The organism is Marinospirillum insulare DSM 21763 (genome assembly GCF_000686905.1).
Lineage (GTDB): Bacteria > Pseudomonadota > Gammaproteobacteria > Pseudomonadales > Halomonadaceae > Marinospirillum > Marinospirillum insulare.
The window spans coordinates 1-55,555 of record NZ_JMLW01000021.1 but is presented as its reverse complement, the minus strand read 5'-3'; the positions used below and the strand labels follow the sequence as shown (position 1 = coordinate 55,555).

General features: G+C 47.3%; 43 protein-coding genes, 1 tRNA gene, 1 rRNA gene and 2 pseudogenes. 27 read left to right on the top strand and 20 right to left on the bottom strand.

All coding sequences use genetic code 11. The features are described 5' to 3' along the window. The 3 genes and pseudogenes from BP27_RS0109715 to BP27_RS0109705 form a co-directional block, all read right to left on the bottom strand. Positions 1 to 362 (bottom strand): annotated as a pseudogene (locus tag BP27_RS0109715) (IS66 family transposase); the annotation flags it as partial. A gap of 131 nt (positions 363 to 493) precedes the next feature. Next, positions 494 to 1,270: a hypothetical protein gene (locus BP27_RS0109710; RefSeq protein ID WP_160169837.1), complete on the bottom strand. Its 777-nt coding sequence runs from the start codon at positions 1,268 to 1,270 to the stop codon at positions 494 to 496. A 112-nt stretch (positions 1,271 to 1,382) separates the two neighbouring features. Next, positions 1,383 to 2,393, bottom strand: coding sequence for a helix-turn-helix transcriptional regulator (locus tag BP27_RS0109705; RefSeq protein ID WP_027851386.1), 1,011 nt, complete (start codon positions 2,391 to 2,393; stop codon positions 1,383 to 1,385). 111 nt (positions 2,394 to 2,504) lie between these two features. Here BP27_RS0109705 and BP27_RS0109700 point away from each other — a divergent pair, with 111 nt between their 5' ends. The 5 genes from BP27_RS0109700 (at position 2,505) to BP27_RS15885 (ending at position 10,384) form a co-directional block, all read left to right on the top strand. After that, entirely contained in the window at positions 2,505 to 2,966 is a 462-nt protein-coding gene (locus BP27_RS0109700; protein ID WP_027851385.1) for a YccF domain-containing protein, read from the top strand. A 203-nt stretch (positions 2,967 to 3,169) separates the two neighbouring features. After that, positions 3,170 to 3,292: a hypothetical protein gene (locus tag BP27_RS17510; protein WP_281172148.1), complete on the top strand. Its 123-nt coding sequence runs from the start codon at positions 3,170 to 3,172 to the stop codon at positions 3,290 to 3,292. Between the two features lie 92 nt (positions 3,293 to 3,384). After that, a complete protein-coding gene (locus BP27_RS0109690) occupies positions 3,385 to 4,755 on the top strand; it encodes a hypothetical protein (RefSeq protein WP_051610492.1) in 1,371 nt (456 codons plus the stop codon). Continuing rightward, entirely contained in the window at positions 4,752 to 6,695 is a 1,944-nt protein-coding gene (locus BP27_RS0109685) for a phospholipase D family protein (RefSeq protein ID WP_027851382.1), read from the top strand. Before BP27_RS0109690 ends, BP27_RS0109685 begins: the two co-directional genes overlap by 4 nt. Next, on the top strand, positions 6,692 to 10,384 hold the full coding sequence (locus tag BP27_RS15885; RefSeq protein ID WP_084324572.1) for a DEAD/DEAH box helicase: 3,693 nt from the start codon (positions 6,692 to 6,694) through the stop codon (positions 10,382 to 10,384). Before BP27_RS0109685 ends, BP27_RS15885 begins: the two co-directional genes overlap by 4 nt. On the opposite strand, the gene BP27_RS0109675 is transcribed toward BP27_RS15885, so the two are convergent. Beyond that, positions 10,381 to 11,025, bottom strand: a complete 645-nt coding sequence (locus tag BP27_RS0109675) for a uracil-DNA glycosylase family protein (protein ID WP_027851381.1) — start codon at positions 11,023 to 11,025, stop codon at positions 10,381 to 10,383. The genes BP27_RS15885 and BP27_RS0109675 overlap by 4 nt on opposite strands. Before the next feature lie 152 nt (positions 11,026 to 11,177). Here BP27_RS0109675 and BP27_RS0109670 point away from each other — a divergent pair, with 152 nt between their 5' ends. Then, positions 11,178 to 11,483: a hypothetical protein gene (locus tag BP27_RS0109670; protein WP_027851380.1), complete on the top strand. Its 306-nt coding sequence runs from the start codon at positions 11,178 to 11,180 to the stop codon at positions 11,481 to 11,483. 41 nt (positions 11,484 to 11,524) lie between these two features. Here the strand turns inward: BP27_RS0109670 and BP27_RS17255 are convergent, their stop codons facing one another. Next, on the bottom strand, positions 11,525 to 11,674 hold the full coding sequence (locus tag BP27_RS17255; protein ID WP_160169836.1) for a hypothetical protein: 150 nt from the start codon (positions 11,672 to 11,674) through the stop codon (positions 11,525 to 11,527). 77 nt (positions 11,675 to 11,751) lie between these two features. Between BP27_RS17255 and BP27_RS17130 the strand changes: the two genes are divergently transcribed. Both BP27_RS17130 and BP27_RS15880 read left to right on the top strand, forming a co-directional pair. Further along, positions 11,752 to 11,970 (top strand): hypothetical protein, encoded by a 219-nt coding sequence (locus BP27_RS17130; RefSeq protein ID WP_150112044.1) that lies wholly within the window; start codon positions 11,752 to 11,754, stop codon positions 11,968 to 11,970. Between the two features lie 315 nt (positions 11,971 to 12,285). Continuing rightward, positions 12,286 to 13,197 (top strand): formylglycine-generating enzyme family protein, encoded by a 912-nt coding sequence (locus tag BP27_RS15880; RefSeq protein WP_051610491.1) that lies wholly within the window; start codon positions 12,286 to 12,288, stop codon positions 13,195 to 13,197. A 158-nt stretch (positions 13,198 to 13,355) separates the two neighbouring features. Here BP27_RS15880 and BP27_RS15875 read toward each other — a convergent pair whose 3' ends face one another. Continuing rightward, the gene (locus BP27_RS15875; protein ID WP_051610490.1) at positions 13,356 to 13,793 is read right to left on the bottom strand and encodes a metallophosphoesterase; all 438 of its coding nucleotides are present in this window, start codon (positions 13,791 to 13,793) and stop codon (positions 13,356 to 13,358) included. 154 nt (positions 13,794 to 13,947) lie between these two features. Here BP27_RS15875 and BP27_RS0109640 point away from each other — a divergent pair, with 154 nt between their 5' ends. Then, a complete protein-coding gene (locus BP27_RS0109640; protein WP_027851379.1) occupies positions 13,948 to 14,469 on the top strand; it encodes a YqiA/YcfP family alpha/beta fold hydrolase in 522 nt (173 codons plus the stop codon). Between the two features lie 8 nt (positions 14,470 to 14,477). Further along, positions 14,478 to 15,164, top strand: coding sequence for a hypothetical protein (locus BP27_RS0109635; protein WP_027851378.1), 687 nt, complete (start codon positions 14,478 to 14,480; stop codon positions 15,162 to 15,164). Here BP27_RS0109635 and BP27_RS0109630 read toward each other — a convergent pair. Then, positions 15,148 to 15,594, bottom strand: coding sequence for a hypothetical protein (locus BP27_RS0109630; protein WP_027851377.1), 447 nt, complete (start codon positions 15,592 to 15,594; stop codon positions 15,148 to 15,150). The genes BP27_RS0109635 and BP27_RS0109630 overlap by 17 nt on opposite strands. Positions 15,595 to 15,744: 150 nt before the next feature. Here BP27_RS0109630 and BP27_RS0109625 point away from each other — a divergent pair, with 150 nt between their 5' ends. The 3 genes from BP27_RS0109625 (at position 15,745) to BP27_RS0109615 (ending at position 18,249) form a co-directional block, all read left to right on the top strand. Then, positions 15,745 to 16,560, top strand: a complete 816-nt coding sequence (locus BP27_RS0109625) for a hypothetical protein (protein ID WP_027851376.1) — start codon at positions 15,745 to 15,747, stop codon at positions 16,558 to 16,560. Positions 16,561 to 16,607: 47 nt separating this feature from the next. Beyond that, positions 16,608 to 17,078, top strand: coding sequence for a hypothetical protein (locus BP27_RS0109620; protein WP_027851375.1), 471 nt, complete (start codon positions 16,608 to 16,610; stop codon positions 17,076 to 17,078). Between the two features lie 73 nt (positions 17,079 to 17,151). After that, the gene (locus tag BP27_RS0109615) at positions 17,152 to 18,249 is read left to right on the top strand and encodes a sunset domain-containing protein (RefSeq protein WP_051610489.1); all 1,098 of its coding nucleotides are present in this window, start codon (positions 17,152 to 17,154) and stop codon (positions 18,247 to 18,249) included. Here the strand turns inward: BP27_RS0109615 and BP27_RS0109610 are convergent. Genes BP27_RS0109610 through umuD form a run of 3 tightly spaced genes read right to left on the bottom strand, consistent with a single transcriptional unit; the run spans position 18,246 to position 20,381 of the window. Then, complete coding sequence (locus BP27_RS0109610; protein ID WP_027851373.1) at positions 18,246 to 18,962, bottom strand: CLCA_X family protein; 717 nt, start codon at positions 18,960 to 18,962, stop codon at positions 18,246 to 18,248. The genes BP27_RS0109615 and BP27_RS0109610 overlap by 4 nt on opposite strands. A 12-nt stretch (positions 18,963 to 18,974) precedes the next feature. After that, positions 18,975 to 19,949 (bottom strand): Y-family DNA polymerase, encoded by a 975-nt coding sequence (locus BP27_RS0109605; RefSeq protein WP_051610488.1) that lies wholly within the window; start codon positions 19,947 to 19,949, stop codon positions 18,975 to 18,977. A 3-nt stretch (positions 19,950 to 19,952) separates the two neighbouring features. Then, positions 19,953 to 20,381 (bottom strand): translesion error-prone DNA polymerase V autoproteolytic subunit, encoded by a 429-nt coding sequence (umuD, locus tag BP27_RS0109600; RefSeq protein ID WP_027851371.1) that lies wholly within the window; start codon positions 20,379 to 20,381, stop codon positions 19,953 to 19,955. Between the two features lie 291 nt (positions 20,382 to 20,672). Between umuD and BP27_RS0109595 the strand changes: the two genes are divergently transcribed. The 8 genes from BP27_RS0109595 to BP27_RS0109560 all read left to right on the top strand — a co-directional run bounded on the left by BP27_RS0109595 (position 20,673) and on the right by BP27_RS0109560 (position 34,294). After that, positions 20,673 to 22,145 carry a sigma-54 interaction domain-containing protein gene (locus BP27_RS0109595; RefSeq protein ID WP_036239984.1) on the top strand — a complete coding sequence of 491 codons (1,473 nt, stop codon included), beginning with the start codon at positions 20,673 to 20,675 and terminating at the stop codon, positions 22,143 to 22,145. Positions 22,146 to 22,473: 328 nt separating this feature from the next. Next, on the top strand, positions 22,474 to 23,142 hold the full coding sequence (locus tag BP27_RS0109590) for a vWA domain-containing protein (protein WP_027851369.1): 669 nt from the start codon (positions 22,474 to 22,476) through the stop codon (positions 23,140 to 23,142). Beyond that, complete coding sequence (locus BP27_RS0109585; RefSeq protein WP_027851368.1) at positions 23,142 to 23,834, top strand: PP2C family serine/threonine-protein phosphatase; 693 nt, start codon at positions 23,142 to 23,144, stop codon at positions 23,832 to 23,834. Before BP27_RS0109590 ends, BP27_RS0109585 begins: the two co-directional genes overlap by 1 nt. Before the next feature lie 4 nt (positions 23,835 to 23,838). Further along, entirely contained in the window at positions 23,839 to 25,245 is a 1,407-nt protein-coding gene (locus tag BP27_RS0109580) for a serine/threonine protein kinase (protein WP_036239982.1), read from the top strand. Positions 25,246 to 25,247: 2 nt separating this feature from the next. Continuing rightward, entirely contained in the window at positions 25,248 to 28,625 is a 3,378-nt protein-coding gene (locus tag BP27_RS0109575; RefSeq protein ID WP_027851366.1) for a DEAD/DEAH box helicase, read from the top strand. Next, positions 28,609 to 30,099, top strand: a complete 1,491-nt coding sequence (locus tag BP27_RS0109570; protein WP_027851365.1) for a hypothetical protein — start codon at positions 28,609 to 28,611, stop codon at positions 30,097 to 30,099. Before BP27_RS0109575 ends, BP27_RS0109570 begins: the two co-directional genes overlap by 17 nt. Then, complete coding sequence (locus tag BP27_RS15870) at positions 30,099 to 32,501, top strand: AAA family ATPase (RefSeq protein WP_084324571.1); 2,403 nt, start codon at positions 30,099 to 30,101, stop codon at positions 32,499 to 32,501. Before BP27_RS0109570 ends, BP27_RS15870 begins: the two co-directional genes overlap by 1 nt. After that, complete coding sequence (locus BP27_RS0109560; protein ID WP_027851364.1) at positions 32,501 to 34,294, top strand: hypothetical protein; 1,794 nt, start codon at positions 32,501 to 32,503, stop codon at positions 34,292 to 34,294. The genes BP27_RS15870 and BP27_RS0109560 overlap by 1 nt, the downstream gene beginning before the upstream one ends. A gap of 56 nt (positions 34,295 to 34,350) precedes the next feature. Here BP27_RS0109560 and BP27_RS15865 read toward each other — a convergent pair. From BP27_RS15865 to BP27_RS0109535, 5 genes and pseudogenes are all read right to left on the bottom strand, one after another. Beyond that, a pseudogene (locus BP27_RS15865) lies at positions 34,351 to 34,947 on the bottom strand (IS630 family transposase); the annotation flags it as partial. Between the two features lie 148 nt (positions 34,948 to 35,095). Then, positions 35,096 to 38,551 carry a class I SAM-dependent DNA methyltransferase gene (locus BP27_RS0109550; protein WP_027851363.1) on the bottom strand — a complete coding sequence of 1,152 codons (3,456 nt, stop codon included), beginning with the start codon at positions 38,549 to 38,551 and terminating at the stop codon, positions 35,096 to 35,098. Positions 38,552 to 38,739: 188 nt separating this feature from the next. Further along, entirely contained in the window at positions 38,740 to 39,003 is a 264-nt protein-coding gene (locus BP27_RS0109545; RefSeq protein WP_027851362.1) for a hypothetical protein, read from the bottom strand. Further along, the gene (locus BP27_RS0109540) at positions 38,996 to 40,222 is read right to left on the bottom strand and encodes an Arm DNA-binding domain-containing protein (protein WP_027851361.1); all 1,227 of its coding nucleotides are present in this window, start codon (positions 40,220 to 40,222) and stop codon (positions 38,996 to 38,998) included. The genes BP27_RS0109545 and BP27_RS0109540 overlap by 8 nt, the downstream gene beginning before the upstream one ends. Continuing rightward, positions 40,215 to 40,454, bottom strand: coding sequence for a hypothetical protein (locus BP27_RS0109535; RefSeq protein ID WP_027851360.1), 240 nt, complete (start codon positions 40,452 to 40,454; stop codon positions 40,215 to 40,217). Before BP27_RS0109535 ends, BP27_RS0109540 begins: the two co-directional genes overlap by 8 nt. 153 nt (positions 40,455 to 40,607) lie before the next feature. On the opposite strand from BP27_RS0109535, the gene BP27_RS0109530 reads away from it, so the two are divergent. Then, a complete protein-coding gene (locus BP27_RS0109530) occupies positions 40,608 to 40,811 on the top strand; it encodes a helix-turn-helix domain-containing protein (RefSeq protein WP_027851359.1) in 204 nt (67 codons plus the stop codon). A 189-nt stretch (positions 40,812 to 41,000) separates the two neighbouring features. Here BP27_RS0109530 and BP27_RS0109525 read toward each other — a convergent pair. Further along, positions 41,001 to 41,077, bottom strand: a tRNA-Met gene (locus tag BP27_RS0109525). Positions 41,078 to 41,320: 243 nt separating this feature from the next. On the opposite strand from BP27_RS0109525, the gene phbB reads away from it, so the two are divergent. Beyond that, positions 41,321 to 42,058 carry an acetoacetyl-CoA reductase gene (phbB, locus tag BP27_RS0109520; protein ID WP_027851358.1) on the top strand — a complete coding sequence of 246 codons (738 nt, stop codon included), beginning with the start codon at positions 41,321 to 41,323 and terminating at the stop codon, positions 42,056 to 42,058. 70 nt (positions 42,059 to 42,128) lie between these two features. Here phbB and BP27_RS0109515 read toward each other — a convergent pair whose 3' ends face one another. After that, positions 42,129 to 44,810, bottom strand: a complete 2,682-nt coding sequence (locus BP27_RS0109515) for a DUF349 domain-containing protein (RefSeq protein WP_027851357.1) — start codon at positions 44,808 to 44,810, stop codon at positions 42,129 to 42,131. A gap of 182 nt (positions 44,811 to 44,992) precedes the next feature. On the opposite strand from BP27_RS0109515, the gene BP27_RS0109510 reads away from it, so the two are divergent. The 3 genes from BP27_RS0109510 to BP27_RS0109500 all read left to right on the top strand — a co-directional run bounded on the left by BP27_RS0109510 (position 44,993) and on the right by BP27_RS0109500 (position 50,194). Then, positions 44,993 to 47,443 carry a phosphoketolase family protein gene (locus BP27_RS0109510; RefSeq protein ID WP_084324570.1) on the top strand — a complete coding sequence of 817 codons (2,451 nt, stop codon included), beginning with the start codon at positions 44,993 to 44,995 and terminating at the stop codon, positions 47,441 to 47,443. A gap of 3 nt (positions 47,444 to 47,446) precedes the next feature. After that, entirely contained in the window at positions 47,447 to 48,910 is a 1,464-nt protein-coding gene (gene sbcB / locus BP27_RS0109505) for an exodeoxyribonuclease I (protein WP_027851355.1), read from the top strand. A gap of 93 nt (positions 48,911 to 49,003) precedes the next feature. Further along, complete coding sequence (locus BP27_RS0109500; RefSeq protein WP_027851354.1) at positions 49,004 to 50,194, top strand: multidrug effflux MFS transporter; 1,191 nt, start codon at positions 49,004 to 49,006, stop codon at positions 50,192 to 50,194. Between the two features lies 1 nt (position 50,195). On the opposite strand, the gene BP27_RS15860 is transcribed toward BP27_RS0109500, so the two are convergent. The 3 genes from BP27_RS15860 to BP27_RS0109485 all read right to left on the bottom strand — a co-directional run bounded on the left by BP27_RS15860 (position 50,196) and on the right by BP27_RS0109485 (position 54,929). Continuing rightward, on the bottom strand, positions 50,196 to 52,949 hold the full coding sequence (locus BP27_RS15860; RefSeq protein WP_160169835.1) for an insulinase family protein: 2,754 nt from the start codon (positions 52,947 to 52,949) through the stop codon (positions 50,196 to 50,198). An 81-nt stretch (positions 52,950 to 53,030) separates the two neighbouring features. After that, on the bottom strand, positions 53,031 to 53,702 hold the full coding sequence (locus BP27_RS16780) for an SOS response-associated peptidase (protein WP_027851353.1): 672 nt from the start codon (positions 53,700 to 53,702) through the stop codon (positions 53,031 to 53,033). A 3-nt stretch (positions 53,703 to 53,705) separates the two neighbouring features. Then, positions 53,706 to 54,929 carry a GGDEF domain-containing protein gene (locus BP27_RS0109485; RefSeq protein ID WP_027851352.1) on the bottom strand — a complete coding sequence of 408 codons (1,224 nt, stop codon included), beginning with the start codon at positions 54,927 to 54,929 and terminating at the stop codon, positions 53,706 to 53,708. A gap of 532 nt (positions 54,930 to 55,461) precedes the next feature. On the opposite strand from BP27_RS0109485, the gene BP27_RS0109475 reads away from it, so the two are divergent. After that, a 16S ribosomal RNA gene (locus BP27_RS0109475) occupies positions 55,462 to 55,555 on the top strand; the annotation flags it as partial.

Genomic DNA, 55,555 nt, shown 5'->3' with positions numbered 1-55,555 from the left:
TCTTTCCACAGCCGTGGGGTTAGTTCGTTAACTTTGCTAGCCGGGTGCTGGCTGATTCGCTGCAATACATCGACTAGGTAGGTGTAGGGATTGAGGTCGTGTAATTTGCAGGTGCTGATTAGGCTTTGGATGATGCCTAAGTGTTCAGCACCCAGTTCTGTCCAGCAGAACAGCCAGTTCTTACGACCCAGTGGAATGGGGCGCAGGGTGTGTTCTAAATGATTAGTGTCGGGTTGTACGTCTGGGTCTTCTAAGAAGACACTCAGACTGGCTTCACGTTTGAGCACATAATTAAGTGCTTTACTCAGTGGATCAGTGGGTAACAGGCCGCAGTTTTCCAGTTGACCTTGGCACCACTGGAAGAGATTATAAAAAGGCTTCATACATCTAATGGTGATATGACCCCAGTTGAGTATGAAAATTATCAATTAAAAGTGTCCACTTGGGCTTGACCAGTACACTTTGACTAGTGGCGAGGCATGGAACAGTTCAATTAGTAGTATGGCAATCTAATTTGCCCGGACCTAATTTCTTCAGACAAGGACTCACTACGCCCCAATCTAAACCCTAGCTCTGGTCGTGCTGAGTGATCACACCTGTGTGACTGGCAGTGCATTGAGGGTGTTAAAAGCTGGCAACAGTCTTGGCTGAAAGGTTTGCGGTCGTAACCGAGTAGCTGTTCTAAAGGTCTACCATGCCCGAGTTGCTGTAAAAGAAAACGGATCAGTGATGGTTTTAACGCTGCCTGGGCCAAACTTGGAGCCTGTTGAATGGCGTTAAGTTGAGCAGGTTGTTGGGCTTTGTAGGTTCTAACGGTCTCCTGCTTAGAATGGATGCCGATGGGATAAAAAAAGTCAGCGCGTGGTTTAAGCTCTGGCTTGACCCACAAGTGTCGATACTGGGAATGATCATGCCCGAACAATGATATGCCTGCACGCATGTAGGCTTCCAGCGTGCATTCCGGGGAAATGAGGGTTAGCTGAGTTTTTTTGCAGCTAGCAAGTTCTCGAATCAGCTCAACGATCACGATGCCAGCCTGCTCCTGTGCTTCAGGTGTTCGTAGATGCGTTAAGGCTTGTCCCTGAGCATCCAGTAGAGGGTGTAGTTGATCAAAACCAAACTGAATTGGAGCGGCATCAAGAGCCTTAGTCATTTGCAACAGTAAGCCTTGATCGATCAGTTGCTGTTGAGCTTTTTGTATACCCTTGCTGCTACTAATAAAATGGCATTCAGTTGGTAGTCGGCGTATCAGAGGGCTGGTGTTGAGCATGGCATAGCAACCTCTGGTCACACTCTGGGGTGCAGACCAGGAAAAAACCAAGATCACATGCCGAGTGATCTCGCCTTGCGCAATCTTCTTTTCGAGAATCGGGGTGAAGAGATCAAACATAAAGCGCCTGTGTTTCTTTTAGGCTCGCTTTGATCTCATCTACCCAGTCAAGGGGCTGGTGAACACGAATCCTGTGTCCCAGTGAAAGAATCCACCAGAAGGTTTCTTGATCCTGGTTGACCTTTGCTTCCAGCCGGAACCAGTTCTGAGGTTGATCAATTGATTTGATTTTTTGCCTTGAGCTTAAAGGAGTCTCAGTCAGTTTCCACGCGACCTGAGGATGAATGTCAGCGATGAGTTTGACCTTTCTAACGTCTTGGCTGCGTGTAAAGCTGGGGCTATCAATAAAGGTATCAATGCAAAATTCATTAGGTTGTCTTGCAGGCTTCTCCAGTAGTTCGCACTCTTGAATACGATGCAGGGCAAACTGCCTGAAATCATCGTAGTCATTAACTTTTGCGACCAGGTAGCTAACGGTGTCCCTTGCGATGAGCCCAGCTGGATGCAGGATCATCGACTTGACTCGGTTTTTAGAACGGCTGAGATAAACGATTTTCAACTGCTGATGCTTTAACAGCGACTCACTGACACTTGCCCAGACCTCTCTTTTAATTTCAGCTGGTTTAAGCAGACGGGCTGTTGGCACCGCACGAACCACTTCTGACCAGTGGCTCAGTTCATTGTATTTAAGACCAGCCAGATGGTTGCGTGCAGCATTGAAGTCAGGATTGAGTTGGTCCAGTACCGTTTGCGGCAGCACATCTTTTAAATGCTCTTCCGCCATATAAAGGGCAAGTGCGCGGGGCGTGTCTATTGAAGGCAAATTGAGCTGAGCGTCAGCATCAAAGCTCCAGCGAAAAGGCCGCTCCTCCTCGTGACAGATCAGCGGAAACACCAGTGAAAGCTTGTTCTTTAAATCTCTTTGCAGCGTTCGCAAGTCAACTTCAAAGCCTCGTTCAGCCAACTTGTCGCGCAGCACCGTCGTTGCAATGCGCCCAGGCATGCGTGGGATTAACTGCAAAAGGGTTAGTTGCCTCAGCAGCATGTCCTTGTGTTCAGCCATAACTCTCTCCTGTTTTTAATCACTCTATACCCACCAGGCGACATTGACGGTCGCAGCCTTGATCGAGACTAACAGCTCGAACAACAGAGTAAAACTTATAAGGAAGTGATTATGAAAGCGATAGGTAACCTGTTCTGGTTTTTGCTGGGTGGGATCTTTATGGGGCTGATCTGGTGGATTGCTGGTTTCTTTGCCTATTTAAGTATCCTTGGCATCCCCTGGGGGCGCTCCTGCTTTGTGATGGGGCAGTTTTCATTTTTTCCATTCGGCAAAGAAGCTGTAAGCCGTAAAGAGCTAACAGGGGAAAAAGATATTGGCACTGGTTTTCTTGGGTTGCTGGGTAACCTGATTTGGTTTGTGTTTGCTGGTTTTTGGCTAGCACTGGGTCACCTGTTCTTTGCTTTACTGAACTTTATTACTGTTATAGGCATACCTTTTGGAGTGCAGCATCTCAAGCTGGCTGGCGTCGCCTTGTTTCCTGTCGGTAAAAAAATTGTCAGTAAAGAGCTGGCCCAGGCAGCCCGTACAAGCAATGTAGAAGCAGAACTCAAAGCGATGAGAGGTGGAAAATGATTCAGCTTATTAAAACTCTAGTGCTAACTAGCGTGTTGGTCATGTCAGTTAATTCTGTTGTTGCTGGCGGGCTGCCCAACAAGGATGTAATTTGTGAAAGAGTAGGTATGTATGGGCACTTTGCAAGACAGGCAATGACGCTCCGCCACCTCGGTGAGTCAAGACAAGATGTATTGGCTCTTGTAGACAGGAATCAACCAGGAATGAATAAGGTGATGCCTTCAATCGAGTATATCGTGGATCAGGTGTTTTCCAATAATGAAGAAACCTACCCCGCTTACGCAGACCGTTTTCTTTACGATGAGTGTGGCTTAGAGCGCCCCTGACCCTCAGCGCCACCGTGGTTGCAGAGGCTTTATTAAGGTAAGCTGATCTTTTTCTGTTGCTCAAGCATTCAAAGCTGGATAAGGAGCTCCTAGTGGCTGCTCAAATGGATCAAAACTTTTTTAAAGCCTTTGTTACTGAATTCAATGACACGATTAGCGGTGAAACCTACCTTGACCCTCTGGGGCAGCTAGTGATTTGGTCGACCTATGGTCAGCAAATCTTCGATGGTCGAGTCAGCTCTGTTTCTAATGATGTTCGCAACTACACATTGAACCTTCTGCATCATGGAGTGATTCGCCACCTGCAAAGGGATGAAACCTTTCATGCTGATTGGAAGGATAGCCTGCAATTTGTCCACGCCTGCTTGATTTATCTTGAAAACCTCGCCACCTACGCCCTAGTCAGTTCGACCGATCATCAAGTACAAACCGAGGGTATTCTTGGGAATTCTAAGGCTCGCACCAACTTGGATAAAAAGGATAAGAAACTAGAGCTGATATTTAACGGTAACATGAAAGTGGATGAGGACTTGCTGCTGGTTCGGCAACTTGGTTTGGGCGTCAGTGGTCGTTATAAAACGCCCTTCGTAAAAATGGGCTTTTTCAACTCCAGCTATAGTTACACTGGACCAAAAGCTGATCATCGATGGAGTGAGTTCCATAGGCTGTTAGATAAAAAAACTCAGCTAAAGAGTTGCTTTGAGAAAGCGGTGCAGCACTTGAAAGAGCTGGTGCCCCTAGAAAAAAACACCAAGCAATTGCGTTGGGCAGAAGTCCCTGAGGATCTAAAACAAGCTTATCGTGAAGTGTTTAAAACCAGTCAGAATGTAGGGAAAATTAGCCGTGATTTCTGGCTGTCGGTGACTGGGTTGAATAAAGGCGCTGCAAAAGCGATTGCACAAGCCATAGCAGAAATCCCGAAAGAAAACGGCTCCGTAAAGCCACAAGAGATTTTTCGTCTGGCTCAGAAAAAGCTGGTTTCAAATGCTAACGAAAAAGAAAAAATTGACTCTATCCTGACGATAGAGCCCTTTTTGACCAAGCTGGATCTGCTGTTTCGTGTTGCTCAGCAGAAAAAAACTCAAACCTTGGATGAAATTGAAACCAGCTGGGAAAAGCTAGAGCAAAGCGACAAAACCTTGCCTGAGATGGCTTCAGTCATCGAGGCGACTTCTGCCATTCAGGAGCCATTAAATGCAACCGGCAAATATCGCCTGAGCAAGCTGTTAAGTGCTGCAAAGCAGCCAAGCGTTGCCAGCCAGCTTGAAGCTCTGCTGGACTATCATGCTGAAATTATGAGGCAGCGAGGACAGTTGCCCTGGCTGCGGCTAGAACAATCCAAGGTCGTTAATGATGGTCGTACCTCAAACCTGCCGGATAAGGGAAAAGCATCTGAATGGGTCAACGCCTATTACCTGCGTGAATTTCATCATCTGCTGACGGGTTTAGGTGACGGTCTATGAAGCTATTGAAAGAGTTTGAAAAAGCAATAAAACAGGTCGGCGAGGTTAAGCGTGTCTGGATGACCACCTTCAACCTGAATATTGAGTTGGTAGAAACCTATCTCCTGCCGTTGATCCTGCATGCTTCGAGTGTGGAACAAAAGCCAAGGACGCGAATGGACTACGAAGCTATGCAGCAGGTGCTGGGTGAAAAGAACCTGGAAAAGAACCTGGATGTTCGTGTTTTTTGTGACAAGCGTTTTGTTGAGTTGAACCAGAATAAGCGGACAGCCCTGCCGGTGCATACGGTGGTGCCCGAGCGACTTGCTTCCAATGAGTCAGTAAAACTCACCAAAGATAGCCTTTTTCACCCCAAGGTGATTTACATTGAGGGAACTAATGGGGCTCAGCTTGGCGCTGGCAGCGCCAACTTGACAATCAGCGGCTGGGCACGAAACCGCGAGGTTTTTTCGTTTGTTCCAGTTGATGATGGGGGCTTGGCAGCCTCTATCCGCAGCTTCTTTGAGCCCTTGTTGAGCCATGTAGGTGAGGCTTTCCCTCAAGACTTTCCAATGCCTTCCGGTTCTTCTTCACAAGCCCCTGTTTTTTGCCATAGCTTGGCGGGCAAACCCTTTTTAGATCAGCTTGCTGATGAAAAGGGAGAGCCCCTTGCTGTCTGGTCACCCTACTTCCCGCGCGATCTAAATGGATTTGTAGAAGCGCTGCTGAAAGAGCGGTTTTCTTCGGTGCGCCTCGTGCCTGATCTCGTGCAAAACCAATACATCAGAACGGGGTGGCACGAAAACTTAAATAGGCTCTGTGAGCAACAGCAGTTAGGTTTCTTTCTTAACCCTCTTACATCAGGATCCGACTCAGACGATCAGTGTGCCATGACGCATGCCAAGCTTTGGAAAACACCGAGTCGAAGAGCTGTCGGCTCATGGAACTTTACTCAACCGGGCAGCAATCTGGTCAAAGAGCAGGACAAACACTGCAATATTGAGGCAGGTCTGATTTTTCATGACAGCGAAAGGGATATTGAGGCTTACCTCGGACAACCGCTGGAGGTGAATGAAAGTCGCTTTGCGAGTCAGGCTCTGCTTGATGAAGAAAGCCTGACGGTTCCGCCAACCCCGCCCTTTGATATCCAGGTGTTTTTTGACTGGTCGAACAGCACCTATAGCGTCAAGGGCATTTGGCTTGGCTCTGAAAAACCTCAACCTCTGACATTAGCGTTGCCAGATCTTGCGCATGAGCTGCCTCTAAACTGGCAAGCTGAAAATCCAGAAGGTGAAGTTAGGCTAGAGGACAAGACTGTGAAGGTGTCAGAAGTTCAGGCACTGCTCAAGCAACGCAGCTACACCGCCAAGCTGGTTGAGAACCAATATGCTGGTTTGATTATTGAATTGCATACGGGTTACCGAAGAGCTCAGGAGTACCCTGGGCTAAAAGAGCTTTTTGATGCCTTTGAGCTGTCCGGTGGCAACCCCACTGAAGATAGCGCGCCCTACCGAGTTCAAGATGAAGGCGAACAAGAGGAAGCCGGTGAAAGCTTGATGGCAACCACGGTTGAACCGAAAAGTAAGCAAGATCAGCTGAGCTACTTTCGAATGTTTTCTTTCAGCCAGCATTACGCCCAGACTTTGGAGAGCGTCAAAGACCTGCAAACCTTGGATCGTTGGGTGAGAATAAGGCCTGGATGTCTACTGGAGCTTCACAAGAAAGTAAAGGCACGCATTAAGGCAGAACAGCCAAGCCTCTTTAACTGGTTTTTGGTGCAGGAAGTGAATCAACTGGTGGCTAAGGCAAGTGCCCGTAATATAAAACTTGGCGGGGAGGCCAAAGGCCCTTTGGCTAATCTTCAAATCAAGCTGCCAAGCTTGCCAAAAGAGCTCTCCGATGTTTACCGGGAATGGCTTGAAGAAGAGTATTCGAGATCAACCAGCGAGGGTGCAAAATGAGCCAGTCATCCTGGGGTTATCTCACACCGAAAACAGTGTCTCAATGGATCGATTTTGGGCAGACAAAGGAGGGGGGCGATCCAGCTGACCAGAAACACTTGATGCCTGCCAAACAAATTGAAGGCGTTGCCTACCTGTGGAATCTATTATCTAGTCAGGGGGTCGCACTTCTGGCCGATGAAGTGGGCACCGGCAAGACCTTCCAGGCTCTTGGTGTTGCAGCCCTGCTTTGGAAAATCAAACCTGATGCCCGAATTCTAGTCATGGCACCTAACCGTGACCTTTGCTTCAACTGGAAGCGTGAATTTTCTGATCTGGTGACCAGACACTATCCGCATACCGATCACCAGGTAAAAAGTGGCGTGGATGGCGGTCCCATTCCCAGCGTTCAGGTTTGTGGATCTTTAAAGGAACTAGCAGAGCAGGTTGAGCAGGGTGCTGCACACCTTTACCTAACCACTATTCATGCCTTGAGTCACCTGCTTACCAAGGCGGATAGGGAAAAGATCAAGCATGGCGAGTCAGAAGATGCTCAAATTCTGGTGGGGCAAAGAGCAGGTGAAATCTACAAACAAATCAAGAATGCAGAAGTCATAGGTGCTGCGGGCTTTGATCTACTCATCATTGATGAAGCGCACTATCTGCGCAATGTCAGGGGTGGCTCTCAAAAGGTCGAAGCTGCTAAAGCCTTCTTCGGCAGTGATACGAATTCGCCTTTGGCTCAAAAAGTATTGTTGCTCACCGCAACCCCAACACACAGCCGCCTGGATGATGTGGGCAATATTCTTGGTTATTTTATTCCAGATATTTACAAACACGGGAACAAAGCAGAGCGTGCCAGAGACTACTTGATGCAATATGGTTTGCGTCGTATGCGAGTGCTTGAAGCGGGGGAAAAGTCCTACAGTAAACTGCATTACCGCCGTGAAAAGGCCTTGCCCGCAGAATTCAAAAGCCCTGAAGAGGAAGGGTTCTTTGCCCTCTACCAGAAACGACTGGTTGAAGCACGGGCAAGCAAAGAGCGTGGCAAGAGAATTCGCTTGATGTACGGCTACCTTGAGGGGTTTGAGTCATTTAGGGTGAACCAGCAAGCTGAGGATGTACAGGGTGGTGGCGAAGAGAATAAAACCAGCTTTTCCAGGGCAGCGGATACCGAGTTGATTATGGCGTTGACTGCTAGTTATCAGGAAAAAACTGGGCAGTTACCCAAGCATCCTAAATATGACTCCTTGATTCAGGAATGCGTCGCCAGTTTACCAGCACCTGATTCCATTCAATCCAATAACTATAAGCATCTGATCTTTGTACGCAGGATTCCTTCAGTCAGAGAGCTGACACAGAGGCTCAATGAGCGCTATGACCAGTTGCTATGGCAAGAAATCGCTCATGCTTGGGGAGATACTGGTTCGTCGGCAGAATTAGATCAACCCCCTTGGCGTTCAAGAGAGGTCTTTAAACAGTATGTCAAAGCAAGGGGGGAGCCTAAAACCGAGATACATGATGATGATGAAGGCTCAGATGAAGGTATTGCTGAGGAGAGCCACCTCAGTTCACGGATTGCAGAGCTCTTTGTAGCGAAAAAGCAAGAGGTAGGTGGGCAAACAGACGCTACGCTTGTCCGTTTGCGCTTCATACGGCCTGACAGCTTGTTTTCACTATTTTTAGAGCCTTCCAGTGACTACCTGAAAGGGGGTTATCAATATTATTACAGCAACGAGGGTTCAGAAGGTAAAAAGCCGAACTATAAAAAAGCCGCTGAGTACTGCCGTTTTAAAGCCTGGTATAGTCCCACTGATTTGCGTGCAGCTGTGGGTGATCTTCGGAAGCCCGATAAGCCCTTTGATAAAAATAGGACGCTCTTCAGTGTCTGGGCGCTGCTGACCGAAGGGCTTCCTAGCCATCTGCGCGAGAAGCTTGAGCGTTGGACCAAAGATGATAAAGCAGTCGCTGAACACTTTTCCAACTATGTAAAAGTCGGTTTCCTTTATGCCAGCCCCGTCATAGTAGAAATCTACTCATGGTTTGTTGAGTTTCGAAGAAGGGAGCATGGAGACTCAGCTGATACTCAGAAGAGGTATCTGGATTTTTTTGAGTTTGTTAAGCCAAAGATTAAAGGCTCGCGGATGCTGGCTTACTTTATTGCAGCACTGGAAACCTTTGAGAGCGTTTGTGAAAAAATAGCGGGTAAGAAACTGAGTGACTGGCGTAATGACTGGAGTGTGTTCACTGGGCTGACGAGCCCTGCCTGGTATGCCAGCGGTGAAAGTGGCCACTCCCGCAAGCGACTGATGATTGGTTTTAACAGTCCCTTTTACCCACATGTTCTGGTTGCTACTTCCGTGTTTCAGGAAGGGGTGAACCTGCACCTTAATTGCGACCAGGTGCATCATTATGGATTGCCTGGCTCGCCGGGTGACAATGAACAGCGAGTAGGCCGTCTGGATCGGCTCTTTGGTTGTGTTCACCGCAAGCTTGAGCAAGGAGTGCCGGAGCGGGAACTCGGTATCTACTACCCTTATCTTCAAAACTCGGTTGACGAAGACCAAGTGGCTTCTTTTATCGAAAGAAAGCGCTCGGTTGAAGATCGTATGGACTTATGCCTGGAAAGTGGCTTTGATTCGGAGATCAAAACAACTTCACTGGAAAACTGGCAAGAGTTTTTGCGCACGCCAGTGCCCATAGAGCAGAAAGGCATTACTGACCCCTATCCAGCAAAATTTGACCAGCCAGACTCTTACCCAGTGAAGTTCGCAATTGGAGAAGCTTTGGATGATCAAGTGGAAGCCTGGTTTAAGGAAGCGATTAAAGAAAAAGATGGAAAGGTTGAGTCGGTCATTACTAGCCAAACCGCCCCCAAACCACTACTGAAAATTGACCTGACCTCTAGCCAGCCGCACACGCGATCTAACAAGCCACCGATATTCGTCACGCTTGGTTTTATGCCGAGACTGTCCGCCTTGGTCACGGAAACCGTCTATATCGTTTCCCTCAGTGCCCATGTGGCCAGCTTTAAAAATATCGATCAACTTTGCAAGACTGAACTAGACAAGAAGATAGCTGAGTTAAGCTCCAAATACCCTCTAGTCCGCCTTGCGCTTGAAAAAGAAAAAGGTCACCCATTTTTCCTGAATACGCGCTTGAATTACCCGTTGCTGATTCAGGCTAATGGCCCCGCTCGACTGTCTCTTCAAATGATCCGGCAGGGATTAAAGGAAGTGGATGATTTTACGAATGAGCTGAGAGGCTATCTGTCCCAGGAAGCGAACATTGAGCAGCAAATTGATCAGAGTCAGCGTATTCCCGGCCCCGCTCCCTTGCCAGAAGGCTTTTCAGGTGATCCGTCATCAAACTTGGTTGACTGGAAAAGCCTGGAAGCAACCCACGGGCAGGCTGACTATCTCGAAACCACTGTTTCTGCTGACAGAAGTGAATACCTGCTGAAAGCATTCAAGCTCGATACTGTTGCTGAAAAAAACAAGATCGCCGAGTGCTTAATGCTGAATAGCCGTTTTCCTTTCATGAATTTTTGTTGGCAACCGCAGCAGGAAGGTAAAACCGCGTTGAAGGTTGGCTTGTGCATCCCTGCAGCAGTCAATCAACCAACGCAACGGCAATTGCTTCAGTGCTGGTTGAGTTATGTGGTGATAGCAGCAAAATGTGAGCAAACAGTAGCCGATTCGGAAGCTTAGCCCGGGTGAAAACAAAACTCCCAAGCCTGCTCCCTTGCCTGCTTTTGCATAGGGTAGTTAGGATGCGGCAAAAAGCATATTTTTGTTCCGCCCTGCAGAAAGCCCTTTTGAGTCAGGTAGGTGATATTGGATTTACCTCGTTTGAATGTGATTTCCTTAGTTGATAAGTCTTGCACCAGGTTTTGGCTAGTGAGGTGGTTACGCAGTTTGCCTGAAAAGCCTAGGACTATAGAGGGCTGGATTATGTTTATTAGCTTATCAAATATAGGAAGGCAAAGCTGGATGTCATGCTGACTGATGTCCTTCTCACTTTCAGACCGGAAAAAGCAAAAGTTAGACTGAGAAGCCTCCGCAATATCAGTTTCCGAAAAGTATTGTCTGCAGTAAGGCACTATCCTGCTAAACGAGCCCAGTTCTTGTTCTAGGAAAGGCTCAGGTTCGACTGTTTGCTGGCTTGAAAAATCAGTGCCACTGCCCGCTCCCCAGTTAAAGCCTAAAAAGAGCGGTCGTCCAGGCTTCAAACAAGTGGAAATCAAGCCATAGCCGTAATTGTACCCCTTATCGAGGCAAGCCTGGTAAATGTCTGATGTTGAATAAATATCTTCAAGCTCGCCCAGTAGTCCCTCAAGCTCCTTCTTCATCTTCAACTCCGTAGTTTCGTGGTTTAAGTCAGTTTGACGCGATTGGCTCCAGTTTGGTGTAGAGAAAAACTATTTTCAACACATCTTAAATTTTGAGCGCTTAGGCGTTGTTAAAGCTTGTTTGCCCTGAACCTACCAAAATGGAGAATGACATGCTGTATGACTTAATCGCATTAATCTTGATAGGAAGCTCAACTTGGGTCTATTGGGATGCCAGTGGCAAAGGTATTGGAAAGCAGCCTTCCAAGAAACACTTTTTTAATCTCAGCGCAGGCGGATGGGGAGCCAGTGTGCTCCTTGTATGGGTGATCGCTTTGCCTGCGTATCTATTGAAAAGAGAAGGCTTAATTACTGAAGCTGAAGCCAACCCAATAAGTGTTAAATACCGTGGCATCAAAGCTGTGGTGTTGGCATTAACAGGACCGGTATTAATGATCCTGATTGCATTCGAGCCTTGATATTTGAGTTAGATGCAAAACCTAGCTTTCTGTGTTGAAGGCTAGGTGTGCCGGTTCATTTCAGCATAGAGCGCTTCAGTATTTTCTCGGCTCAAGGATTCGCTGACATGTTCACCGTCGCGATCCATGCGATCAATGTATTCAACAACCCAAAGGTCTTTAGGAAAGGCTGTTTTGCGTTTTTTACTCATGGTTAGGCTCCTTCAGTAAAGTCGATGATATAAAGTCCATTCCAGGCACGGTATTCATACACTTCAGTGGTTCCTTTGTGGATTATCAGCGTGAGGTCACGATCCAAGCGGGTATCCAGATCAATGCAGAGGTCATCATGCAGCTTGCGGTGAAGTGCATTGGCAAGGTATTCCACTGTGCTTCGTTGCGGCAGCTGGTGGTAGAGGCTGGTCTGGATGTCTTCAGCCTAGTGAATGGGCAGGTAGTGCTCATTACCCGCTGCTGGCTCAGGCTGCTTAGGGTCAATCGCAGGTAACTGAAACTTCACCAGGGCAGCTAAAAGGCATGGACTGCGCGCACTTTTTAGAAGTGACTGAGAAGCTGGTGTTGAACTCAAGCATGAAGTGATACATTCATTTTTTCAATCAAAATAACTCAAAAGGAGTTGCTTATGACCCGTATGTATACCCTCTTTATTGCTCTTGTAGTCACTCTTGTTCTCAGTGCCCCTAGCACTCATGCCCTTGCCCCTGCAATGGCAAAACTGTTTTCAACACCAGACCCGCTGTGAATCACTGCAATGGCCTTTTAACCCCACCGAAGCACCACCTCAACCTAAGGAGTAACTGCTATGACTCAACCCCTCACCCGCAGCCTTTTTTTAAGCGGCTGCACCCTGTTATTGCTGGCCTTTGGCCTGAGCAGCGCCCAGGCGGCGGAACACCGCGGCCCCTTTGGCATCACGATGGTGGACATCCCCGCCGGTAGTTTTACTATGGGCTCGTGTAAAATGACCTCTGCACAGGAAGAAGAAAACAAACGCCGCCAGTTTTTAGGCCAGGACCCCATCCAGCTGAATTGTGGCACCCCCGACCCGGATGCCAGAAATAATGAAACCCCGCAACGCCAGGTGAGTATCAGCGCTTTCCAGATGGGTAAAACCCCGGTCACGCTGGGGCAGTTTAAGCAGTACATTGCTGCCAGTGGCCGCACCCGGCTGATTACCAATGACTTTATGAAATACAACAAACGGGGCGATGCTGCCCCCGTGGTGCATGTTTCCTGGGGTGATGCCCAAGCGATGGTCGATTGGCTGAACACCCACCACGGCGGAGGCTGGCGCCTACCCAGCGAGGCGGAATGGGAATACGCCGCCCGTGCCGGCACCCGCACACGTTTTTACACCGGCAACTGCATTACTACCGAGCAGGCCAATTTTGAAGGCCGTAGCCCTGCTACAGGCTGCCCACGCGGCAACTACCGGGAGCGCCTGGTGGCGGCCGATAGCTTTGCGCCCAATGCCTTTGGCCTGCACGGCATGGCAGGCAATGTGTTGCAGTGGACGCAGGATTGCTGGAACAAAAGCTACCGGGGTGCGCCCAGCGATGGCAGCGCCCGCAGCAGCGGGCAGTGCGATCGCCGTGTGGTGCGCGGCGGTTTTTGGGGCAATTATGGCGCGGACCTGCGCTCGGCCAAGCGCAGCAACCTCGATCGCGATGTCCGCTTCTACGCCTACGGCTTTCGTCTCTCCAGGTCGCGTTAGGGTTTAATCTTTGTGGTTTTACCCTTTGGCCTGAGTGCGCGCCAGCGCCTTCAGGCGGGGGCATGGGGGCGTAAGCCCCCATCGAAAATTTTTTGGCTTTTTAAGAGGGGCTTTTGATGCAGCAAACACCCAAGGCACTGGAAGATTGCCACCAATTATTAGGCTGGGTTCTGCCAAGGCTGGATCAATTTCCCCGTAATCGTTAAAAACCACTCGATCCACTCGCGGTGTTGAGCCGAGCCTTCACCGACTTCTTCTAAAAATGCCTGATGCTGTTGACGATTTTTATCCGTATGCGGGCGTAAGGGCTGCCCCTGGTCATCGGCAAAGAACCAGCCAAGCGCATTGAGCTCATGATTGCCCATCACGGCTTGAGCACTGCCTGCAAGCACCATATCCTGAACAATCCGCAAGACCTCAAGCTGCTGCGGTCCACGATCAATAAAGTCGCCTAAAAAAATCACCTGGCGCTCAGGGTGCTGGTAACGACCCTGACGGTGTTGATAACCCAAACGATCGAGTAACTGTTTCAAGGCATCGGCATGTCCATGCAGATCACCAATAATGTCATAGCCTTCATAAGAAGCCCTAGGCATAAAAATCTCCTCAACAATCAGGCAGGCATGCTAGCAGAAAAGACTGAAGAATTTTTTCATGGGGTAGCGACACTCAATGACGCAGGTAGGCGCTAGGATTAGAACCAACTGATTACACCAAGGGCTTGCAGCCCGCTCTATCAAGAGGTGAAGCATGATCCAAGTTTATTTTTCACACGGTCTAGAAAGTGGTCCTGATGGCAGCAAAATCCAGGCAATGAAAGAAGTGGTTAAGGGTTTTGCCAACATGAACGCCCAGGTGCTGGATTATCGCGGTACGCGTGACCCCGCTGAACGCTTAAAGCAACTGGACGCCCGATTAGAGCAAGACCAGGTCACTGATGAGCATCTGATTCTGGTGGGTTCCAGTATGGGTAGCTGGGTCAGTGCTCAGGTTGTCAGCCAACGCCCTATCCTAGGCTGCTTTTTGTTGGCACCGGCTTTTGCCCTGCCGGGATACCCCAACCCAAGACCCCAGCTGCAAGCTCAGCAGGCTGAAGTCTTTCATGGCTGGGAGGATGAAGTGGTGCCGGTTGAACCCGTGATCCAGCTTTGCCAAGAACAGCAGTTGCGCTTACACCTGCTTAAGGATGATCATCGCTTGAAAGCCAGCCTGCCTTTCATTCTGCACCAGTTGCAGTTCTTTCTGGAGCGGTGTCAGGAGAAAGTGACCTGAGGGGTTTTATGTACAACTATGATGCAGTAAAAGCCTGCTTAGCTGATCTGGGTTTTGCCCAGGAGCAGGTTGATGAGATGGTGTTTCATCTTTCTGATTGTGCCACTGATCTGGTCACTTTCAAGCTTTGGTTGGATGACCCTCAAGCCCCGCACCCCCTTCGCCCGGACACCAAACTGAATCCGCGCTCTGTACTTAACGCTGTACTGGTTCATGTGCCCTGGCATGTTAAAAGAGCGGCGCAGATCTATTTGGACAAGTCTCCCCAGGATTTAGGGCTTGATGAGGTCATTCTGACTAAACCGGGGATCGATGAGGATGAGGTGTTTCGTCCCTGCCCTGAAGGGGGTTGTCCTGACGCTGGGTGCACCTGCCTTAATTTCAAGCCGATTCCCGAAGAGCAGCTGACGGCATTAGAGCAGGTAGTCTATCAGCAGGTTTTTAGTGGTGATGCGGAACTGGAACGAGTTCAGCAGACCACCCTGCATTTTCTTGCATGGCGGCAGGAGCTGAACGATCTGGTTGACCTACTGTACCAACCTGAGCAGTTGACGGCTGGAACTGACGCGGTAAAGCCTATTTTGGATGCCTTCTTTCGTGCTGCCCCAGGGCACCTGCTTGCTTTAGAACATCTTAATGCCGAGCGGTATTGCCTGATGACTGACTCGCAAAAGTGCCTCAATCTTCATCAATAAGCTCACATCGAGCTGCCCATAGCTTCTGGGCATTAGCCAAGGGAAGCATCCAGAACATCGCAGAGGGTGATCCCTGAGATTCAGGTGAGTTATACCGCTCAACCAGCGCCTGGTAAGCGGCATCATCCGGTGAAATATCCAAGGCAATTGAACCCATAAAAGGCCAAACCTCATAGTCCAGAGGCATCAGGTCCATCACATCGAAGCGCTTAACCTCGGGAAACTCTCGATCCATAAAGACAATGAACTCATCACGCGCTCGCTCATCGGTACTATCGCGTGATAGAAAAGGACTAAGCGAAGTATCAGGCTCAGCCCCTGCTTCAGGTGCAAAAAGCTGGTTGTAGTGGGTATTGAAGACTAGGTAGTACCCATCCTTTTTAAGTTGGGTGGCCACCAGTTGGTCAATCGTCATCATGGCTAGAGGCATAGGTGAGTCCTTTAAGGTAATGCATCCGAATGAGTTCATCATGCAGTGGGTTGAGTATTCGTGCAATGAGCGACACTGAATATCGTAGGGGGCTGCTAATTTCTCTAAAGTCGGTAGCCTAGGAAGCATCAGTTAATTAGGGGAGTGTCTATGAGTGTTGAAATCCAGCTTTGCAATGACTGCAAAACCGAAACCGTCTACTTTCATGCGGGCACCTTGCGGAGCTATCTGGAAAAAGAACCGTATGCAGAGCATAAGCTACGGAAGCTCAAAGCCAGCCAATGGGTTAGCTTTTGCCCTGAATGCCATGCTGATGTTCTTAAGCCAGAGGGTAAAAATTTTGATCTGCCAGTTTTTTGTTCAGATGGAGTCTTCCGAACCTCAACAGACCTACTGAAAAACCAGGCTGGTGAGCCAGAAGCCATCTGGGATTTTTGGGGCTTAAGGTTTACCCCGGCGGCATTAATCAATGCGTCCGAACTGCTGCAGTTTACCTATCCGGGTACAGAAGAAGTTGAGCAGCTCGGAAAAAAACTAAGAACCGGTGCCAGTGATGAGTTCCTCCGCTTTAGTGAAGAGGTGTGCGGGTGGGGTGGTGGTCTTCGAGTTTGGGGTGGATTGATGAAAAGGCATCATGATAAAGCCGAGTTTTCAAAGAAGATCAAGGATTGGCTGTGCTCTGCGATGACGGCTGAAAACGCTGAAGCTGCGATAGAACAAGGCACTGCCATTAAAGGCTTGGGAGTGTCCTTCGCCAGTAAGCATCTGCGTATGTTCGATCCAGAAAAGTTCTGTGTCTTGGATGATGTGCTTTCAAAAGGCTTGGGAATTGCTCTTTACCCAAAGGGCTACCAGCTATTTTTGAGCTTACTACAAGCGTTTAACGATGAAAAAAGCTTGAAGTGGCCCATGGCTAGACTTGAGTCAGCGCTTTTCATGCTGGTTCGCCAGCAGGTTCGGTCATAAAGAACTGACGCCTCGCTGACTTATTAGCCCTAATCAGGAGCAACCTTATGAATACCTTATTACTCAATACGCCACCCGACATTCACCCCAGTTTTCACGAAGCCTTATCCCTGCTCGGCAAGGTGTATTCTCTTGATTTCAAAGCTCAACCGAATCGAGCAACCCAAATTAAAGCTGCGATTGATGGCTCTAAGGGGCTGAATCTTGACCTGATTGCAGGATGTGGTGAAGGGGGCTGGTTAGCCAGTCATGTGGGTGCTCGCATCGGTGTTCCTTTTGTAGCCCTGGATGCGACCTATCTGTCACCCACTGAAGACCTGCCAATGGCCAAAGACGGTTGTGGCTGTATTCTGGTCTCCGAAGGGTATAAGCATCAAGGGGGTCAAGCGGTTTTAGAAGGTTTAGCCGATGCCTATGGTCCGAAAGTCATTTCTGATGCCTTGCTTCTGAACCCCAAGCAACTGGCCGAAATGCTCGATGACTTTGTAGAGCGAGCAGGCTTTGTGTATGGCTTTTAATCCAGCGTTTTCAGGCTTCAGTGAAAGTTCTATAATTCTGCATCTTTTCTCTTTGCTCTAAGGACACCTTCCCTTGAAAACTTTCCTTTTTGGTCGCTGGTTGGCCAGCGGCCTGCTTGTTGTGTGCTTGTTGGCGGCACTGGTTTTTCCTGTTTCCTATGTCTGGGCGCAAACCCCTGATGGCCAGGGTCTGGTCATTGCCAGTTGGAATATTGAGCGGCTTGGCCATGGTCAGAATAAAGACTATGAAGCTCTCGGTCAGATCGGTCAGTTGTTTGACTTTATTGCCGTGCAAGAAGCCATGACGGTGGAGGGGTTGTATCGCTTCCAGGCTGCTTTGCAAGAAGCCACCGGTGAAACCTGGGGCATGATGTATTCGCACCGCATCGGGCGCTCTACCTACAAGGAAAAGTATGCCTTTGTCTGGCGTGAATCACGCATCGATTATCTCGATGGGGCTGTGGTTTACCTCGACCCAGGTGATTTGTTTGCTCGCGAACCCTATTCTGCGCGCTTTAAGAATTTAAGTTCAGGTGATGAATTTGCAGTCGCCACCGTGCATATCGTCTATGGTCGCCGGATCAGTGACCGAACGGAAGAGATTGAAGAGCTGGCGCGCTATTGGGACTGGTTGCATCAAATTTATCCTGGCACACCAGTCTTGCTGATGGGGGACTTTAACTTGCAGCCTCTACACGCTGCCTGGCAACCGCTGAGGGACAAGGGTGTAGTGCCCCTGATTGTTGAAGGTGCGACGACCTTATCGGCGGTTGATGGTCGTTTTGCTAACCTCTACGACAACATCTGGGTGGCAGAGTCAGGCCCCTATGCATCCAGCCCGGCAGGGATTGTGGAGTTTCCTGCATTGCTGGGAGTCACCCATGAAGCAGCTCGGCGTCATGTGTCCGATCACACTCCTATATACCTATTGTCTCACCAAGCAGGTTTGCGAGGTAATATCCAAGCGGATGATTTTAAGGTGCAGCCCAGTGCAGAAGAATCCAGTGCTCAAAAAGCCTCAGACCCCTTAATCGGCAATCGCAGATCGAAAATTCTTCACCGCCCGGACTGCCCTTCCTACAGTCGAGTCGGTGAAGCCAATCGAGTCTATTTTGATACCTTGGAGGAAGCTCAGGATGCTGGGTATCGGTTAGCGGGTAACTGTCCTTAGTTGGCTTTTAAAGCATGGCCCAGAGCTGAAAAGTATTCCGTGAAGGTGGCATTAATGGTTTCTCGTTGCTGGCCCTTGGGGTAAAGACCGGCCAAGGCTTCTTCAGAGTCGATGCTGCCTCGAACGAGGAATGCATTACGAGGCCCGGTGTCTTCCACAAAAGCTTCAAAGGCTCGGGCACAGACTTCTTCCGGTCGCGCATAGTAAAGAACCCCTAGTTTTTGATCCATTCTCTTTGAACACTGAAAAAGTGGACTGGGCTGGCTGCCAGTCTCATCCAGTAGAATTGCCTTGAAGCATTCGCCCAAGAGGCTGTTAAGAGGGTGGGGGATGCCGGGTTGATTGTTCAGCCAGCAGCTTGAAGCAAAAGCCATACGGCCTGTTTTTTGAAATGCCTTGTCAGCCAGGTAGTGATCCAAAGCATGAAACCACTCATGGGCCAGGCTTCCGGCACCGGCATTTTTCGCCAATGCCAGTTGACGGGTTGCTGGAATGTAGTGAGCGGCAACGCCTGGACGACCGCCAATACCGTATTGAAGGCCCAAGTGTCCCCGCAAAGAAATCAGGGTTTCCGGCCCCTGTAGAGTGATCATCAAATCACCCAAGGCACGATGAAAATTCACTGCCGCTCGATCCCGCTCGGCAGGGGTCACCCAGCGACCGATCTCAATCGTGCGAATATTGTATTGTTTTCGGATTGTAAGAAACGTCATAGCAGCAGAACCTTAACTCACCTTGGGTATATCGCTCCAGCGCGTTGTATAGGCCGGTGACAGGTAACCCCGCTTCATGCTCCAGCCTTTCTGAATGCCCTGGGCGGCAAAGAAGATTTTGCCCAATCCCTTCTGGTTGATGTGATCCAGAGCCTGCATGAGTTCTTTGCTTTTGGGTTTGTCCTTCACATCATCAAACAGCTCGGGCTGGTAGCAGTTGGGGTCGTAAAAGTCGGAAAGCAGAATACCACCCTTGGCATAACGAAAGCCTTCCTTCCAGATGGTTTCCAGGCCCCGGTGAGCCGCTTCAATCAGGCTACGGGTGTCATCAGTGGGGGTGATCATTTCCAGGGTGGCGGCATTGCTGTATTGGGGCTCCTGGTTGTTGAAGGGGCTGGTACGGATAAACACCGTCAGCTGCTTGGCGATTCGGCCTTCACCGCGCAGTTTTTCAGCGCCTCGGGTGGCGTATTCACTGATGGCTTCGCGCATGGCATGAAAATCCGTAATCCGCTCCCCAAAAGAACGCGAACAGACAATCTCTTTTTTGATCGCCGGGGTTTCTTCCAGGCCCAGGCAGGCAATGCCATTCAGCTCCCGCACGGTTTTCTCAACCACCACGGAAAAGCGTTTGCGGATCATGTGGGAGTCGGCATCGGCCAGATCCAGGAAAGCCTCATCAATCGAATAAACCTCCACACGCGGAGCCAGTCCTTCCAGTATCGACATCACCCGCTGGGACATATCGGCATAAAAAGAATAATTGGAAGAGAAGGTCACAATGCCATGGCGTTCGATCTCATGGCGGATCTTGAACACGGGCACACCCATCTTGATGCCCAGGGCCTTGGCCTCTTTGGAGCGGGCCACCACACAACCATCATTATTGGACAGCACCACCACCGGCGTGTGTTTCAAATCAGGTCGAAACAGCTTCTCACAGGAGACATAGAAGTTATTGCAATCCACCAGAGCAAACACCGGCATGGTCTACTTCCTCATGTGATGAATGACATTGGTCACCACACCCAGGATCTCCAGATCAGCACCTTCAGGAATCACAATCGGGGAATAGTTGCAGTTGCAAGGCACCAGGCGGGGAGAGGGGTGTAACTGGAGTTGCTTAACCGTCAGCTCACCATTGAACCCGGCAATCACCGTATCGCCATCGGCTGCATTCAAGGAGCGATCCACCACCAGCAAATCATCCGGGAAAATCCCGGCCTCAATCATCGAATCGCCTTCAGCGCGAACAAAAAACGTAGAGGCTGGACGTTTAACCAGTAGTTGATTCAAGTCAAGCGCCTGCTCCACATAATCCTGAGCCGGAGAAGGAAAACCCGCTGCCACCCGCTCCAGGTAAAGCGGCAAGGGCATTTCCGGGAAATCACCGGACTCACTGACGTAACTGACGCGCATTGAAAAGCCTCCAAAATAGCTGATACTGATATTTATACAGTGCAGCGAGAAGCAGAGACAAATCAACTGAAACATCAGGGATAGGTAAACTTGCACCCAAGAGCCAGCTTTGGTAAAAGAGACAAAAGGATTAAGCCCACACCCCGCAGGATGCGCGTCAAAAAATGACTCCACTTCCTGCAGCGGTAGCGTAATCAGCTGACCTTGATAACATGAAATTAATTTCCAGCTCTGTAATGGGTTGAAGTTGAAAAGCTCGCGAGCTAAATGCTTTTTTGGATGGTGTAGTTGGTGACTAAAGTTCTGGTTAGCTGGATAGGTGCAAACGATATCAGGTCAACTACTGGTGAACAGGTTGGCCCTATTCTTTCGACATTACGTAACGTGCCGTTTGATTCGGTCGAGCTGCTTTATTCTTATCCACAAGAAGAAGTTAAGGCCTATCTTGACTGGTTGAGAGATCAAGTCTCTATCCCCATTCACCCATCAAAAGTAAGTCTGAGTTCGCCAGTGGATTTCGGGCAGATATATCTTGCAGCAAATGAGCACCTGGCAAGAATCACCGCGCAAAATATTGATCTATCCGTTTTGCTAAGTCCGGGCACCCCTGCAATGCAGGCCGTTTGGATACTGTTAGGTAAAACACGCTACCCTTGCCGCTTCTACCAGTCATCACTGGAAAAAGGTGTAGAGCAGGCAACCATCCCCTTTGACCTATCCGCCGAATACATTCCTGCTGCCCAAAGATTGAAAAGTTCAAAAATACATCAGCTATCCAGCGTTACTGCTCCTGTCGATGCAGCTTTTGACCATATCGTTACTCGTAATCCACGAATGCAAGCTTTGAAATCGCAGGCACAAATTTTAGCTGAACGCGAAGTTCCGGTACTGATCTATGGTGAAACGGGAACCGGCAAAGAGCTTTTTGCCAGAGCTATCCACAATGCAAGTGAGCGCTCTAGCAAACCCTTTATTGCAGTGAACTGTGGCGCAATTCCATTGGATTTGGTCGATTCGGTTTTATTTGGCCATAAAAAGGGCGCTTTTACAGGTGCCATCGCTAATAAGCCTGGTGTGTTTCAGGAAGCTGATGGCGGAACACTCTTTTTGGATGAGTTTGGAGAGTTGGATCACAGTGTTCAGGTGAGGCTGTTGCGCGTATTGCAAGAGGGTCGCTTTACTCCAGTTGGAGCCCATAAAGAAGAGATCGTTGATGTCCGGTTGATTACGGCAACCCACCGCAACCTGATGAAGTCGGTGGCTGAAGGGAGCTTTCGTGAAGATCTGTTTTATCGCATAGCAATTGGTGTTTTACATTTACCCCCTATAAGAGCCAGAGAGGGCGACCTGCTTTACCTGGCTGACCGCCTCTTAACCGAACTTGGCAAGCAAGACTCAACCCTGAGTAATAAAAAACTTTCTCCTGATGCAAAGAATATTATTCTCAACCATGCATGGAGAGGCAATGTCAGAGAGCTACAGTCAACCTTATTACGCTCTGCACTCTGGTGTGGAACTGATAACATCACAGCAGAGGATATGCACCAGGCTATTTTTCAGATGCCAGAACAAGGGTCTGACATTCTTAGCAGAGATTTATCTCAAGGTATAGATATTCAAAATATTATTGGCGAGCTAACATCCAATTATATTCGCAGAGCATTAGAACTCTCAGGTCATAATAAAACTCGAGCAGCAGAGCTTCTGGGGCTGAAGAACTATCAAACGCTGAGTAATTGGATGGAAAAATACGACATTTCTTAACTAACAGAAAAACCCGGCATACTCTTCGCTTTGCCACGAACATGGACAGAATACACTTTATGAAATCAGCGAACTTTGAATTCTTGAGACCTGAGAATGAAAGGCTCCTCAATTTTCAACGATCACAACCTGGGATAAAGGCATCCAGCGGATAGGCTGCCCATGACCGACCATAAGAATAGTTATGCAGAGCATATAGAATATTACCAAACCCCCTTCGGCAGACACTTCATCCTGTTATATCCATCTGATTTTAAAGGAATATCATTTTCTGGCACACAAATCGCTATGTAGATAGCATTACTTAAAAACCAAAAGGAAAGCATCAATGTCTCAACTAAAAAAATTCCAGGTCCAGGAAGCTCGTCCATTACCCGTGATTATTCTGGCCGATACCAGTGGCAGCATGTCCGTTGACGGCAAGATTGAAGCTTTAAACCGAGGGCTTAGAGAGATGATCTCGAGCTTCTCTACTGAAAGCCGCGTTCGCGCTGAGATTCAAGTGGAGGTGATTGCATTTGGTGGTAATTCAGCAGAAGTTATTTTGGGACTAACCTCGGCCCACCAGATTGAGGGCATTGGTAACTTAACTGCTGGTGGAATGACGCCGCTGGGAAGCGCTTTAAGGATTGCCAATGAGCTGATCGAAGACAAGAGTCGTATCCCTTCCCGCGCTTACAAGCCAGTCGTGGTGCTGGTTTCTGATGGGCATCCTAATGACGACTGGGAAGGTCCATTCGAGAGTTTTGTCAATGGTGAGCGCACTGCTAAAGCAACACGTTTTGCAATGGCCATTGGCTCAGATGCCGATATGGATACACTGAGTCGTTTTGCCAATGACCCGGAAGCCCCGGTATTTCTAACCGAGAATGCCCGGGATATCCACCGGTTTTTCCGCGCAGTGACCATGAGTGTTAGTGCGAGAAGTCAGTCGGTTAAGCCCAACCAGTCAACTCCCCTGGAAATTCCCGCTGATGATGAAGATTGGGAATTCTGATGAGATTCCAGGTTGTCGGAGCTTCTGTTAAAGGGCCAGCCCACGAGCAAGATTGTCAACCGAACCAGGATGCAGTCGGTTTGGCAAATAACTCCAAAGGTTGTTTTGCTGCAGTTGCGGATGGTTTGGGTAGTAGAAAGCTGAGTCACCTGGGCTCTCAGAGAGCAGTGAAAATTGCTCATAATATTCTGAAGAACAGGTCCATAGTTGATGCTTCGGCTATGCCAGCACGGCTTAGTCGTGCCTGGCGTCACTCATTCAAAAACGACTTTAATGACTATGAAACCACTTGTCTCTGGGCAAAAGTTAATGCCAGTGGAAAAGGGGGCGTAGGTCAGGTCGGTGATGGTCTGGTTTTGCTTAGGCAGAGTGGCCGCTTCAGTGTTTTAACAACACAAAAAGATAGCTTTGGTAACCAGACAACGACCCTCTCGCAAACTGAATCTCTGACCAGTGACACGGCAGACATACAGCTAACACTGCCGGGCGATGGTGTTTTGCTGATGACGGACGGGATCTCAGATGACTTAATACCCGAGCAACTGGAAGCCTTCTTCGATACGATTTACAACCACCAAAAGCGCTGCAGTAAACGACGAATGAAGCGGTGGCTTCAAGCAGAATTGAAGAACTGGTCGACTCCACGCCACGGTGACGACAAGACCATCGCGAGCATTTTAAAAATGGATTAATGCTATGACGACAGAAAAAAAGAACTCACCCCGTTTTGTAACCGATGTAAAAGGAAGCCGCTATCAATTGATCGTTGATCCTAAGATGAAAAGAGGTGGGCAGGGAGTCGTTTACAGAACAGATCATCCGCAAGTGCTGGTTAAAGGGTTTACGAATAAAGATAAAACAGCAGCAACCAGGTGGCGAGAGCATATTGAATGGTTAATCCGCCAGGATTTGTCGAACCTGAAACTTGCGCGCCCCTTAATTCTTTTACAGCCTCCCCGCAATGGCTATGTGATGGAGTTGATGGATGGCCTGGTTTCCCTGGAAGGCCTTTTCGAAAGTTTTGTTGAGGCGGGTGATGAGGCCCCGGCAGACTACATCAAGCAAGGCGGCCTGCGTAGGCGAATACGAATTTTGTGTCAGTTGGCAAGAACTCTGAACCAACTTCATGCGCGCGGCTTTCTTTATGGAGATCTTTCTCCTGCAAATATCTTCGTATCTGATGACCCTGAGCACGCGGAAACCTGGTTGATTGACTGCGATAACATCAGCCTGGAGGCTCATTGTGGCCTTAGTTTGCATACTGCGGATTATGGTGCGCCTGAAGTTGTTCGAGGCGAGTCGCTGCTTTCAAGCCTGACGGATTGCTGGAGTTTTGCAGTCATTGCCTATCAACTTTTGACCCACAACCATCCACTTAAAGGTGATTTGGTCAACGACGGGGAGCCTGAGGATGAAGAGGCAGCCTTACGCGGTGAGCTTGCATGGATCAATGATACAGGTGACTGCGATAACGAGTGCACAGCTAACCTTCCTATTCAATTGATTGAACACAGCAAGCTTCCAGAGCTATTTAACCGTTGTTTTAGTACTGGCAAGAACAGCTCCGTCGAACGCCCTTCCATTGCTGAGTGGCTGGAAGCCTTGACTGAAATTGATGAACGACTGGTTTTATGCCATGAGTGTGGCGCTCACAGCCTGCTGCCCAGTGATTTCAGTGACGACTCAGAAGGTGAGTGTTTCTTTTGTGAATCGCCCCTGGACGATCAGTTAGTGCTCTTTGAGGAATTTATATTCCTTCCTCAAGAAGAAAGCGCAGATGACCCAAAAATTGATGACTGGATTGCTACGGGTAGAAAGGTTGTTTTACAGCCTGGTGAGACCTGTGAACTTAAGCGTTTAATGCCTTCCTACAGCTATGATCGCTGGCCTGAAGATCATTTAAAGGTTGAATACACTGAGCACGGCTTAAGGATCCACCCCCTTACTGGCGGTGTGCTTCACTTGCAACGGGAAAAAATAGTTAAGCCCCTGGTGCGCTACCAGGGATTAAAAGAAAACCTTCGAAACAAACATGATGCCCCCTACTGGGTACATATCGGCGATATGAAAGAGCAGCATCTTGTTTGGCAATTCAGGTGGTAAAAATGGAACTTAAAGACTTTCCGCTATTTTCTGAAGACCTGATTACACTGACCTCTGAAGACGACTTAAGCTCTTTAATAGCTAATAATGCAGTCCATATCCAAGCCTATGAAGAGCATTGGATTCTGCAGCAAGGCGATACAAGAGTCGTGGTTGAATGTAATCCCACAGATAGTGTCAATCTTGAGCGACTGGTGCTTAGAGATCAAACCCGCTGGGTGTTGGCTACAAAAAAGAAGAAACAGTTATTTGTACAATACTGTATGCCAGTAGAGGTTCAAGATTACAGTTTAGACATTGGCATAGATGAGCTGATTGCTGATGACCTCTATAGTAAACACGAGATTAAAGATAAAGAAATGGATCTGGCCTGTGCCTGGCTGGAAGAGCATTTTCTGGTTCATTCAGATGCTGAGACCTGGCTAACAATTGCCAGGTTCAGTAATCGTTCAGTTAATGGAAGCTTTCAACTACTGGGCAAGGGCTGGAGAGCTGATGTAGAGCCTCGTGATGACCAAACTTACCAGGTAAAAAGAATTACGCGTCACGTTAAAAAAGACACAGGCTTTTCTTTGCTGGTAGGAAGCTTTGCTTTTGTAGATGCCAGTGTTGCTACTGTGCTCAATAGCGGAACCCAGAAGGCGTTATTAGAAGCTGCATTACGAGACAATGCAAGTTACCTGGAGCTATGGAATTTATATAACGATAAAGAGTGGCAGCGTGCTCTTGATGAGGCTGAAGGGCTCAGGTCACTTAAATTTATAAGCTGCACAGCCTTTGAAGAAGGCAGAGAGAATGCCTGGCGTCTAACCCCCCGAACCCAGGAGGATTATCAAGAGTTTCGTCAGCGCTGGAAGGGGCTCGATCTCCGAGCTGACCAGCAGGTGGATATCAATACTAATCCGCCAGACTGGGCAGAAGAACTGACAACGGAAGACTCAAACACAGCCCAGACAGATAACCACCGTGGAACCATTTCTTTTGAGAAAGAATCCGTGGTGTTTCGCTCTGCATCAAATGGCTCTAGCCCACCTGAGGCAGGCTGGCTCTATCTGTCGCTGGCTGGGAACAGAACGGTTGGTAAGCGCAGGTTGTCAGCAAAACAGGCCATTGACACAGGGAAGCGTCTGCCCCAGTTGAAGTGGTTGCTGGAAGGCGTGGCGGTTCCAGAAGCAAGAAGGCGGCGTATTAACGGGATAACACCCTATGCCAGGGAAACCTTCAAAGGTGGCAAGCCGACAGAAATGCAAAAGCTGGCTTTGGAAACGGCTCTTAATACTCCTGACCTGAGCATTGTTATCGGACCGCCGGGAACAGGTAAAACCCAGGTTATAGCTGCCCTACAGAGAAGGCTGGCTGAGGAGTCAACAAATCAGATTCTTTCCAGGCAAGTGCTGGTGAGCAGTTATCAACATGATGCGGTTGATAACGCCCTGGAGCGTAGTGATGTGCTGGGCCTTCCCGGTGCACGAGTAGGTGGCAAGGGTGGTGCAGAAAAAGATCAAAAGCTCATTGACCCTTGGGTGGAGAATCTCAAGTCACACCTGGAGGGTAAGGTAGAAGCTGAATATAAAAAGTATCCTGAACTGCAACTGATCAGAGGTTTATCTGAAAAGCTGGCGTTAATGAGAATTGCAGGATTTGAACCTGAGCGCATGGCTGATGAGCTGGACAAGCTTCTGCAAGCAATTCCGGAGTTGATGAGTTATGGACTGATTATCCCACCCAACCTTGAGAACGAGCTTGAAGATTACATTGAGTTCCTTCGTCACTCTGATTACACAGCACAAAAAAAAGGTCGCGAAGATCCAGCTCTGCTACGCCAAATTCGTGCCTTGCGAACAACCAATGCTTCTTTTCTGGATGATGGTTCTGACCGCGCCTGGGATCTTCTGCGTCGATTGAAAAGAAGTAACACAAGAATTGATCCTGAACTGAGCCAGTTGCTGGAGAAAGCAGCAGCTAGTGATCAACTGGATAAAGAGGTTCTGGAGCAACTGACAGAATGTAAAACCAGACTTCTGGATCAATTCTTACCGGATTATCGCCCACCTGAGTTGCGATTGAAAATTGATTCTCGTGGTCTGGATTTGTTGAGCCGCCTTGAACAACTGATTGAGAAGAAGGTTTCCGAACGCAAACAGGGAGTTGCCTGGGCGCTTGAACAGTTAGCTGAAAGTCTGGAAATGGATCGACCTGCTGCCCAGGCTGTTGTTGATGAGTACTCAATGGTTGTAGGTGCAACCTGTCAACAGGCTGCTGGAAAGCCGATGGCGAGCCTGAAAGCTGTTACCGATTTGAATGGCTCGGAGATTGAGTTCGACACAGTCATTGTTGATGAGGCTGCTCGTGCAAATCCACTGGATTTATTTGTACCCATGTCCATGGCCAGACGGAGAATTATTCTAGTAGGTGATGATCGCCAGTTACCTCATATGCTTGAGCCTGATATAGAGGGAGACTTGCAAGAGGAGCAGGATCTGACTGAGCAGCAATTAGAAGCTTTTCGATCCAGTTTGTTTGAGCGGTTACGCATCAAGCTTCAAGACTTGGAGAAAAAAGATGCAATTCCTAGAGTCGTTATGTTGGATAAACAGTTCCGAATGCACCCGGTGCTGGGTGACTTTATCAGTGAACACTTCTATGAGGCAGTGGATTTGCCCAAGTTAAATTCTGGTCGTGAAAAAGAAGACTTTGCGTTTTCTCCAGTTTTTTTGAGCGGGATGAAAGAGCTAAGCCAGCACTATCAGGACAAGGTTTGTCAGTGGATTGATGTACCAGCCGATGCGGGAAAAGAAAGCAAACAGGGTACCAGCCTGATAAGAAATGCTGAAGCGGAAAAGGTAGCTGAAGAAGTCAAGCGGCTTTTAGAAGCGGGCGGTGAGAGCCTATCTGTTGGGGTGATTACTTTTTATGCCGCACAACGCGACCTGATTATGGAAAAGCTGGCCTCAACGCAGATTAAAGGAGCCCCTCTTATGGAAAAACAAGAGAATGGCTATGAGCCACATGACGACTTTAAATGGGCCAGAAAGATAAGTACTGATGGCTCCGTTAGCCTGGAAGAAAGGCTGCGAGTTGGCTCTGTCGATGCTTTTCAAGGTAAAGAATTTGATGTGGTTCTTTTATCCTGTGTCAGAACAAGTAAGCGAATAAAAATGCCGGCAACTGAACCAAAAGAGCGGGAAAAGCAGCTGAACTGGCAATTTGGATTTTTGCGGTTGCCCAATCGTATGAATGTGGCGATGAGTCGACAAAGACAAATGCTGATCTGTGTGGGGGACGCTGCACTGGCAAGTGGATCTGATGCGGAGGAAGCAGTTCCCGCCTTGGCAGCTTTTTATGAACTCTGCGGAGGTGAGTATGGCAGCCGTCGCTAATAGCAATACTTACCTTGATTTCTCCAGGACCCCTGGAAAAAACTCTAAACCCGTGCTTTGGCCTGTGCGAATACACAGGGTTCTGTATCCTGAACCTCGACAACCTCAGCTCAACCTTTTCCAAAGAGCAGTTTTAGGGTTGGTTCGTGCAGGTCAAGACAGGCAGGACATCATTGCTGAACTAACGGGCCTGCATCCAGAGTTGATCACCTTGATTATGGCTCAAGGTGTCAGTAATGGCTGGCTGGATTCGACAGCCAGTGAGCTTACTGTAAAAGGAAGCCGGTTACTTGATGATGAAGAAGATGATCTCGTTAATCTTAAAGCAGGCTTTTTGCTTCAGGATGCAGTAACGGGTAACTACTGGCCCCGAATGGTCACTAAACTTGAGCAGATTGAGCCGATAGATCCACAAGCCCAATTTCCAGAGTTTGCTTCTGAACGTAAAACCGGCTGGAAACTCAAGCCATTCCTGGTTAAAAGGACTAAGAAAGAGCTTCCTGTTTTGAGTAGTGAGCTGTTAAATCGAGCTTACCGAGACTATCGAAAAGATTACCGTGCAAACCAGAAAATTGGGGGGCAGATCCAGGAAACTCAGCGCGTTCGGTTGCAGGGTGTACAGCGTCTTGATGCATCTCCCGAAGCTGCTCAAATTATCTTGTGGATTACAAAAGCAGAACATGGCGATGAGCCCTTGGCGATACAAGATCCTTTTGAGCTTAGAAAAAATGCCTGGTGGTTACTGAAAGACTTTAAGCAGAAATTGGGCGAAGATCACAACCTTCGTCGATATATGGCTGACCTGATCGATATTCCTGATGTGGCTTCTCTGTCAAATGAAGAATGGTTAAAAGCGATTGAGAATAAAGCGGAGTTTGATTTGCTTATTGAACATTCATGGGTTGAGCGTCAACCAGATATACGAAGATATTTTTCTACCCTTCTAAAATGGCGAGAGAAAATTGAGCAGGGTAGTAACGATGATGCGGACTTAGAGGCTGCTATAGGCGACTGCCAAAAGTTGCTTGAAGTTGTCATGCAGTGGTTGATTAAGACTTATCCCGTTGATGATGGACAGACTCCATCCCAAAAGCACTTTAGTCGAGATCTTAACCTCAAACTTCTTGAAGCCTTAAAAATTCCTTCTTTTACAGATAACAGTATTAACTTACTGGCAAGGCAGCCTTTAAAGCAGGTTATAGGTGCCTGTAAAAACCCAACAAGCTCTCTGAAAGCTCTAGTCTTTGCGGCTGCAATGGGTGTGATTGCCAAACCTGATCACCCGCTAATGGTTCTGACGAGTCATGAGCTGGATATCGATAAATTAATAGAGTTAGCAAATTTACGTAATGAAAGTAGTCACGGAAGAAGCAGTTTTGTAAATAAAAAACAGACCAATCTCACTGAAGAGATAGTGCTGGAAAATATTGATTTTTCTTTAAATTTTACAACTTGTTTTAAGGAATGGATGTAATGGGAAAAACAAATGGAAACAAACCTAATCAAAAACTCGTGCCCATGTGGAAATCTTCCTTTCAGAATGCCTCTAAAGTTTATCAGGCGAATAAAAAAGACTTGGAGATAGCCTTCGATGAGGAATGGTTGCAAAAAGTTCTGGAAGCTCTGCAACGAACAGATGAAAGTAGTGCAGTTGCGCGTTGGATAGAGCGCTTTGCTGATGTATGTAAAGAACTGGGCAAATATCAGGAAAAGCTGGATGAAGAGGTCTCTAACCGCTGGGAGCAGGCTAATAACCTGGGGCTAGAGAATGAAAGTGAAAAAGAGCAGCTTTCCGAAGAGCGAGCGAAGCTAGAAGCTGAGAGGGGTTCCCTTGATCAACAAGGTGCTGAGCTGGAAACGCGTGAGCTTGAGCTGGCGAAACAAAAAAATGAACTCCTTGATAAAGAGCGGCTGCTTAAAACGCGTGAGTTTAATGCAGAGTCTGGATTTGCTCTCCAGAATGAACAAGCTCTCAAGCAGATGGAAGCCAAACAGAAGGAGCTCACAGAGCAGCAGGAAGCCAGCTTGGAAGAGCTACAGGACCAGAAGCGCGACCTAATGGAAGAAATCAGGAAAGCCGAACAAAAGCTGGCCAGCGCTAAAGTCAGTTATTCTGAAGCTGAATTGGATCGAGTCAGTCAACTCGATGAACAAGAAGCTAAGCTAAGGGAAGAAAAAGCCAGTCTAAGCAAAAAACGCACTCGTCTTGATATGGAGTGGGGTGATCTTAACTTTGAAAAAGAAGCTCTGAAAGAGACGCTGGCTAATGAAATGGAGAAGGAGCGCGAAGCTCATAAAACAGATCTTGCCAAGATCACGAGCCAGCGTAATAAAGCCTGGGAGACGGTACAGGCACTCAGAGAACAGTTATTCGAATCGCAAGAGCTCACCAATATTATTGGTGAACAAACCCCTGGTGAGTTCATTGAGAGCAATGAAAGTCTTAAGAATGAGAACAGAGAACTTAAGCGCAAACTTGAGGATTCGGATACGGCTGAATTGGAAAGTGAAAATGAGCATCTTCGCCAGAGAAACGCAGACCTGGAGCGAGACATCAACGATCTGCGCCCTAAACTAGATCAGGCTAGTCGAGAGCTTAGCTTGAACAGGGTGGCAGCCACAGAGCAAGAGTCCATTGCGCGTGAAAAGCGCGTTTTGGAATCACACAAAAATACTTTATCTGTTCATATTGATGACCTGGAAAGCAGAATTGACCAACTGACCAATGCTCACAAGGCAAACACTGCCTTTCCCGCCATGTCTCAAATGGATTCTGAGAAGGCATTTCAAGCGACTATTGAGCTGGAGCATGTTCCTAAGCTGGAAGATTTTGCTAAACAGCTTCGGCACCGGATCGCTCGAGCCGAAACATCTGTTGAGCTTTATTACCCCCTGGAAGATATCCGTGTTCTTATTGCTGGCTTAGCAATGAGTAAGCTGCATGTATTTCAGGGTATCAGCGGCACAGGTAAAACCAGTTTAGCCAAAGCCTTTGCCAAAGCCATGGGTGGCTTCTGTACTGATATTGCAGTACAAGCGGGTTGGCGAGATCGTGATGACTTGCTGGGTCATTTTAACGCTTTTGAACGAAAGTTTTATGAGAAAGACTGCCTTCAAGCGCTGTATAGGGCGCAAACTCCGCGTTGGTCAGATACCTGTAATGTCGTCCTTTTGGATGAGATGAACTTGTCACGCCCAGAGCAATACTTTTCCGAGTTCCTTTCCGCACTTGAGAAGAATGATCCTCGTGAACGCTTGATCAGCCTATCTGAGACGGCTTTGCCAGGCGCACCAAAAATGTTAATTGAAGGACGTCAGATTATCGTTCCAGACAATGTCTGGTTTATTGGTACCGCGAACCATGATGAAACGACCAACGAGCTGGCAGATAAAACCTATGATCGTTCTCATGTGATGACCCTACCAAAACAAGATCACCGATTTGACCCTAAAGACTATGTACCTAAGCAGTTTTCATTCAGATCTCTTCAAAGAGCATTTGATAAGGCTTGTGAAGAGAACAAATCAAGCGTGCAAGGCTTGTTGGATGAGCTGGCAGGTAGCTCATTTACAGAGCATCTAGAGAGTGACTTTGGGTTGGGCTGGGGTAATCGATTTGAGAAGCAAGCTTTACGCTTTATGCCTGTAATGCTGGAGACAGGGGCAACTATAAGTGATGCGCTAGACCATTTGTTAGCTACCCGAATAATGCGACAAGGCAAAGTGACGGGGCGCTTTGATGTGGCTCAAGATGATGTCACATCCTTGTTAGAGAAGCTGGAAGGTTTTTGGAATCATGCAAACCTTGAGGGCCTTCCTGAAAAGTCAATTGATCTTCTTGAAAAAGATATAAAGCGTAAAGAGAGCGGCTTTTAATGTGGACCGATCGATTAACAGGGGGTGTCCTGAAGGAGCTCCCTGAACCGATAAAGCCAGGGCGGTATATCGAAAACAGAACTGCTTCACTTCTGGTAGGCAATGGCAGTAAAAGCTGCCTTGTTGAAGCCAGACGCTATCCAGTTGAGTTGCCACATAAATCCTTAGAGCAAAAGGCTGCGTTATTCGAACGAATACTTGAGACGCTGGATACTGACTCTGATGTTTCAGATGACTTACCTTCGCCCTTGATGCCTGAAGAGATTGTCAACGATGACAGTGATCTGAATTCGTTTGAAGAGGAACTAATCAGCGTTATTAAAGCAGGTCATCTTCAGCAAATTTCCAAGAGGCCAAGGTTAGATTTGCGTTATGAAGATGAAGTGACCGATGTGGCGAGAGCCAAACGAATGGCAAAAGGTGCTTTAGTGCACCTTGCATCTCACTCCGAATGCTGGCAGCGCCAGACCTTGTCAGGCGTTGTTCCCAAGCGCATCAAAGCTCGGTTCAGTGAAGATGACTACAATACTTATGAAAACCTGGTTTATGCCCGCTTACTTGATAAGGTTGAGCAGTATCTCAATTGGCGTATAGCCACCCTTAGGCAGTTAACGTCAGTGATCAGTGAGGCTTTGGGTTTTTATGGGGAGACGACCCTCAGCCACCGGTTAACAAAAGAAATATGTCGGCTTTGGGGGCAAACTTTCAATGAGGATGCAACTAATAAGGCCACTGAACAGCTTAAAGAGACACTGAAGCGCTTAGAGAGCTGCTTGGGCGTGATTCAGGGCTTAAAGCAAAATGGCCTGTATCTTCATGTGAATCGTTATGCTCAGGTTGAAGGTGGTATTCACCTGACTAACATTCTCAGCCATGATCAGCACTACCGTCACTTGCCAATTTTATGGAAGGAATTGCGAAGTGTCGCTGGCGGCAAACAGGCATCTCCTGAAGAGAGAGAAACTCGCAATGGAAGGCTTCATAAAGCCTACTCTCGCTATGCTGGCTTGGTACTTCGGCACGCCTTACTTCCCTATATAAATAGTGGTTACAGTGCTGACTGGGCTGGCAAGCATCTAGAGCTCAGGCAAGAGGGGTTAGATTGGAAGTTGCTATTGAGATCACCTGGTGATAAGGGTGAGCGTGTTTTGCTGCAAGTTGTTCCCTGGCTGGGGTTTGTACCGCGACCTGAAGAAATTTCTCAACAGCAGCCAGGTGACAGTCCCCTTTATATTGCATGGCCAAACCTGGATGAGGATTTCAGCGACAGCGCAGAGCAGCCCACGAATGATTGCTGGATACCGCTTTCTCCTTTTGACCTCTATGCTGTAGAGAGGTTTGGCCGTGTGATCGACCAATTACTGCAGTATGAGTTGGCTAAGCAATATGGTCAGCCCCTCAGCAAAATCCCCAACAAGCCTCTTCAAGTAGCTGAGTCAATCAAAGCCGTAAGTGCTGATCAGGAAAGGCACGAGATGCGTGTGCTTGAAGCCTTGCAAGCAGAAGACTTGTCAAAACTTGAAAAGGCACTCCTGGATGAAAATGCTGAAGAGCAAGCCAGGCAACTCAGTCAACAAAATAATAATATTGTCCAGCTTCAGGTCTGTCCTGTTTGCTCAGCACTAACTCAATTAGTGCACCAGTCTCCAAATAGCTTTCGTATTCGCTGCCGCTTATGCAGGACTGACCGATATTTAATTGAGCAATCCAGAGGCAAGAAGCTGCAACAGAAACTTGAGGGAAGTAGTGAGTTTAAGATAGTAGGGCGAAGAGGATTCGAGGTTGATGTATAGTTTGCCTCAGTAACCTGCAGTAGGCTTTCTGAAAGCTGCCCTAGTGTTCCGTTTGTTTAATTCGATAACTTTACGTTAATAGCACTGTTCTTTGCCTTGGCCACCGAAGTCATGATGGATTCAGCCGTTTTAGTCCAGCAAAATGGTTTGGCAAGCTCTTTATTATGAACCTTAATGTAATTGCGAAGTGCCTTTTCTAAATCACCTACACTGCTGAAAACACCGCGATACAGTGCCCGACGTTCAAGCTGTCCAAACCAGCTTTCGACGGTATTCAGCCATGAAGCACTGGTGGGGGTGAAATGAAGCTGGAAGCGTGGATGCTCTTTCAGCCATGTTTTCATTTCAGGCGTTTTGTGAGTCGAGCTGTTATCCAAAATGATGTGCAGATCCTGATCTTTCGGTGTGTTGCGTTCGATCTGGCGTAAAAATTCAATGAACTCTTTGGCTCTATGGCGCTTGGTCACCCTGCCTATCACTTGCCCAGTCAAAACGTTCAGTGCAGCATAAAGGCTTGTTGTACCGTGCCGCTTGTAATCATGGGTCTGGCGCTCAATCTGCCCCGGTCTCAGTTGAAGGTTGGGCTGGGTTCTGTCCAGTGCCTGAATTTGCGTTTTTTCATCAATCGAGAGAACAAAGAAGTCATTATAGGGCATCGCACACACCCTGCGGAAATACAGATAGTTCGAGATGTGATTCTAAGTGAGGGTTTAAGCTTTCCTCTCTTTGAAACCTTCTTGCACAAGAATCGCTTTGAGGTTGGACAAAGCAGGGTAAAAAACTACCCTGCGATTTAGTTTATCAGTTCAGAACCCAAAGCTCATTTTCTTGCCTTGCCTGCCCCAGGGCTTCCAGTGCTTGAAGCACTTGTTCCACTGATTTGGTTGGCTTGCGTTTGAAGTTGCTGGCCAGGGCTTCGGTGGTCTGGGGTGCGGTGGCGAGTAGCTGGCGCACGGTGGTGACTTGTTCTGCCATGCCTTTGGGCCATGTCTGTTTGCTGGCGGTTTCGGCTTTTGCGGCAGGTGCGGCTTCTGCCTGGGTGGTATCCAGTTGGATGGTGTCTTGCTGTTCATCCGGTGCTTGGTATTCAGGGCGAAGCCAGCGGATTTTGCCCTGGGCTTCTTCTGCGGCGCGTTGGTGGTTGAGTTCGACCAGGCGCATGAGCAGTTCTTCTTCGGCTTCAGCCTGAGCTTCTGGTTTATCAGGTAGTGGAGTGGTGGCACCTGGCAGGCCGACCAGTTTTTCACCCAGGTCTTCCCAGCTGTAGGCGACAAAGACTTCCCGATCCAGTTCATCGTGCAGTTCACGCAAAAGAGAAACCAGCCCTTGTTCGTGGGTGGTTTTTTCCTTGGCGGTCAGGGGTTCTTCCAGCCGAAGTTTTTCCAGCACATTGTACATATTGGTCAGCGTCAGATCGGGGTGCTGCTCCTGCTGGCGCTTGCGGTGTTGGTCGATTTTTTCTGCCAACTCACCGATTCTGATGGCTTGTTCTGGTGTGGTTTCAGGAAAAGGGAAGGCTTCAAAGCAATCATTTTTATTATAAACAGGCCTGTCTTCTAAGGTTGCGCCAGCTACAATTGCCCATAACATGTGGATCTTGCTGGAGAGGACACCAAGCCAACAGCTATCTTCAAGTGCAATAGCAATAAGTTTGTCATCAGGGAGTATTTCTGAACTAAGATAAGTGAAGAGTCTATGTTTCGCGGTTTGTATTGTAGCTATATAGCAAGTTAAGTTCTGGATTGAGGCGCGCAATCGTGGCTGATTTTCTGCAAATAGCCACCAGTTTTCACGCCTGGATTTACGTGTGTTTTGGTCACGCGCAGGTTTGACTCTGTCGAAGAGCCATTGCCAAGAGTCAGGGTGTTCAGATCGAAGCGTATTTTGATCAAGCCCATAGGTATCAATGATATAGATGTTTCTAGGTTTTGCAGCAATATCTCTGCCATTGCGGTAGGGTCGAATTAGTGTGCCGTTATCAAGCTGCTTTCCTTGCTTCCAGTCAACAAGAAAGCCCTCGCCGTGGGGAATCATTCCTCTATTACTAATCAATGAATTGGATAGTAAACCGTTACAGCTACTAATATCAGCACCAATAGAAAGGTCAGAAAACAACCTGCCTTGCACTTTTTTTAGTAGAACGGTTTTGCTGCCATCCTCTGCATCCTGTTCATTAGTGACAACAGTTAGAGTCCCAGAAGTATTGCCGGGCATCGCCGTTGTCATTGAAATGCGAACTGCCGCGCCATCATTTCCATCCACCCAGGGGTGATCGGGAATGGCAAAGACCAGTGAAAGCGGTTTTTTGCTGTCATTCAGGTGGGGTTCCAGCACACGGCGGTTAAAGGTTTGTTTGATGCTGTTGGTGGTGATAAAACCAAACTGTTTGGCTTCGCCGTGGCTTACTTCTAGCGCAGCCAGTTGCCACCAGTACATAACAAAATCAGCGGATTCCGGTACTTCCCCTTTATAGACTTTCCTCACGGCTTCAACATAGCCATCTCCCAGGGCAGTTCTGAGCCTTTTGTTACCAATAAACGGCGGGTTGCCCACGATGTAATCGGCCTGGGGCCATTCGGCTTTGTGCGGGTTGTGGTAGTGGTAAACGGTGGTGCGCTGGGCTTCGTCGGGTATCAGTTCGCCGGTGGTGGGGCTGGTTTTGTAGCTGATGCCATCCCAGATGGTGACGGGCTGGCCCTGTTCATCCAGCTGGGGCTCCTTGCTGTCATATTCGATCAGGGCATCGCGACATTCAATGTTCTTGAAGTCACGCAGGATGGGTTCGGGTAAATCCAGCTTGCCGTGAATGCGGTAGTGCCATTGCAGGTAACCAATCCAGAGTACCATTTCGGCAATGGCGGCGGCACGGGGGTTGATTTCCAGCCCCAGGAATTGGTGAGGGTCGACGGTGAAGCCCTGGGCTTGCATTCCCACTTGCCCCTGGCTGAGATCACTGATCAGGTTGAGGACTTCACCTTCCAGCCGCTTCATGTGTTCCAGGGCAACATAGAGGAAGTTGGCACTGCCACAGGCGGGGTCCAGCACCTTGGTTTCGCAAAGCTGGTGGTGAAACTTCTGCAGTTCTTCCAGTGCTTTGCTGTCTTTGCCCTGTTGGATCAGGTTTTGCGCGACCACCTGGACGGTCTGCCACTCTTCCCGCAAGGGGGCGATCAGCGTGGGCATGACCAGGCGTTCGACATAGGCGCGGGGCGTGTAGTGGGCCCCCAGCTTGTGTCTTTCTCTGGGGTCCAGTGCGCGTTCCAGCAGCGTGCCGAAAATGGCCGGTTCCACAAAACGCCAGTCGGCCTTGGCGGTATCGATGAGTAACTGGATCTGATCGGGCTTCAAGGGAATGGGGTTGATGTTCTTGAACAGACCGCCGTTGAACTTCTTGATCTTCTTTTTGAGCAGGCCGGTGAAGCGGCCTTCGTTCATGCTTTCCCAGAGTTCCTGCAGGGAATCCATAAAGGCATCGGGTTCTTCCTTCAGTTCTTCCAGCAGGCGGGTGAAGCTGTCTTTGGGCAGCAGCTCGACATCCTGACTGAACATGGTGAAGAGGCTGCGCTTGAGGAAGTGGGCAACCCGTTCCACTTCGTAGCCATCCTGTTCCAGCGATTTGGCAAGGGTGGCGAGCTTGTCGCTGACTTTGCGCGTGACCTGGGCGGCGTGTTTGCTGGGGTCCAGGTGGTCGGGGTAAAGCCAGAGGGTTTGCAGACGCTTCTGGATTTCGGGCTGGCGCAGGTCTTCCAGTTTGATGCGGTGGTGTCCGGGATCGGGAAAGGGCACATAGGTGCTGCCGGTGCGGGTGAATTCTGAATACAGCTCCAGGGTGCGCCCGACATCTGTGACGACGATGAACGGCGGTTTGCCTTCGTCGGCTGGCAGGGCACGAACATAGCGGTCGGCCTGGTTGTGGGCTGCCAGCATGGCTTTATCCCAGCCCTGGGTTTCCAGTGCCTTGCCGGTTTGCTTGGCTTCCATGACGAAGCAGCCACGGCGGTAAAGATCAATGTAGCCTTTGTTGGTGCTGCCATCGGGGTTGTTGATTTCAACCCGGCGCTCTAGCACATAGGCGTTGTCTTCCTGAGTGTCTGAGGCGGGATCCGGCGTGGGCAGACCGAGTAGCTGGCAGAGTTCGGTGATGAACGGGGGGAAGTTGGCTTGCTCGGTGCCGGTGGCTGATTTCCAGCGTTCTAGGAATTCGTTGACTTGCTCAGTGCTGGGTAATGGTGGCAGTTGATCCGTGTTTGCACTCATGTGCTGTGGCTTCCTATATCCGATTCGTTTTGGATAACTTACACCAAATCGTGGCAACCATGAAGGGCAAGAGGCGATTGAGTGGGCGGTTTTATAGGTTCTAGATATGGAATCTGAAAACCACAAAAGAGCCACTCCTGTCAGATGGCTCTTTTGCAGTCTTAATGTGGTTTCGAAAACTTTACCAGTTAGTCAATCACCCCCTGTAAGTGCAGTGGAATCCTGTCCAAAAACCGGCTCCGAATTTCTGTTTCTGTCAGTTTCTTCCTGGCCATCTGAGTTTCGGTCATAAGACGTTGAACCCATTGCTGAATAGCTGAGTAGTTGTCGTAAGAAATCGGACATCCCAAAAAGATGGACAGTCCACGACCCTGCTTAATGCGCAGCTCCATAATGAGTTCATAAGCCATTTCTTTTGCGGTGGGGGTTACCCAAACCATTGATCTAGCCATTGCTCACCTCCTTAGGTGTTGTTTGACTGGTCGTGACCAGGTTTTCAAAAGCACTGCCATCCATACGAGTTAGGTTAGGGATGTAGCGCGAGTAAACTTTAAAAAGCATTTCAGTGGATGTGTGGCCCAGCACACGGGCAACCCACTCTGGGTTTTCACCGGATGCCAGTAGCAAGGTGGCTGCGGTATGCCGTGTTTGGTAAGGGCGGCGCTTATCCAGGTTTAGATAGCGTAGTAACGGATACCAGACACGCTTGGTCACATTGTTGTGATCCAGTGGCTCTCCCTTGGTGTTACAGAACACATACTCACTGAGTTTGCCTGTCGACTGATACTGGTTCTTCAGAGCTTCATACACCGGCCCAAACATCGGAATCTCGCGTTGAGAACCATCCGTTTTGGTGTATTCCGTCTGCCCTTGACTCAAGGTCTCTCGAACCAGAATCACACGATTTTTGAAGTCAACAAACTTCCACTTAAGCCCATCGATTTCTCCAGTTCGCATCCCCGAGAAAAAGCGCACTGCGTAATAGTTTTTGAAATCCTCCCGTACGTTATCCAGAATTCGATGAACTTCTCCCAGAGAGAAAGGCTCGATGTGAGTTTTTCTCAGCCGCAGTGGTTTGATGTTTCGGTAGGGTGTATCAAACTCATAGCGATCAGAAGCCTCTTCGAAAATTTTTCGAATCATCGACATGCGGTTGTTGAGAGTCTTGGGACTCAGTGACTCATTTCCATCACGCCCCTTCTTGGCAGCCTCAAGTGTCCTGAAAGCAAGCAGGTCCGCCTTGCTAACCTGATCCAACGCCTTCTTGCCAAAAAAAGGAATAATGGAGCTGTCCAGCAGTGACCGAACATTGCGCGTATGTGAATTGCGCCACTCGACCTTGTGCTCCTGAAACCATTGCTCAGCAAACTGGGCAACGGTGGGCAAACTTGATTGCCTACGCGCTTTCTGCACTTTAGGTGTTTTGGCGGTAGTAGCGATTGCATCATCTGCACTCATAAACTTCTGAGCATTTTTGCTACCCGGAAACATTTCTGCGTAATCGAACTGATCCAGAACGATTGATGCTTCAACCCGCTTCAGGAGGGCCTCTACCTTTTTTCGGTTGCTGGGCGTATCCGGCAAAGCGGTTTGCTCACGACACCTGACACCCTGATAGTTAAAGTCCAGATAGAGGTTGCCTGTTTCTGGCCTCGCCCGAACCTTACCCATGGCACTCAGCTCCATTAGCCATGGGGATGCTGAAGCTTTCCTCCTGCCCCTTAAGCATGTCTGCTTCAATGACTTCCCAGATATAGAGAATCTTGCGGCCACCAAAGGGGCGTATGTAATGTCGACCTTCAATTAGCACGCTATCCTTTAAGCGTTGCCGAATGGTTCTAGGGTCATACTTAATGCGTTCTGATAGCTCTTCAGTGGTCATATAGGTGTTTTGTGTAGTCATCGCTTTGGCCTCTTGTTGGTGTTATCCTGAATGCTGGAAAAACATCCTTAATGGCATAATGCCATCCTGAATAACATTCTAGCTCACAAAATGACATTTGCAAGCTTTTTTTGCTATTCAGGATGATATTTTATTATCTGGAGCGATATTTTAATGGTTCAGTGTCACCTTGCGCGCTTGATGGGCGAGCACAAAATGAAAATTGCTGATGTGGCGAGAGAAACAGGCTTGAATCGGAATACCATTACGCTGTTGTATAAAGAAACGGCGCAGCGAATCGATTTGGACGCTATAGATAAGCTATGCGAGCTATTTGATTGCGAGGTTGGGGACTTGCTGGAGCGTAAGAAGGGTTAGACGCAGGGAGCGGGGGAATGACTTACGGTCAGGAGTTTCAAGTAACCTTAAGGTCATAAAAAAATCTTAGAATGGCTCTCAACTAAGAAACTTGTCACAAAATCTGTCACATTTTGCCACATTGAGGATTTTGGAGCTGAAACGAAAAAAGGCGAATCAACTAAGTCATTGATTCGCCTTCTTAATATTTGGTAGCGGGGGCTGGATTTGAACCAACGACCTTCGGGTTATGAGCCCGACGAGCTACCATGCTGCTCCACCCCGCATCAAAGTTTGCACAGTATAGCCTGTTTATTTCACCTGTCAACCTAATACTAAAGAAGCTTGGCTTAAGTGTGCTAACAGTGTAACTTGTAGATGCGATAAAACGAATATAATAAAAATAAAAGGCAGTTTATTTTGCGCGGTTGAGCAGGTATAAAAATACTAAACCTGTATTAATGTAAGTATATCAGGCACTAAGTTTAGAAGTTTTTTCTAGACCTAGTGTTAAACAGAGGGAGTTTGCTATGCAAAAACGTGTGGCCTGGGTTACAGGTGGTACGGGCGGCATTGGTGCCGAAATTTGTCGTTCTTTAGCTAAAGCGGGTTACCAGGTGGTGGCCGGTTATTCTAACGAAGAAAAAGCTAAAGCTTGGCAAGAAGAACAAAAAACTGCAGGTTTTGATATTGCCATTAGCTATGCTGATGTGGGTGATTTTGACTCAGTTCAAAAAAGCCATGCAGAAATCACAGAGAAGTATGGTGTGGTTTCTGTTTTAGTCAATAATGCAGGCATTACGCGTGACGCTACCATGAAGCGTATGGAAGCTAATCAGTGGCGCGATGTGATCTCCACTAACCTAGACAGCGTGTTTAATACATCTAAAGCTTGTTTTGACGGTATGTTAACTCAAGCCTACGGTCGTATTATTAATATCTCTTCTATTAATGCAGAAAAGGGCCAGTTTGGTCAGGCCAACTATTCTGCTGCTAAAGCGGGTATTCATGGCTTTACCAAAGCTGTGGCACAAGAAGGTGCGCGTAAGGGTGTGACGGTCAATACTATTTCACCTGGTTACGTTGCTACGGATATGATCATGAAAATTGAAGAAAAAATTCGTGAAGGTATTCGTGCGCAAATTCCTGTTGGTCGTTTTGGTGAGCCTGAAGATATTGCGCGTATAGTGGTATTTTTGGCTGATGAAGCATCTAGCTTTATTACTGGTGCGAACATTTCTGCCAATGGTGGTCAGTTCATGCACTAGGTTTTGCTTAAGAGCGAAACAAAAAAGCCCAGATTTTATCTGGGCTTTTTTATTGGTGTTAATTAAAGGCTTAGCTGGGGTTCTGATAAGCCTCAATGGCTGCCATTAAGCGTGGGCTAAGCTGGCTGGTTTTACTGCCACCCATTATTTTCCAAGCTTCTAATAGCTGTTGAATTTCTTTCTGAGTGCTTTCTTCGGTTGGTGAACCTAGCCCTGAGTTCATACGTTCTATTTGTAGTTTAAGGCGTAGTTGCTGATCTTCTGCTGCTACAGGTACACCTGTTAATAGTTCTAACTCAACAATCAGGCGCTTAGCTGCTTTTAGGTCTTCTGGTTCACCTGTTTCGGGTAGGGCTTCTATTAGGCTGCTTAATTTTTGAGCTAAACCTCTACGTGCTTTTTGCTGGGCAAGACGTTGCAATTGCTCACTTAGGTTATCGAGTTCAGCCTGCCAGTTTTCCTGTTCCTTTTTGGGAATATTGCGTAGGCCAGCGGCTTGTTTAAGTAGCTTGGCGGCTAGTTGTTCTTCACCTGTAGCAAGGGCTTCTTTGGCTTCGGCTAGTTGTTGTCGGGCTAGTGCAAAGCGTTGTAAGCGTTCTTCTAGGCGGTTTTTTCTTTGTTCATCACGCTGCTTAAAGAGTGCATCACAGTGGGTGCGGAACTCTTTCCAAAGCTGGTGTTCTAGGCTGCCCGGTGCTGTGCCCAGAGTACGCCATTCTTGTTGAATTTGTTTGCTGGTTTCTGTTGCAGCTTGTAGGTCTTCGCTATTAAGTAGCTCTTTGGCCTTTTCCACTAGCTGTCGCTTGTTGTCTGCATGCTGCTGGCGCAATTGATAGAGTTGGTCACGTATAGGTGCTATGGCTTGTTGGAAGCGTTGGGCAAGTTGCTTTCCTTCAACTCTGTTAACTGGGTTAAAGCGGTGCCATTCTTCATGTACCAGTTTAAGTAGTTCATCTAGCTGTTCTTCTTCCATGGCTAGGTGGCCTTGGTTAGAGGCTAGTTGTTTTAGCTCGTCACAAATAATGGCTTTTTGTTTTTGGTTGTATTCACGCACTTCATTTTGTGCTGTAAACCAAGCTTTACATGGCTCGTAGGCGGTATCTGCGGCTTGCTTGAATCTGTCCCACAAAGGTTTATTGGCTGCGGCTGAGCCTAGCTCGCGCCATTCTTGTTGAAGTGCTTGAATTTTGTCTGCCTTTACTTGTGGCAGCATTTCGTCATCTGCTGCTAGGGCTTCCATTTGTTCGCAAAGGGCTTCGCGCTTAGGTGCAGCAACATAGCCTTGCCAGTCTCGAAGTTCAGCTATTTTTGCATTTAAGCTGCGGTAAACAGCGGCCAGGCGATGGTTGTTTGCTAGCTGCTCTACTTCATTTTGTAGTTGTTGATGAAGCCTGATGGCTTCACGGCTTTGCCCTAAACTAACCAGTTGTTCTAGCTGGGTAAGGTTTTGTTCTAGTCGGTTAAGGTTAAGTTTTTTGGTTTGCTCCACTGCCTGACGCGCTGTTTTTTGCTCTTGGTTATTGGCAATTAAGCGCTGCTTGGCTTGTTCCATTAGTTCGGGTGTGGCAAGGTTTTTATGCCAGTTAATGCTAGCAATTAACTGGCTGAGTTGGTCTAGTTCTGCTGGGTTGGGCTGGTCACTCATAGCCGCTAATAAATCGGCTAGTTGTGGCTGGGTTGTTTGCCATGCCAAAGAGCAAGCGGTTAGTTCTTCTGCTAGTGCAAGCTGCTGATCAAAGGCTTTTTGATCACTTTTACTGGGTGTGTTTTCTACTAGGCTTGCTTGCCAAGCGGCGGCTATTTGGTTGGTTGCGGTCTGCTCTAGTTGCGCGGGTTGGGCAAGCAGGGCTTCTACTAACTCAAACAAGGTTTGTAGAAGTTGTTTCTGTTCTTGTTTGGCTTGTTCTTGTTTAGCTTGCTTGGCTAGGCGCTGGGCTTCTTCAGCTTGAGTTTTGGCTATAAACGTTTTGGCTTGTTGACTTAGCTGTTCGTATTGCGCGGTGAGTTGAGCATCTTCTGCTAGTTCTAGTGCTTGCCATTGGTTTGTTAGGTGCTCGAAGCGTGCTTCGTATAGGGTTGGATCACCCACTGAAACAAGTTTTTGTAGCTGTTCTAATAGCTGGATGCGTTCTTGTGCGGCTGCAGCTTCTGCTTGTTGTGCTGCGCGGTAGGCGTTGAGCTTTTCTCTAGCAATACGGTTTACGCTCTTGTCACCTTGGGCTTGCTTAATAAGTTGCTCTAAAGCAGTTTCTGAGGTTATTTTTTCAGCTGCTGCTTGGCGAACTCTAGCTAAGCTGTTGCTTAGGGCAAGGTCTAGCCAGTCTTCTTCTGTGGCTTCTAGTCGCTCTAATAAAGCAAGGCGTAGTTCTTGCGTTTCGGCCTGTTGAATTATTTTTAACAAAAGCGCTGGGTCGGTAATTTGTAACGCCAGTGTATGACGCTTTTCACTGTTAAGCTGGGTGTCTTTTAGCAGTGTAAGCTCTAGGTGCTGGCTAAGTGCTTGGTTAAGCTGGCTGCTGGGCTGGCTAAGGTTAAGCAGTTCAATAAGCTTTTGCTGGTTAGGAAAGCGTGCGAGTGCTTCCTTTAACAATTGCTGGTCTTCTTCTTGCTTTAGCCAGTTAAGCACAGTGCTCTGTTGTTGATCAGCACTGAGGTCTAGGCGATTTAATGCTAGTAACCGGATTTTAGGATTCTGGTGGTCTAGCGATGGTTTAAATAAAAACGGTGCAATTCTAATGAACAGCGCATTCATGGTTGTGGCGGCCCTTGCTACAAAAAAATGATATAAAACAACCAGTAGGTCTGGTGCAAAGCTGCGTCAGGAGGCTTAGACTAAACAAAACAAGCACTACCCCAATCTTTGATAAGTCGTACATTCTAGCAGATGAAGTCGCGGGTAGCGCAGAATAAGTTGAAGTATATTAAGGAGTTGTTATGTCTGCTCATTTTTCTGTAGCTAAGATGGATGTTTGTCATGTGTCTGATCAGGCGCAGCGATTGCGTTCCGGCGACCCTGAGTTTGCTGCTTGGGCGGCTGGTTTAGGGGTCATTATTCATCAAGATTTAACTCAGGTTCGAGTTGCTCAGTTGCTCGATAAGCTGGTGGCAGAAGGTCAAGATCGTTCAGTTTTAATAGAAAAATTAAAAGCAGCAGATAGGTTAGCTAATGCGGCTATGTGGTTGGTGGTGCATTCTACCTATGCCAAACGGGTAGATCTTCAAGGTAAGCCTTTAACTGCTGCTGATTTTAAAGCTGACCCACAAGGCCATACCGGTGGTTCTTTAAATATGGTGCCGGCTTATGTGGGTTACATGCTGGCGAATTTATTGAGTGGCGATACGCGCTCTTGGATTATGGAACAAGGGCACTGTGTTTCTGCTATCGACAGTGTGAACTTGCTATTAGGTAATCAAAAGGAGCGCCATGCAACGGCGTATCCCGGCTGGTCTGAACAGTCATTAAATCAGTTTGTACAAGATTTTTACTCTTATGAGTTAACCAATGAAGGTAAGCCTGCCTCGCCCTTAGGTAGCCATTTGAATGTGAATACTGCGGGTGCAGTGAGTGAAGGTGGTTATTTAGGCTTTACCGCTTTGCAGTATGTGCATGCCAGTGAAAAAGATGAGCGTTTAGTGGCTTTTTTATCTGACGGTGCTTTTGAAGAGCAGCGTGGCAGTGATTGGTCGCCCTTGTGGTGGCGTGCTGAAGATACTGGCTGGGTGGTGCCCATTATGATTGCTAATGGTCGCCGTATTGATCAACGAACCACTATGATGATGCAGGGTGGTATAGACTGGTTTGCCGAGCATTTAGAGCAGCAGGGTTTTGAGCCGAGTGTTATTGATGGGCAAGACCCAGCTGCTTTTGCTTGGGGTATTTTAATAGGTGAACAGTGGTTAGAAGATGAGGCAGCGGCTATACAGCGAGGCGATCGTTCTTACCCAGCACGCCTACCTTATTTAGTAGCCGAATCAGATAAGGGCTACGGCTTTCCGGGTGCTGGTACTAACCGAGCTCATGGCACGCCCTTGCCAGGCAATCCTGCTAACGATGCTGAGTCTTTGCGTTTGTTTAACGAAGGTGCAGCACGCTTATGGCAGTCACCAGAAAGTTTACAAGAAGCCGTAGTTAGTTTTTCTCAACACGCTGCTCAAAAACGTCTTCAAGAAAAAGACCATCCCTTAGCTGTGCGCCAAGTGGCTAGCCCTGTGATGCCAGAAGCCCCTTGGATTCCAGCGGATGGGCGCTTGCATTCACCTATGGCATCGGTTGATGTGGCATTTTGTGCGCTCATTAAAATGAACCCTAAGCTCAGGGTAAGAGTGGGTAACCCTGATGAAATGTCGAGCAATAATATGAGCTTGACGCTGGCTAAGTTAAAGCATCGGGTTGTTTCACCAGAGTTTTCACAAGATGAAGCTTTAGATGGTGGCGTGATTACTGCGCTCAATGAAGAAGCGGTAGTGAGTGCTGCTTTGGCCAATAAAGGTGGTTTAAATTTGGCGGTTTCTTATGAAGCTTTTTCAGTAAAAATGCTGGGGGCTTTGCGTCAAGAAATTATTTTTTCTAGGCATCAAAAAGAAGCTGGGGAGCAGCCTGGCTGGCGCTCAGTAGCGATTATTTCTAGTTCGCACCTGTGGGAAAACGGTAAAAACGAGCAATCCCACCAAGACTCAACCCTAGCAGAAGCTTTGCTAGGTGAAATGAGCGATGTGGCAAGGGTGATTTTTCCTGCAGATGCTAACTCGGCTGGCGCTGCTTTATTAGAGGTTTACCAGCACACAGGGCAAATTGCTAACCTGGTGGTTCCTAAGCGGGGTTTGCCTGCTTATTTAACACCTGAACAAGCCACTCAATTAAGTAAAGATGGTGCAATTTGTGTGGAGGGTGATCCTCAAGCTACTTTGCAGTTGGTGGTGGTGGGCGCTTATCAGCTTCAACAGGGTTTAAAAGCCTGGCAGCGTTTAGCAGAAAAAGGCGTTGCGGCCTCTTTGGTTTACTTGCAAGAGCCTGGCCGCTTCCGCACACCTAGAGATAAACACGAAGCTGCTTGGCAAGCCAGTGATGAGTTGCGTAACAGTCTTTTCCCCAGCAGTGTGCAGGCTAGAGTATTTTTAACTCATACTCGCCCAGAAGTTTTATTAGGGCATTTGCGTGGCTTGGATTTGGGTGTGGATAAAACAGCAGCGCTTGGCTATATCAACCGTGGTGGAACTTTAGATGTGCATGGCTTGTTATTATCCAATGGCTGTAGCTGGGCACATTTATTAGCCAAGCTGGCTGAACTGGCTAAACAAGACTTAAGCCAGTGGCTAACAAAAAATGAAGTGGCTGCCTTGCAAGGGGAGCGCCCTTTAACTGAACTACTACCTTTAGGACGCTAAGTTATGCAGCAACCGATTACTTTTCTTTGGCATGATTATGAAACCTTTGGCGCTAATCCGCGTTTAGATCGCCCCAGCCAGTTTGGGGCAATACGCACTGATGAGAATTTTAATCAAATAGGTGAAGCTGAAATGTTTTATTGCAGCCCAGCCGATGATTTTTTGCCTCATCCAATGGCGGTTTTAATTACGGGTATTACACCGCAAGAAGCAAGAACGAATGGTTTGGCTGAAACAGATTTTGCGGGTTCTATTCATCAATTAATGAGCCAGCCTAACACCTGTGTGGTGGGTTATAACTCTTTACGTTTTGATGATGAAATCACGCGCCACCTGTTTTACCGTAATTTTATTGACCCTTACGCAAGGGAATGGCAAAACGGTAATTCACGTTGGGATTTAATCGACGTGGTTAGGGCTATTTATGCCTTGCGCCCTGAAGGCATTAACTGGCCACGCAAAGAAGATGGCACGCCTAGCTTTAAGCTAGAAGATTTAACGGCAGCTAATGGCATTGAGCATGGTGAGGCAGCACATGATGCTTTGGCCGATGTAAGAGCAACCCTTGAGTTAGCTAAGTTATTAAAGAAGGCGCAACCCAGGTTGTTTGATCACTTATTTAATATGCGTGGTAAGCAACAAGTGGCTAAGGCCATTAACTTAGATGACCCTAAGCCTTTTCTACATATTTCTAGCCGCTTTCCTGCTAGCCGTGGGTGTGCAGCTTTGGTACTGCCTTTAGCACGTCATCCGAGTAACCCTAATGGGGTGATTGTTTATGACTTGTCTGAAAATCCACAAGCACTTTTAACCTTGTCGGCAGAAGCCATTGCTCAACGTGTTTTTGTTAGTAATGCAGACCTAGAACAACAAGGTTTAAGTCGTATTCCTTTAAAACTGATTCATTTAAATCGCTGCCCTGTGGTGTTGCCTGTTAAGGCTATGGAACCGGCTATTGCTGAGCAGCATGGCATTAACTTGCAGCAAAATGAAGACCATTGGCAGCAGTTGCGAGGTGTAGATGCGGCTTTTGTCAGTAAAGTTCAGCAGGTTTTTGCAGATGGACAGGGTGGTTTTAAAGATGCGGGTGATCCTGACTTAATGCTTTATTCTGGGAGTTTTTTTTCAACAGATGACAAACAACGCTTTCAACAGATTCGTGCAACCTCTGCCGAGGCGTTAGAAGAACTAGATTTAGCTTTTGATGATTCTCGTTGTGAAGAAATGCTGTTTCGTTACCGAGCACGTAACTGGCCAGAATACTTAACTTCAACTGAAAGAGAGCGCTGGGATGAGTTTCGTTGGCAGCGTTTTAATTCACCCGCCACCTCAAGCTTAACTTTACAGGGCTTGCAAGATGAGCTGATTCGCTTAAGCCAGCAAAGTTTAGAAGACCAGCAAATGTTTTTATTACAGGAGGTTCAGCTTTGGGTTGAGTCGATGTTGCCCTTGCAGTTTATGGAATAGTATCTAATGTTTGCTTTAGAGGTGTAAACTAGACTCTTTAGTCTAGGTTTGTTGCTTAAATCTATTTAAACCTAGTTAGCATGAGAGTCTTTTATGAATACAAAACAAACGTCAAACCGTGGTTTTATTTGGATGCTTGCTGGGCTAATTTCGGTTGGCCCTTTAGCGGTTGATGCTTACCTGCCTGCCATGCCTGAAATTGCTTCTAGTTTGAGCGTTTCTATCCATCAAATTGAATTAACTTTAAGTGTTTTTTTAGTGGGTTTTGCATTAGGGCAGCTAATAGGCGGGCCCTTGTCTGACCGTTATGGTCGCCGTGCAACCATTATTAGTGGGCTCAGTCTTTATATACTGGGTGGCTTAATGGCTGGGGTTAGCGATTCCATAGAACTGCTCTGGATAGCGAGGCTTCTACAAGCTTTAGGTGGCGGCTTGGGTGTGGTTAACACCATGGCTGTTATTCGAGATTTGTATAGTGGACGAGAAGCGGCTAAAGCACTTTCGCGAGTGGTAGCCATTATGATGGCTGCACCTTTGTTTGCACCTTTTTTAGGTAGTGGCTTGTTGTTAGTTAGTGGCTGGCGCAGTATTTTTGTTGCCTTAGCTGTGTATGGGGTTTTGCTTTTATTGATGCTGGCTTGGAAATTGCCAGAAACTAAACGGGAAGCCACGGGGCCAAGCCAAAATGCTTTACGGCGTTATTTAGAAGTTTTAAAACACCGACCTGTGTTAGGTTTTTTAGCTGCTACGGCTTTTAGCCAGGCTAGTATGTTTGCTTTTATTACTGGTTCTTCTTTGTTGTATATGGAGTATTACGGGGTAAGTGCTCAGCTTTTTCCAGTGGTGTTTGGTTTAAATATTCTTACTTTAATTGCTTGTAATCGTTTGAATGTGCACTTGTTAAATAAATTCAGCCCATTGCAGATTTTAAGTTTTGGGCAGAGTATGCAATTAGTAACTGCAAGCATTTTGCTCTTAGCTTTTATTATTGTACCCCTGCCACTGTGGGTGACCGTGGCATTGATTATGCTATTTATTGGTATGCAGGGTTTAATTATTGCTAATGGTATGGCGAGTGCTGCTGAGTATTTTCCACAAAGTGCAGCGACTACCAGTGCAGTGATGAATGCCAGTGGTTTTATGATGGGTGCTTTAGCAGGTGGTGCTGTGGGTATCTTAGGTGATGGTTCGCCACTACCCTTGTTAGGGGTAATGGCAGCTAGTCCTTTAATAGGAATTACACTAAGGTATTTGCTTCACCGTGGTTTAACCCTTGCGGAATAAGCTATTCAGCAGACCAACTCTCTGTAGCTGCTGGCATGCCGGGTAAGGGATTACCTCGGGCTTCTGGCGTAGTACCTAGTAGGTAAGTGCCTCGGTAACGATTAATTAATTCTTCATAAAATTTTAATAGGCTTGGCTGATCTAGCTTTTCTATGCTGTCAGCTAAGGCTTTTCTACGGCCAAAGTCCTGGCGTTGATTCCCTATTTCTTGCCATAAACGCTGTGCTCTTTCACTCAGGCGCTGGTCGGCTTGCAATAGGTTGTTGATAACACTGAGTTGGTGTTGTTGAAAGTCTTTACTGGGTAGTTTTTCTATGCGCTGTTTGTCTTGGCGTAAAAAAGCTTCTATCGCTTCGGCTAGGTAGTCGGGTTCGTTATTAGGTGATTGAACATAATAAAAAATGCCTGCCTGCTGAGCTAAAGGCAGGTGGTTATTAAATACTGCATAGCCTAGTTGTTGCTGGGTTCTTAAGTCATGGAAAAATGCGGCTGACTGTAACTGGTTCACAAGACGTAGTTTGGCTTCTTCTTCAAGACTTGTGTCTTTGGCTTGAATGTAAAAGAGCAATGCTCGGTCGTTGTGGTCTAGTTTTAGCTTTTTGCTCCATTGGCCGTCTGGTATTTGTTTAGTTTTAATAAGATCAACATCTGAAGCATTTAGTTTGGGTTGTAGCTGGCTTTTTACCTGTGTGCTTAAGGCTAGGGTTTCTTCTGATGTGATATTGCCCCAAGCCAAAAGTTGGACATAGAGCTCTTGGCTAAAGTGAGTTAAAAAATAACTAAGCTCGGCTGTACTCAGTTTTTCTAAACTGGCGAGTTGTTCTTCTAGGCTCCAGCTACCCGGCGCTACTGCATCTTTATAAAGTTGACGTATTAGTTGCTGTACTAGGCGATCTTTTTGTTGGTTGTGGAGGTTTTGCTTTAAACGCTGCTTTAGGCGTGCGAACTGCGCTTCTTGCACCTTGGCGGCTTGTAACTCTTGCAGCATTAGTTTAATCAGCCTAGGTTGTTCTGAATTAAAACCACCTAAGGCGAGGGTTAGTCCGCGTGCATGAGGGTAAATGTTGTAGTTGAGTCCAGCTAAACGTGCTGGGTAGGCAGGAGCATTCAGTTGGTCGTTTAACCAGCTAGCCGCTAGCTGAGCTAAGAGTCTAGCTTCTAGGTTGGTGGTAACTTCTGGGTTTTGCAAGCTGATATAAACTTGTGCACGGGGTACTTTAAAGCTGGTATCTAGGCCATGCCAAACTTCTAGGCCTTGTTCTTTTATTAGTGCTTGGGGTTGTTTTACCGAGCTACCTTTTTTTAAAGCAAGGTTAGAGGGTAAGTAGTCATTGGCTGGTGGTAGTTGGGTGGTCAGCTTGGTCTGAGTTTTATTCAGGTCTAAAGATAATTGATTAATACTAAACTTGGCAGGTAACCATTGGCCAGTTTGGTTGGCTTCAACCTCTGGGCTGGTGCGCACAACCAGTAAGCGTTGGGGTGTGAGTTGATCTAGCAGGTTGTTTATCAGTAATGGATCAAACTCATCGAATAAATAGTGGGCTCTTAGCACATCTTGGGTTGGGTAGCGTGCAAGATTCATAGCTAAATGAGTAACTAGGCTGCTGGCTTTGGTGGACTCTGCAAAGCGAAAGGCGTTGCTGGCTAGTTGAGCATCTTCTTGGTAGCGCCAAGCTTCTATGCCTTGTTCTTTTATTAATGCTAGGTGATTAAAAACTAGGGCAAGAATTTCTTGTCTGTTTTTATCGCCTTCTGGGGTTAGTTCTAGGCTAATTGAGAATAACGCTTGCTTGCCGTTACTCATTTGTGTGCCTGCTGAAAGGCTAGTTGCCCAGTTTTCAGCTTTTAAAGTGGCTAATAAACCACCTTCTCCTTCATGCCCTAGAAGTCCGCCTAAATAATGGTCGGCTTTTTTTTGGTAGTTAGCGGTTTGATCTGGAATAGGGAAGAGCAAAAGCAGTTGATGTTGCTGGCGCAAGGGTAGGTAATCAACTTGGGCTGGTAGTTGTTCTTGAGTGAATAAATTAGGCCAAATAGGGTCTGGTGTTACGCTACCCTGCTGGATGGCCGAGAAGTGCTGTTCAACTAAATCACGTAGCTCATTAACTGGCTGTTTACCTAGTACTACAAGAGTCATACGGTCTGTAGTGTAGTAGGTTTGGTAAAAATCGAGTAAAGCTTGGCGCATTTCATCGCTGGTAATGTCTAGAGATTCTTTGTTACCTGCACTGAAACGTGCTGCTGGATGTGCTGGGTTAAAAGCTTGACGTAAAGCTGTTAAGCGTAAGCGAGCATCGTTTTGCAAAGTGCCGCTCCACTCAGAGTGAACAGCGTTAACTTCTCTTTCTAAATATTCAGGACTTAATAAGGGTGCAATAAAAAACTGTGAGAGGCGTTCTAGGGCTGGGTCTAAATGTTCTGGTTGTATATCAAAAAAGTAGTTGGTGTCTTTAGCAGAAGTAAAAGCATTATGGCTGCCACCATGTTGACTAATATAATTTTGGTAGGCATCAGGTTTTGGGAAGCGTTCAGTACCTAAAAAAAGCATGTGCTCTAAAAAGTGTGCTAGTCCAGGCCAAGCGTTAGGTTCGTGATAGCTGCCCGCAGCAATGTTCATAGAAGCGGCAGCCTTGTCTGCTGTTGGATCACTCACAACTAAAACTTTTAAGCCGTTGTTAAGCTGAAAGTTAAGGTAGTCTTTTTGGTCGTTTGGGCTGGTGATGGGTTGATTTGAATTGCTTGAGAGTTGTGACATAAGAGAAGTGCAACCACTGAAGGTGATGAGGAGTAAAATAAGGGTAAAAAAGTTAACTATTTTTTTCATTGTTAGCTCTACTTATTTTCTAATTAAACGATCTGCAATAGGTGAGATTACTAAGTTGCTTTGATTAGCTGGGTCATTTACTAGCTGGCTGACAGGGTAAGCTTCTAGTTCGTCATCTTTTAGGGAGAGGAGTTCCATTAAGTTTGAGTCTTCAGTTTTAGGATTAAGCCACTCAAGTGCTTGGCTAGCTGTAAGTTTTAGTGGTACACGGGTCGCAAGCTTTGCTAACCAAGGGTCTGCATCCACACTTATTAAACCAAAAGAATCATAAGCTCTTCCTGGAGCGACAGGGTAACGAGTCCAAAGGCCAGCTAAAAAGAAAGGGCGATTATGCGGGCGGCGAATTGCAAAAGGGTGTTTACCTCGATTGACTGCTACCCATACATAGTAACCAGTAACAATTACAATACAGCGTTGCTTTTTAAAGCTTTCTTGGTACATAGGGCTAGTAGCCAGCTTTTCACTGCGAAGAATATAAGGTGCCTCATTAAGCTGCTTCATCCAGCCGGGGGTGAAGCTCCAAAAAGCATCGTCTTGTGTTAAGTGTTTATCTTGCCAGCGCAAAATAGACAGGGTGTTAGTGGGTATTAAGTTAAATCCAGTACGAAGTGGATTCATTTGCACTATAGGCTTACCTAGCTCTTGTTCGGCGCTGTAGGGGGTAACTATTAAACGTCCACTCATAGCTTATTTGTAAATGGCCGTTTGATTACGACCAGCTCCCTTAGCTTTATAAAGAGCTTCATCTGCAGCTTTAATAACATCTTCAGGTGTGGCGAGGCTAGAGCTACGTTCAGCAACTCCCATACTGATAGTAACTGAGACACTATCAGTTTTAGACTTGGCGGTTTTAGCTTCTTCTCGAATTTTAACTTGGTAGTTTTCAATGGCAATACGCAGCTTTTCTAAATAGGGTTGTGCTTGTTCAGAATTTTTACTAGGGAAGACTAGAGTAAATTCTTCGCCACCATAGCGATAGGCTTTGCCACCACCACTAACTTTATTAAGTTGTGTGGCTACCATTTTAAGCACTTGATCACCCAAATCATGCCCATAGGTATCATTAAACTTTTTAAAATGATCGACATCAGCCATTGCTAAGCTGTAGTTGCGACCAAGGCGCTGCAAACGTTCGTTAAGAGCTCGTCGACCTGGTAGGCCAGTTAAGTCATCACGAAAAGCCATTTGAAAAGCTTCTTGTAAAACAGCCAAACTTAACATTAGTAGCGCAGCTAAAGTAACTAAGGTGGGTGTTAGTGGCTGATGAAACCACTGCAGCATGAGTACCATAGAGATAAGGGCAGTCAGCTGGGCTGCAAGGTAGGGCTGAGGGTTGCGTATTAGCTGAATTAACAAGATAAAAATACAAACAAAAAACGTAAGCAAAGGTAGTTGCGCTAAACCTAGGTGGTTCACATAAATAGAAGGAAAGTAAGTGGTAGACAAAGCATCACTTAACTGAAGTGGGAAGCTTTGGGAGATTGCATAAAAAATAATGCAGCAAAAAGAGAAGACCAGGGTTCTTAGCAGTAGGTCGTGCATTAAGTGGAAGCGTTCAGACCAAAGCGAGTTTAAAGTAAGTAATAGAGGTAAAAGAAGGCTGATTAATAGATAAGATAAAGGTGCACCAAGATTAATAGGTGCGCTAGTGCTATGTAGGCTGGGTTGTTGTACCTGTTGCTCTAGTAGCCAGTAGCTGAGCAGAACCAGTAATAATGCAAACAAAACCCGTGTACGCGCATAACTCAATGCAAGTAGACCACCCGTTACAGCAAAAACCCAAACTAGCAATTCACTAAAGCTATGTAGAGATTCAGGTAAAAGCTGTAATTTGATAACTGCAAAGCAACCAGCCGCCAAACTAAGTGGCGCTATAAACAGCTGCAAGGTGTAAATAAGGCGATAGTACACAGTAAATCCTTGTTGTCTGTAGGGGTGAAATCAACGCAATTCTACTAATCCAATGGTTTGCGAGTATAAAGACTTAAGTAGAAAAGTGCAGTAGTGTAAAATAATTACAAAAACCCCTTGCGTTTAAAAAGTTAGTGCCTATAATACGCCTCTCTTGTCAGGGAGCGCTTAGAAATAAGCGGTTAAAAAAGCTTTGGCAAGGGGTGTAAAGGATTGTTTTTAAAGGTATTTCTTTTAAAGAATTTGAAAACAAAGCTTGACACTGGGGCGAAACGCTGTAGACTACGCTCCTCTGATTCAGCAGCTTGTTTAGATTGATTGACTAGCTACTTTGAGTCACCGCTCTTTAAGAATGAAGCATCAGGAACATTCATGTGGGCGCTTGCGGGATGGCTTGTGATGAAGTCACAAGATATCAAGGCAAGCGCTTATAAGAAGCTTGACAGGTTTAGTTTACTAGACAGGTTGAGATTCAAGTATTCGTTTGAAACCTTGAGCCAAGATTAGTCACCTTAAGTGACACTATGATTTTAAACCGAAGAGTTTGATCATGGCTCAGATTGAACGCTGGCGGCAGGCCTAACACATGCAAGTCGAGCGGTAACAGGAGAAGCTTGCTTCTTGCT

Bases quoted from the DNA above. Each gene is read 5' to 3' on its own strand.
- BP27_RS0109710 (WP_160169837.1), bottom strand. From the start codon at position 1,270: ATGCTCAACACCAGCCCTCTGATACGCCGACTACCAACTGAATGCCAT.
- BP27_RS0109705 (WP_027851386.1), bottom strand. From the start codon at position 2,393: ATGGCTGAACACAAGGACATGCTGCTGAGGCAACTAACCCTTTTGCAG.
- BP27_RS0109700 (WP_027851385.1), top strand. From the start codon at position 2,505: ATGAAAGCGATAGGTAACCTGTTCTGGTTTTTGCTGGGTGGGATCTTT.
- BP27_RS17510 (WP_281172148.1), top strand. From the start codon at position 3,170: ATGAATAAGGTGATGCCTTCAATCGAGTATATCGTGGATCAGGTGTTT.
- BP27_RS0109685 (WP_027851382.1), top strand. From the start codon at position 4,752: ATGAAGCTATTGAAAGAGTTTGAAAAAGCAATAAAACAGGTCGGCGAG.
- BP27_RS15885 (WP_084324572.1), top strand. From the start codon at position 6,692: ATGAGCCAGTCATCCTGGGGTTATCTCACACCGAAAACAGTGTCTCAA.
- BP27_RS0109675 (WP_027851381.1), bottom strand. From the start codon at position 11,025: ATGAAGAAGGAGCTTGAGGGACTACTGGGCGAGCTTGAAGATATTTAT.
- BP27_RS0109670 (WP_027851380.1), top strand. From the start codon at position 11,178: ATGCTGTATGACTTAATCGCATTAATCTTGATAGGAAGCTCAACTTGG.
- BP27_RS17255 (WP_160169836.1), bottom strand. From the start codon at position 11,674: ATGAGTAAAAAACGCAAAACAGCCTTTCCTAAAGACCTTTGGGTTGTT.
- BP27_RS15880 (WP_051610491.1), top strand. From the start codon at position 12,286: ATGACTCAACCCCTCACCCGCAGCCTTTTTTTAAGCGGCTGCACCCTG.
- BP27_RS15875 (WP_051610490.1), bottom strand. From the start codon at position 13,793: ATGCCTAGGGCTTCTTATGAAGGCTATGACATTATTGGTGATCTGCAT.
- BP27_RS0109640 (WP_027851379.1), top strand. From the start codon at position 13,948: ATGATCCAAGTTTATTTTTCACACGGTCTAGAAAGTGGTCCTGATGGC.
- BP27_RS0109635 (WP_027851378.1), top strand. From the start codon at position 14,478: ATGTACAACTATGATGCAGTAAAAGCCTGCTTAGCTGATCTGGGTTTT.
- BP27_RS0109630 (WP_027851377.1), bottom strand. From the start codon at position 15,594: ATGCCTCTAGCCATGATGACGATTGACCAACTGGTGGCCACCCAACTT.
- BP27_RS0109625 (WP_027851376.1), top strand. From the start codon at position 15,745: ATGAGTGTTGAAATCCAGCTTTGCAATGACTGCAAAACCGAAACCGTC.
- BP27_RS0109620 (WP_027851375.1), top strand. From the start codon at position 16,608: ATGAATACCTTATTACTCAATACGCCACCCGACATTCACCCCAGTTTT.
- BP27_RS0109610 (WP_027851373.1), bottom strand. From the start codon at position 18,962: ATGACGTTTCTTACAATCCGAAAACAATACAATATTCGCACGATTGAG.
- BP27_RS0109605 (WP_051610488.1), bottom strand. From the start codon at position 19,949: ATGCCGGTGTTTGCTCTGGTGGATTGCAATAACTTCTATGTCTCCTGT.
- umuD (WP_027851371.1), bottom strand. From the start codon at position 20,381: ATGCGCGTCAGTTACGTCAGTGAGTCCGGTGATTTCCCGGAAATGCCC.
- BP27_RS0109590 (WP_027851369.1), top strand. From the start codon at position 22,474: ATGTCTCAACTAAAAAAATTCCAGGTCCAGGAAGCTCGTCCATTACCC.
- BP27_RS0109585 (WP_027851368.1), top strand. From the start codon at position 23,142: ATGAGATTCCAGGTTGTCGGAGCTTCTGTTAAAGGGCCAGCCCACGAG.
- BP27_RS0109580 (WP_036239982.1), top strand. From the start codon at position 23,839: ATGACGACAGAAAAAAAGAACTCACCCCGTTTTGTAACCGATGTAAAA.
- BP27_RS0109575 (WP_027851366.1), top strand. From the start codon at position 25,248: ATGGAACTTAAAGACTTTCCGCTATTTTCTGAAGACCTGATTACACTG.
- BP27_RS0109570 (WP_027851365.1), top strand. From the start codon at position 28,609: ATGGCAGCCGTCGCTAATAGCAATACTTACCTTGATTTCTCCAGGACC.
- BP27_RS15870 (WP_084324571.1), top strand. From the start codon at position 30,099: ATGGGAAAAACAAATGGAAACAAACCTAATCAAAAACTCGTGCCCATG.
- BP27_RS0109560 (WP_027851364.1), top strand. From the start codon at position 32,501: ATGTGGACCGATCGATTAACAGGGGGTGTCCTGAAGGAGCTCCCTGAA.
- BP27_RS0109550 (WP_027851363.1), bottom strand. From the start codon at position 38,551: ATGAGTGCAAACACGGATCAACTGCCACCATTACCCAGCACTGAGCAA.
- BP27_RS0109545 (WP_027851362.1), bottom strand. From the start codon at position 39,003: ATGGCTAGATCAATGGTTTGGGTAACCCCCACCGCAAAAGAAATGGCT.
- BP27_RS0109540 (WP_027851361.1), bottom strand. From the start codon at position 40,222: ATGGGTAAGGTTCGGGCGAGGCCAGAAACAGGCAACCTCTATCTGGAC.
- BP27_RS0109535 (WP_027851360.1), bottom strand. From the start codon at position 40,454: ATGACTACACAAAACACCTATATGACCACTGAAGAGCTATCAGAACGC.
- BP27_RS0109530 (WP_027851359.1), top strand. From the start codon at position 40,608: ATGGTTCAGTGTCACCTTGCGCGCTTGATGGGCGAGCACAAAATGAAA.
- phbB (WP_027851358.1), top strand. From the start codon at position 41,321: ATGCAAAAACGTGTGGCCTGGGTTACAGGTGGTACGGGCGGCATTGGT.
- BP27_RS0109515 (WP_027851357.1), bottom strand. From the start codon at position 44,810: ATGAATGCGCTGTTCATTAGAATTGCACCGTTTTTATTTAAACCATCG.
- BP27_RS0109510 (WP_084324570.1), top strand. From the start codon at position 44,993: ATGTCTGCTCATTTTTCTGTAGCTAAGATGGATGTTTGTCATGTGTCT.
- sbcB (WP_027851355.1), top strand. From the start codon at position 47,447: ATGCAGCAACCGATTACTTTTCTTTGGCATGATTATGAAACCTTTGGC.
- BP27_RS0109500 (WP_027851354.1), top strand. From the start codon at position 49,004: ATGAATACAAAACAAACGTCAAACCGTGGTTTTATTTGGATGCTTGCT.
- BP27_RS15860 (WP_160169835.1), bottom strand. From the start codon at position 52,949: ATGTCACAACTCTCAAGCAATTCAAATCAACCCATCACCAGCCCAAAC.
- BP27_RS16780 (WP_027851353.1), bottom strand. From the start codon at position 53,702: ATGAGTGGACGTTTAATAGTTACCCCCTACAGCGCCGAACAAGAGCTA.